Source organism: Pseudomonas sp. 34 E 7, from assembly GCF_900005715.1.
In the GTDB taxonomy this organism is placed as follows: domain Bacteria; phylum Pseudomonadota; class Gammaproteobacteria; order Pseudomonadales; family Pseudomonadaceae; genus Aquipseudomonas; species Aquipseudomonas orientalis_A.
Window position 1 is genome coordinate 17273 of sequence record NZ_CVTX01000136.1, and the last position, 41941, is coordinate 59213.

Here is a 41941-nt window from a genome sequence, read left to right on the forward strand (position 1 = left end):
TTTGGGGCTTTTCCAAAGTGACCCGCCGTCAGGGCGGAACCCTAAGCAGCCGTTACCGCAGAAACGGATATGTACTCGGTCCAATCCAACATCCCGGCCAGCCCCGAGGCCGCCATCGGGGGCAAGCCCCCTCCCACATTTGGATTGCAGTGCATCAGTCAGATAGCCGTCATGGGAGCAAGCCCCTCCCACATTTTGATTTCCATCAGGTAGCAACACTGTCAATCACTTGAGGGCCGACTCAACCTTGAGAGCCACATCCTCCGTCAACCACGCCTTCCACACCTCAGGATGAGCCTTGAGAAATACCTGGGCCACCTCCCGAGGCGGCGTATGATTCTCACTCATTTTCGCCAACGCCTGATTAAGCGGCTCAATAGGAAACTCAACCTTCTCGAAAAACTGCGCAATCTGCGGATGCTCTTTCTGGAACGGCGTAGACACCCCGATGCTCAACCTGGACGCCAGCGACCGCGTCGGCTTGGGATCAGGATTGTCCGCATCCGTCAGCGTCTTCCAGGCCTGCGCATCGAACGGCGGCTCTTGCAGTTGAATCAACTTGTAGCGGCCCATCAACGGCGTGGGCGACCAATAGTAAAACAGCACCGGCTTGCCCCGACGGATCGACGAAGCAATCTCCGCATCCAGCGCCGCCCCCGAGCCGCTGCGAAAGTTCACGTAGCTGTCGTCCAGGCCGTAAGCCTTGAGCTTTTGCCGGTTGACCACTTCCGAAGTCCAACCGATAGGGCTATTGAGAAACCGCCCCTTGTCCGGTGACTCCGGGTCCTTGAACACATCCTTGTAGCGCGCCAGGTCTTGTACGCTTTTCAAGTCAGGGGCCAGCGGCTTGATACCCTTGGCCGGATCACCCTTGACCACGTACTCCGGCACCCACCAGCCTTCGGTGGCGCCCTTGACCGTATCGCCCAGGCCCACCACCTTGCCTTCAGCCTCGGCCTTGACCCAGACAGGGCTGCGGCCCGCCCACTCTTCACCGATCACCTGAATGTCGTTCTTGGCCAGGGCGGTTTCCAGGGTGATGGTGGTACCGGGCAAGGTGTCGGTGGGCAAGTCGTAGCCCTTCTCGACAATGAACCGCAGTACCTCGGTGATCAGGCTGCCGCTTTCCCAGTTCAGGTCGGCAAAGTGCACCGGCGCCTGGGCGGCCGATACCGGCACTGACGCCATGGACAGGCCCAGGCTCGTCAGCGATGCAGCCAACAGCGTTCTCAATCCTTTCATTCCTTTGCACCTCGCGATATCGCAGCCATCAGCGGACGGCTTTGCTGCTATGCGCGAAGCCTCTCTCGTAGTTAAGTCAACTCAACTGTAGTAGAGGTTCCGGGAGATAAAAGAAGTTCGCCGTGATTGCGCTTACTCACTGGCCTTGAACGTCACCAGTTCGCCCTTGCGCCACTTGGCGGCCTTGCCGGTGACGGCCTTGAGGGTTTTGGTCAGGCCTTCCTGCAGTTGTTCCCTGGCGGCAAATACCAGCATGACGCTGTGGCCTTCCTTGAACACAATGCCTTCACCTTCGGCCGAAGACACAAAGGCGTAGTCGCCCAGGCCATACACGGTCAACTTAATATCGCGAAACTTGAGTTCAAACTTGCCACCTTCACGGCTGGGCAATACTGCCGCGCGAAAATGATCGCCCACCTTGAGCTCCAGGCGTGGCTTGTCGTCCACGACCAACGCCGCTTCAGTGTCGATCTCGGCGATGTAGATACCTTCCGGGGTCTGTTCGGTAACGTAGACAAAACGAGATTGAAACTGCTTGACCAACTTTGCGCGTAAATCACCCAGCACGAATAACGCGTGCATATCCAGATTACTGACTGCCAAGGAAACGCCCCCACATCGATAAAGCACTGACCGCTTGAGCGGGCAGCACAAAAAAACGGCCGTTACGGCACGAAAGACATACTCGTTAAAAACCTGAAGACAACCATAAGAGCCGTACAGACAGCCGCGGTGGCCCTTGTGCGAGGTCATCCGGCGACACAGCAAATCACAGGTTCAACGACCCGAGAATACGAGTCGAACAACTTCAGAGAATAACCCGATTAAAAACACTGTTTTCCGACGCGCATCACAAAAGAAAATACCCGGCCATGGAACCAGGCGCGCGTTGCCGACGACAATACTAAACAGCAACACCGGTCAAAACCAGCCGCTGATATCAACCAGGTCGATCGACAGGAGCTGAGCATGCAACGACGTCAACACGACACTGCGTCTTTTCACACTCGTTCATCATGTCCAGACGCACACCAATACTACTGCCTACCCACACCCGATGGGTACTCCCATTCCGTGCTTTATCGAGTGGTGCCGGCCGGAAGAAACTTTTTTCATATCCAGGAAGTGACCAGCGGCAGGATAAAAGGCTTTCGCAGCGATCACAGCAAGGCCTGCGCACTGGCAAAAGCGCTGGAAGCCAACCTGTATGGCCTGCACGGCACACTCGTTTCGTCAGCTGGCTGAGTGTAGTGCACACTTTACTGCACAGCGGCCCTTCAACAACTGCCATACTGACCCGTCCTTGAAGTTTGCCCCCTGCGGGTCAGGTTTCATCAGTGCAGTTACCGCGAAGGGAAGGCTATACGTGACGGAATTTGATATTGGCGAATTTTTTATCCATGGCGATGCGAGGGAAGTGGACGGAGAGTTTCAAGCGGTCATCATCATGCGGGCCAAACCGCCGTTGACCACAGTAACAACGCATCAGGTCGAAAAAGACCGCTGGTTCAAAACCGTCGACGCTGCCGCCATTGCCGGCAAAGACGCCGCCAGGGCCCTGAAAGCCGCCGTGGATTCAGGCGCACTCAATTCGTGACAATCCGATAGAACTCTGGCGCGCCATCCCCCTCACATGCAGAACGATGATCAGCCCGCATGGAGAATATGATGGACACCACGACCCCGACACTTGATACCCTCTTCGACCAGTTAGGCCTGGATTCCAGTCAGGAAGGCATCGAACGCTTCACCGCCGAGCACCGTCTGCCGGATGACGTGAAACTCGTCGACGCACCTTTCTGGAGCGAGCAACAGGCGAGTTTCCTCAAGGAACAGCTGCATGTCGATGCCGAATGGGCGCCTGCGGTCGATGACCTCAACGCCCTGCTGCATGAGTCTCCCGTTGCTTGATTCAAACGCACTGACCGCACGCCGCTCCTCCCGCAGGAGCGCGCTTGCTGCTACGCGCGGCTTGTGCCGCTACGCGGACCTGCCCCCTTGCGGCTTGTAGCCCAGGCGCAAGCCACCCCAATGCCGACCCCGAACCATGATCGGCACCGACAGGTCGTGCATCAGCTCGCCGGTATCGCGCGTGTAGGTCTGCAGCAACATGGCTTGTTGATGGCTACCGCACCGCAGGCCGGTACGGTCGTCAAATTTGCGCTTGGTGCGGTTCTGCACCGCGTCCACCTGGGCATCACCGGTCAATGCGTGGGAAAACGCTTTGTTGTGTGTCGGCACGTAGCCCTGGGGCGTGCAGGCAATGGCAAACACCAAACCCTCATGAAGCGGCAACAGCGCCTCTTGAATGGCGGGTAATACTTGGTCGGTGTAGGCGTCAAAACGTGTCTTGTATTTGCTCGGGTGGGTATTTGCAATCAGCGTGTAGTTGCGATCGAACAGATCTTCCAGGCTGACCCGGCTGTGCAGCACATCCGCCTCGAACTGTTCGCCAATTCGCCGGGCGCCTTCTCGGGCCAGGTCGTAGATGCGCTGGTGATAGTCATCCAGGCCGACCTGCGCCAGGCGCTCGCTGATGGTTTCCGCCTGCCCTTCCATCTGCACGGCGGCGTCGGCGAGTTGGCGGGTTTGCTGGTCGCTGACCGCCAGGTCGCTGCGCATCTGCTCCACGGCGTGGAACAGGCTGTCGAGTTGAGTGCGGTTGGTGTCGGTGCCCTGGGCGATTTCACTGACCTGCTGTTCCACATCCGCCGCCAGGCCGGCGATGCTCGCCAGGTGTTCGCCGGCATCTTCCACTTGCTCTACACCGGTGTGCAGGTCCGCCGACAGCTGGCGAATCTGCTCCACCACCTGGGCCGTGCGCTGCTGGATGTCGGCGACCATCACCCCGACTTCATCGGTGGCCGTGGCCGTACGTCCGGCGAGGCCGCGCACCTCATCGGCGACCACCGCAAACCCGCGCCCGTGCTCTCCGGCCCGCGCCGCTTCAATCGCCGCGTTCAACGCCAGCAGGTTGGTCTGGCTGGCGATGGACTGGATCACCAGCGTCACGCGCTGGATTTCCTCGCTGCGCTGGCTCAAGGCTTCGATCAGCGTACGGCTGGCATCGGCACGCTGGCTGAGCTGATGCATGCGGGTGATCGACTGCACCAATACTTCACGGCCTTCGCTGCTGCGCTGACGGGCCTGGCTGGACGCGCCCAGGGCCTGGCGGCTGAGCTGGGAGGTGACCTGTTCGGTGCCGATCATCACCTGCGCGCTGCTGACGATTTGCTGGGAGGCGCTCAACTGCGACTGCAGGCGCGCCGCCAGTTGCTTGACCGAATAGGCCACGCCCGCAGCGCAGAGTGCATTATGGCTGGTGGTATGGGACAGGTCGCGCGCCAGCTCGCCAATCGCATCGCCGGCCGCAGCGTGGGTCACAGAAGGTTTGGGACTTTTCAGGCGAGGTAGCCAGATCACCAGCAAGGCCAGCGGCAGGCACAGGTAGATCGACCAGCCGGCAAAGGCCAAGCCCAGCAGTAGCAGCACCAGGACGGTACTCTGCGCGAGCGGTATCAGCCAGCCGGGCAGCACCCGCGCCACCGGTTTCGGTGGTACTGCTGCGCCCATCGGAGATCCATCTCCAGCCATTGTCGTTACCCCACTGCTTGTCGTTATTGTGTCTGCATTAAACGCCACTAACAGGCCATTATCCATGGGCCTTTAGTACAGGGGCTTGCAGTAGATCAATAACGGGGGGGTCACGCAAAAACTCTGCGGGGGCCGATGATGCGGCCCCCGTGCAACCGCGTCAGGCTTGGCGCTGGTGCTTGTCGATCTGCTCGTGGCGCTCTTGCGCTTCGATGCAGTATTTGGTGGTCGGGCTGATCAGCAGGCGTTTCAGGCCGATAGGCTCGCCGCTGTCATCACACCAGCCAAAGGAATCTTCCTTGATGCGTTCCAGGGCACGTTCCAGTTGCGGCAACATGCGCTGGTCGCGGTCGATGGCATTGACCAGCCAGGTGCGCTCTTCTTCCACGGAAGCAGCGTCGGCCGGATCGGCCGGGGTGTCCAGGCTTTCAATGGCGATACGGTTCTGTTCAATGCGCTCGTGGTGTTCCACTTTCATGTCTTGCAGCAACTTCTCGAAAAAAGCGTGCTGTTCGGCATTCATGTAGTCATCCGCCGGCATGGCCAGCAACTTTTCCTTTGTCATTGATTTCTCTATAAAAAATACGTGCATTAAGGCGAATAAGGGAGCGTTCCGGCCGACCTCTGCAGGTCTCGGAAAGGCGCCATCCATTCCAAGCGCCACCCGGCACTCAATTTACGAGGGGCGGCAGTCTAAGGCCGACTTGAAGGCGCAGCAACTGAAATGACAGGCATTTTTTCCCGATCAACCCCCAAAAGCACCAGGACGGGCTTGGCGAACGGTCATCGGAGTGCGTTTATAGCAAGAAATTCAAGTTTATGGAGCTATATAGAAGACAAACGGTTGATCCGTACGGCATGGAACTAAAAATGTGGGAAGGGGCTTGCCCCCGATGGCGGTCAGTCAGACACAGATGTTCAAGCTGACACACCGCCATCGGGGGCAAGCCCCCTCCCACATTTGATGGATGTTGACCTCAAGATAAGCTCAGCGCTTGAGCTTGCGCTTGTTGCGATACTGGTCGATCACCACCGCCACCACAATGATCAGCCCCTTGATGATGTCCTGGATATACGCATCCACCCCGACGAAGGTAAAGCCGCTGGCCATGACGCCGAGGATCAGCGCGCCGATCACGGTGCCGGTGATGCGCCCTACCCCGCCCGCCAGGCTGGTGCCGCCGATCACTGCCGCCGCGATGGCGTCCAGCTCGTAGGACATGCCCATGCCCGCCTGGCCGGTCGCCGCGCGGGCCGAAGCCACCACGCCGGCCAGGCCTGCGAGCAGACCCGCGATGCTGTAGACGATGATCAGGTGACGCTTGACGTTGATCCCCGAGGTGCGCGCCGCCTGCATGTTGCCGCCGATGGCGTAGGTGTATTTGCCGTACTTGGTGTAACGCAGAGCGATGTGGAAAATCACCGCCACCACCAAAAAGATGATCACCGGCATCGCGCCATGGCCGATGGCCGTGTACGAGTCCGAGAGCATGCTCACCGGCTGGCCTTCGGTGTAGTAACGCGCCAGGCCACGGGCCGAGACCATCATGCCCAGGGTCGCAATGAACGGCGGGATACCGGTGACAGCAATAATACTGCCGTTGATCGCCCCCGCCAGCAGGCCCACACCCAGGCCCATCGCCACCGGGATCCACACCGGCAAGTCGGTCAGGGAAGGAAACACCGCCCGGGAAAAATCGGAAGTCTGCGCCAAACTGGCGGCGATCATCGCAGACAAGGCCAGCACCGAGCCGGACGACAGGTCGATACCGGTGGTGATGATCACCTGGGTCACGCCGATGGCCAGCAAGCCGATGATCGATACCTGCAGGATCATCAACACCAGGCGCTGGGAGTTCATCAAAAAGCTCTGGTCGCGCACGATCCAGCCGAACAATTCGAACACCAGGCCGATGCCGATCAGCACCAGGAAGATGCTCAATTCGGTGGGCAGGCGTCGACGGTGCTTGACCGGTGCCGTGGCCGGCTTGTTATCTGTTATTGCATTCATAACCCATCACCTTCTTATTCTGGAGTCAGTGGACCACGGTCATACCGGAGGCCAAGTGCATGACTTTTTCCTGGGTCGCATCCGCGCGATCCAGGGTGCCCATCAGTTCGCCTTCGTGCATCACCATCACCCGGTCGCTCATGCCAAGCACTTCGGGCAGTTCCGAGGAAATCATGATCACCGCCATGCCTTCGCTGGCGAGAAAGGCGATCAGGCGATAGATCTCGGCCTTGGCGCCCACGTCGATGCCCCGGGTCGGCTCATCGAGGATCAGCAGGCGCGGGTTGGTCATCAGCCAGCGCGCCAACAGCGCCTTCTGCTGGTTACCGCCGGACAGGGTGTCGATGCACTGTTCAAGCGACGGGGTTTTCACCCGCAGCTTCTTGCACATGTCTTCGCACAAGGCGCGCAAGGCCTTCTGCTGGATGAAACCGTTGCCCGAATAGTGCGGCAGCACCGCCATTTCCATGTTTTCCAGCACCGACAGGCACGGGAACAGGCCACTGAGCTTGCGGTCCTCGGTCAACAGCGCGAAGCCCTTCTCGATGGCCATGTGCGGGTCGCTGATACGCACCGGCTTGCCGTCCAGGGTGATCTGCCCGCTGCTGCTGGGGGTGATGCCGAAAATAGTTTCCGCGACGTTGGTGCGGCCCGATCCCATTAATCCTGCGATGCCGAGGATTTCACCGGCGTGCAGGTCAAAGGACACGTCCTTGAATACACCGTCCAGGCTCAGGTCACGCACCGACAGGAGCAAGTCGCCAATCGGCGTCTCGCGCACCGGGAACAACTGGCTCAGCTCACGGCCGACCATCATCGAGATCAGGCTGTCGCTGTTCATGCTGTCGGCGCGTTGCAGGCCGATGTATTGGCCGTCACGAAACACCGCCACTTCATCGGCGATGGCGAACACTTCGTTCATTTTATGTGTGATGTAGACGATGCCTTTGCCCTGGGACTTGAGGTCGGCAATGATCGAAAACAGGTGGGCGACTTCCTTTTCGGTAATCGCCGACGTCGGCTCATCCATGATCAGGATATCGGAGTCATAGGACACGGCCTTGGCGATCTCGACCATCTGCCGTTCGGCGATGCTCAGGTTGCCCACCTGTTCTTCGGGGTCGAGGTTGATGCGCAGGCGCGCCAGCAGCTCGGCGGTGCAGCGGTGCATTTCGCGGTGGTTGACCATGTGCAGGCTGTTGAGCTGCTCGCGGCCGATCCAGATATTTTCGGCGATGCTCATGTGCGGCATCAGGTTGAGTTCCTGGTGGATCATCGCAATCCCGGCCTTCTGCGCCGCCAGCGGCGTCTCGAAGGTGATCGGCTTGCCCCGCAGGCGGATTTCGCCGGCATCGGGCTGATAGATGCCGGCGATGATTTTCATCAGCGTCGACTTGCCCGCACCGTTCTCGCCCATCAGCGCCAGCACCGTGCCGGGGCGCACGCGCAGTTGCACATCGTCCAAGGCCACGACGCCGGGAAAGCCTTTGCTGATGTTGAGAATTTCCAGCAGGTAGGGTTCGTCCTGCGCCAGCGGCTGGATACCCGGCGGCGAGGCAGTGGCGTGAGCGAGCATAGGGAGATACTCCATCTGCAGGGCGGCCGTGACCGCCCTGCCGGCTTAGGGGTGTGAGTTCAGGGCTACTTGAAGTCTTTGACGTTGTCCGGGGTGATGAGCTTGAACGGGATCACCACGTTCTGCTCCACCGGCTCGTGCCTGGCCATCTTGCGCGCCGCCTCTACCGAGCCGACGGCCTGGCCCTTGGCGTCCTGGAACGCCGAGGCGGCCATGTCGCCCTTGGTGATTGCGTTGAGACCGTCCGGCGTGCCATCGACCCCGGCGATCAACACCGTGCCGGGTTTGGTGCCTGCCGACTTCAGCGCCATGGACGCGCCGATCGCCATCTCGTCGTTGTTGGCCAGCACGGCGTTGAACTCGCGGCCCTGGGTCAGCCAGTCGTTGACCAGGGTCATGCCCTTGTCGCGCAGCCAGATACCGGTCTGTTCCTGCTCGATCTTGATGTCCGGGTACTTGGCCAGCACTTCCTTCACGCCCTTGGTGCGGTTGGTGGTGGAGTTGTTCGCCAGGTCACCCAGCAGGATCACGATCTTGCCCTTGCCGCCGAGTTTTTCGGCGATGTACTGCATCTGCAGCTTGCCCGCTTCGACGTCATCGGAGGTCACGGCGACCACGTCCTTGGGCAAGTCTTTCTGGTCGGGACGGCGGTTGACGAACACCAATGGGATTTTCGCGGCGGTGGCGGCCTTGATGATGTTCGCCGTGGAGGCGGTGTCCACCGGGTTGACGATGATGGCATCGACTTTCTGGCTGATAAAGTTCTCGACCTGGCTCAGTTGCTTGACCACATCGGCGCGGGCGTCTTCGAACTGCAATTGCACGCCGTCGCCCTTGGGATAGGACTTGGCCTGCTTGTCCATGTCTTCGCGCAGGTAGGTCAGGAAGGTGTCATCGAAGGCGGACATGCTCACGCCCACCTTGATGTCAGCGGCCACGGCAACGCCGCTGGCGAGCAGCATCGACAGGGCCAGCGCGGTAAAACGGATCGGGGTCTTCATGAACGGTCTGTCTCCACTTTCTTGTTGGTTTTATGGACGTTGCGTTTATCAGCGTTCGGCAGGCACGCGGACCACCGGTGCGCCGGGAATGCAGCAGACCAGCGCGCCCTGGTTTTCGACGCACAGCACATTGAGGAAGGAGAAGTAGAACGGCCGGGCGCGAGGCAATGCGCGTGGCGTGTGGGCAGGGCGTAAAACTCGCAGTACAGCGTTGAAGATTTTCATCTGACGGTACCTGGTTGTTTTTGATCTTGTTTTTGTTGAGTCGCCGGGGTCGAGCCCAAGACGTACTTTATGCAACCTGGAAAAGACTTTATTGGAAAATAATTTCCATATCAACCTGTTTTAGAATTTTATTCTATTTTTGTCGAAACCACCTGCTGGCGCTCGGCGCTGAGGCGTGCAGCGTCCAATATACGGGTGGTTTCCAGCGCGTCACAGGGGTTTACCGGCAGCGGCCCCTGGCCTTGCACGGCACGTTGCAACTGCCGGTAGAACTGCGGCCAGCAACCCTTTTCCGAGGGCACCCGTTCCCGCTCCGACCCTTGTTCGAACCAGCCCCAGCGTCGATGCTCTTCCGCGCCCCAATGCTCGCCTTCGGTTTTCGGTGACTTACCGGCCATCAGCGCGTCTTCCTGGCCGTCGAGCCCTTCAACGGTGTAGCAGCCCAGCGTGCCACTGACGCGAAAGCGCGGCGCCTGGCTGTTTTGCAAGGCACTGCCCCACAGGTGCGAAATCACGCCGTTGGCATGGGTCAGCGCCACGAAAAAGCCGTGATCGAGGCTGGGATGCTCGGGCGTGAAGTGCAGTTGCGCAAATACCCGGTCCACCGGGCCGAACAGTTGCAGGGCCTGGTCCACCAGATGGCTGCCGAGGTCGCGCAACCAGCCGCCGCCGCTGGGATTGCCCACCGCCTGGGGGCTGTAGCGTTCGACGCGGGATTCAAAACGGGTGATCTCACCCAGCGCACCGGCTTCGATGAGTTTGCGCAGGGTCAGGTAATCCGAGTCCCAGCGCCGGTTCTGGTAGACGCTGAGCAATGTGCCTTGGCGTTCAGCGGCGGTGATCAAAGCCTGGGCCTGCTCGGCGTTGGCGGCGAAGGGTTTGTCGCTGACCACCGCCACGCCATGTTCGATGGCTTCGAGCACCAGGGCCGGACGGCCTTTGAGGGTGGTGGAGATGACGAGGGCGTCGACGCCGGCTTCGACAATCTGGCCGAGGGTGTCGAAGGCTGGAAGGCCAGGGTGGTCGTTTGCCAGTTGCTGGCGGCGCTCGGGGGATCGTGTGACGACGCCGACAAAGGTCGCGCCTGGCAACGTCGCAATCAGCGGCGCATGAAAGAAGCGCCCTCCGTGGCCATAGCCGACTAGTCCGATTCGCATGATTTATTCCTTGTTTGAAGTGCACACCCAATCAAATGTGGGAGGGGGCTTGCCCCCGATGACGGCCTCTGGGCCGGCCGGGATGCTGGGTTGAGTACATATCCGTTTCTGCGGTAACGGCCACTTAGGGTTCCGCCCTGACGGCGGCTCACTTTTGAAAAGCGCAAAAGTAAGCAAAACGCTCTTGCCCCACCACTCGGCACCTCGCTTAGGCTCGGTGTGCCCTCTCTCCGGCTTGAATCCGTGGGCCGCCGCAATGGGCCATCCATGGCCCAGTGCGGCTAACCCGGCGTCCTGCCGGGTTGCCCACGGATTCAAGCCTGCGTTCGGCCAGCGTGGTTTAACGGGGCGCCTGAGATCAAAAGCAGATCAAGATCAAGAGCGACTCGCTTCGCATCGTGGTTTGTAGGTACCTATGCCCCGACGGCAGTGTGCCAGTAACTACTCTTGTCACTGATCCACCGCTATCGGGGGCAAGCGCCCTCCCACATTTTTAACCGCGTTTCTCCAGTGGTTCAGCCATAGAAATGCGGGCGATCCGGCAGGCTCACCGGCACAATCTGTCCACTGCCCTGCGCTTCGATACAGGCATCCGCCGCCACTGCCGCCGCGTAGCCGTCCCAGGCCGACGGCCCGCCCACTTGCCCGGCGCGCACGCTGTCGATGAATGCCTGCAATTCGACGTCATAGGCGCCGATAAACCGGTCCTTCCAATCCATCAGAATCGCGTTCGACAATTTCGCTCCACTGCGCATCTGTACCTGTGAAGGCTCCGGCAATTTGGCGATGCCGCTCTCCCCCACCACTTCGCATTGAATGTCGTAGCCGTATTGGCAGTTGACGAACACTTCCACGTCGATACGCGTGCCCTTGACGGTCTCCAGCAGGACGATCTGCGGGTCGCGCAGGTGGGCCAGGGCTTTGCTGGTCTTGCGCGGGAACACCACCTGCACGGAAGCGTAATCGTCGTTGAGCAGCCAACGCAGTACATCCAGTTCGTGGATCAGGGTGTCGGTAATCGCCATGTCGGTCTTGTAGTTCTCGCCCACCGTCGGGTTGCGATGGGCGCAGTGCAGCATCAGCGGCTCGCCGATCTGGCCGCTGTCGATCACCGCTTTCAAGGCGCGGTAGCCTTCGTCGTAGGGGCGCATGAAACCGACCTGCACCAGGCGCTTGCCGTGCGCCACTTCGGCGTCGACGATGCGGCGGCAGCCTTCGGCGGTCACGGCCAGGGGTTTCTCGCAGAACACCGGTTTACCGGCGGCGATGGCGGCGAGCACGAATTCTTCGTGACTCGGCCCCCACGACGTCACCAGCACCGCTTGCACCTGCGGCGAGTTGATCAACGCGTGGCCGTCCGGGTACACCTCGGCGTCCAGCTTCAAATCGGCCACCACCCTGGCGGCCTGTTCAAGGTTGATATCGGTGACCGCCACCACCTGGCTGTTGAGCAGGGTCTGGCTGCAACGACGAATATGGTCACGGCCGATGGCACCGGTACCGATCACTCCAAGCTTCAACGACATACATGCACTCCTCTTGTTATTAGTACTGCCGGGCCTTGGCCAGTTGTTCATTGAGTTTTTTTGCGGCGGCGTTGGTGCGTTCGCTGGTGGACACCTGCGCCACCCCCACCCGCCACCACGACAGGTAGCCGTGGACCATGGTCTTGGGCAGCACCTTGATATCGATCAGGGTCGACACGCTTTGGGTACGCGCATCGGCCAGCGCCGCTTCAAGCTGTTCCACGCTGCTGACCTTGTAGGTCTTGCAGCCATACGCCGCCGCGCTCATGGCGAAATCCACCGGCACCAGGCCACCGTCGAGCTTGCCGCTCTCGGGGTTGCGGTAGCGGAACTCGGTGCCGAAGCTGTCCATGCCGTTGCCGATCTGCAGGTTGTTGATGCAACCGAAAGCCATGTTGTCGAGCAGCACCACATTGATCTTGCGGCGCTCCTGGATCGAGGTGGCCAGTTCCGAATGCAGCATCATGTAGGAGCCGTCGCCGACCAGCGCGTACACCTCTTTGCTCGGTTCGGCCAGCTTCACGCCCAGGGCGGCGTTGATCTCGTAGCCCATGCACGAATAGCCGTATTCGACGTGGTAGGTGTTCACGCCCTTGCTGCGCCATGCGCGCTGCAGATCGCCGGGCAGGCTGCCGGCGGCGGCGACAATGATGGCGTCGTCGGCCAGGGTCTGGTTGAGCACGCCGAGCACGCGGCTCTGGGTCAGGCAGGAGCCGGTCAGCTCGATAAATTCGCGCAGGACCGCGCGGTCGAGGCGGTCATCGACTTCGGGGACGAAATCATCGCCCTGGTACTCAACCTGATGCACCCGATCTACCTCGGCGTCCAGTTGCGCCCTGGCGTCGCGCACCTGCTCGCCCCAACCGGCGCGGTAATCGCCCAGGGCATCGGCCAGGGCTTGCAGGGCGACCCTGGCATCGCCCAGCACTTGCACGCCGTCGAGCTTCAACGCATCGCACGGGCTGATATTGAGGTTGAGAAACGTCACCTCGGCCTGTTTGAACAGTGATTTGGACGAGGTGGTGAAGTCGGTATAACGGGTGCCGATGCCGATGATCAGGTCCGCCTCGGGCGCCAGCAGGTTGGCCGCCAGGCAACCGGTCTCGCCAATACCGCCAACGTTCAGCGGGTGACTGGACACCACCGCGCTCTTGCCCGCCTGGGTTTCGGCGAACGGGATATCGAAGCGCTCGGCAAAGGCTTGCAGCGCAGCATTCGCGCCGGAGTACTTCACCCCGCCGCCACAGATGATCAGCGGTTTGCGCTTGCCGCGAAAAGCCGCCAGCGCATCGTCTAGCATGGCGGCGGTTGGCGGGCGACGTTCGATACGGTGCACGCGTTTTTGCAGAAAATAGTCGGGATAGTCCCAGGCTTCGGCCTGCACATCCTGGGGCAGCGCCAGGGTGACCGCGCCGGTCTCCGCCGGATCAGTAAGCACGCGCATGGCGTGGATCGCCGCGCTCATCAATTGCTCCGGGCGGTTGATGCGGTCCCAGTATTTGCTGACCGAGCGAAAAGCGTCGTTGGTACTGATGCTCAGGTCATGAAACTGCTCGATCTGCTGCAACACCGGATCAGGCTGGCGACTGGCGTAGACATCGCCGGGCAACAGCAGCAACGGAATGCGGTTGGCCGTGGCGGTGGCCGCAGCGGTGAGCATGTTCGCCGCGCCGGGCCCCACCGAGGCGGTGCACGCGTAGATCTTGCGGCGCAGGTGCTGTTTGGCAAAGCCGATGGCGGCGTGGGCCATGCCCTGTTCGTTGCGGCCCTGGTGCACCACCAGGTCACCGCTGTCCTGCTCCAGCGCCTGGCCGAGGCCCAGCACATTACCGTGACCGAAAATGGTGAACACGCCGGCGACAAACTTGCTCTGCACGCCATCGACTTCGATGTATTGGTTATCCAGGAACTTCACCAGGGCCTGGGCCATGGTCAGTCGGGTGGTGGTCATGTCGCGCCCCTTAACTTTTTTTCAGGTGGGCAATGCTTGCCCCCAAGGCCTGCTGGATATCCGCCAGTTCATGCACGCTGCTCGCAAACGGCTCGAACGACAGGTAGCCGCTGTAGCCGGTACTGAGCAAGGTGTCGATCTGCGCCGCATTGCCAAGGATGTCGCCCTCGCCCACCAGTACGCGGTGGCCGTCACGGATCGCGTTGAGCGGCGCGTCGGCATCTTCCACGCCGGAGATGTGCACCAGGCCAGTGAGTTCCGGGAAGAACTCATGCTCGTTGGCAAGATGGTGATGGAAAGTGTCGTGCACCACACGGAACACATCCAGGCCGCCGATGGCCTTGATCGCATCAACCGCCACGCGCTTGCGGCGCAGGGCGGATTCTTCGAAGCCCAGGGGTTCGACAAAGCCGAGGATGCCGTACTCGCGCAGGATCGGCGCCAGTTCGCTCAGCGACGTGCGCAAACCGGCGGCGCGCTGGGCATCGGTGCGCGTGTCGCCCGGCTCGTTGAACGGGCACATCACCAGGCCCTGGGCGCCACATTCACGGGCATAGGTGGCAAGCTCGATTGCCTGGGCCCGGCGTTGATCGTTCCACACGTCAAACGGATACAGCGCGTTGATCGACAGCACCGTGATGCCCTGCGCCGCGCACAACTCGCGCACGCGGCTGGCGGGCGTGCCGTATTCGATCTGGCGGTCCTTGAGATCATTGCGGATCTCGATGGCATCGCACTTGAGCGACGCGGCCAACTGGATGAAATCCGGCAGGGACAGGTTGGGTGCGACCATCCGGTTAAGGGCAAAGCGTAGCGGCGACTTCATTGTTGTTGTTCTCCGTGCGAAACCGTTTCAGAGGTCCAGCAGCCAACTGTGCTGCGGGTCGTTGTGGAAATGCCAGGCACGCTTGGGGCCGGCCATGACGTTCAGGTAATACGACTCGTAGCCGTACGGCACGCTGACCGGGTGATACCCCTTGGGCACCACCACCAGGTCGCTGTTTTCCACGGCCATGGCCTGGTCGATACTGCGATCGTCGGTGTACACGCGCTGGAATACGAAGCCCTGGGGTGGATTGATCTGGTGGTAATAGGTCTCTTCCAGAAAGCTCTGGTGCGGCAGGTCATCGGTATCGTGCTTGTGCGGCGGGTAGCTCGACGAATGCCCGGACGGCGTGCGCACTTCCACCACCAGCAATGAATGCGCCGGCTCGCTGTCGGGCAGGATGTCGCACACGTAGCGGGTGTTGGCGCCTTTGCCGCGCACGCTGCGCTTGCACTGTTGCGGGCGGATCAGGCGCGGTGTGTAACCGCCCGCGCCGGGTGCGGCGCACACCGCGATCTGTACGTCACTCAAGGCGGTGACCCTGGCGTCGGTGCCGGGCGGCAGGTAGGCGGCAAACGGGGATTTGTCCTCGAACACCGATTGACGATCCCCCAGGTTCTGCCAGTCGAAGCCCTCGCCTTCAATATTCACCCGGCCGCTGAGCAGCACCAGGCACAGCTCCTGGTCGCCGGCGCTGACCGGCAGCGTCTCCCCCAGGCTCAGGCGATAAGCGCTGAAACCCACATACTCCAGCCGCCCCGCTTCCAGGGCGACCATGGTTTGCCCGCGCTTGTTACTCTTGACCAGCAAGCTCATGGTTAAGTCCTCTCGTCGAGCAATGCTCGCAACGTGTCATAGCCTTTTTTCGCATAGATATAGCTGGGCGCCACGGCCGGGTCCTGTTCGGCCTCGACCACCAGCCAGCCGGCGTAACCGGCGGCCAACAGCTCATCGAGCAATGGCGCAAAATCGATATCGCCATCGCCGGGCACGGTGAAGGTGCCGTTGACGATGCAGTCGGGAAAGCTCCACATCTGGTTGCGCGCCAGCTGCACCACGGGTTTGCGCACGTCCTTGAAATGCACATGGCAGATGCGCTCGATATGTTTGCGCAGCACCTCAAGGGGCTCGCCGCCGCCCATGTAGCAATGGCCCGAGTCAAACAGCAGGCCGACTTCCGGGCCGGTGCGGCGCATCAGCTGATCGATATCCTCGGCGGATTCGACATAGGCGCCCATATGGTGGTGGTAGGCCAGGCGCACGCCCTGGGACAGGGTAAAGCGCGCCAGCTCAGTGAGCTTGTCGGCGTACGCCTGCCACGCCTGCTCGGTGTGAAAGCGCGGGCGTTCGATCAGACGGACGCGCGAGCCCTGGATCGAATCGGCCACTTCGCCATACACCAGCACCGTCGCGCCATTGTGCTTGAGCAACTCGACGTGGCCGGCGATGGCCTCGATTTCCTCGGCCACCGAACGCCGCGCCAGGCGGCTGGAATACCAGCCGGAGACCAGCGCCAGGTCATAGGGGCGCAGCACATCGGCGACCCCTTTGGCGTCCTTGGGGAACTTGCCGTTGAGTTCAAACCCTTCGTAGCCGATCTCTTTACCTTCGCTCAGCGCGGTACTCAGCGGCGTTTCACCGCCCAGCGCCGGCAGGTCGTCGTTGCTCCAGGAGATCGGGTTGATGCCAATTCGGATTGCGGGCATGGCTGCACCTTTTATTGTTTTTCAAAGTTGCATGAGATCTGCTCTATGTGGGAGGGGGCTTGCCCCCGATAGCGGCAGTTCAGCTACAGAAGTGTTGCCTGACACTCAGCTATCGGGGGCAAGTCGAATCGTCGCACCGCCCCTCCCACATTTGATCTGATTTAATTTCGGGCGCTGCGCCAGGCAGTAATGAGTTGCTCGAACGTCGCCTGCACCCGCTGGATCAGGGTCTCATCATCAATCTCCCCCGCCATCCACGCCTTGCTCGGTTCCTGGAAGATCGTGCGGCCCACGGCAAACCCTCGGCAGGTGGTGCTCTGGCTGGCCTGCTTGAAGCCGTCGGCGAGAAATTCCGCCGACGCATTCAGCCCCAGCAGCACCACACCCCGGCAGTACGGGTCGCGTTCTTCGATCAGCTCGTCGAGCTTTTTCCAGTCCGCAGCCGATTGCGCCTCGATCTTCCACCACGCCGGGTAGATGCCCAGGTTGTACAGGCGCTTGAGGCTGCGGTAGAGCACGTCGGGATAGGTGGAGGGATGATCCTTGGGCGGGATGACTTCCAGCAGCAGTTCATGGCCGCTGACAATGGACGCCTCGTACAGCGCCTTGAGCTGCGCTTCCTGTTCCAGGCGCAGCAGCGGCTCGTCGTCGGGGTGAAATTGCACCAGGCACTTGATGACCTGTTCCGCAGGCCAGGTAATCAGGTTGCTGCCGATGGAGCGGCCGTGTTCGAACGCCAACGGCCGCGAGTTCTGTACCTCCACCGGGCGCGCGATCCACCAGCCGCGACCGCTGGCGGCGTTGAGTGCATCCTGGCCGAAACGCTGGTCGGCCAACAGGCCCACGTCAGCTTCGATGCCCTGCTCGCCCAGCTTGCGCTCCACGCGTTCGATGGCCTGGATAAACAATTGCTTGATCGCACTGATGCGCGCCAGATCCTGGCCGCCGCGCTGGGCCAGGTCGACCAGTTGCCAGCGATGGTCGAAGGCGAACACGAACAGCTGCTTCCAGGTTTTGCGCGGCACGCTGACGCGGTGCAGGCGTTGCAGGGTCGCGTCCTGGTCAGGCCGGGTGATCGGCACCGGGCTATTGAACAGGTACTCAAGCTCGGCAGGCGTCGGCATGGCCGGCGCGCAGGCATGGCGCGACACCACCAGGCCGCCGCAGGCATTGGCCAACTGGCTGCAACGCTCATCCGTGGCGTCGTTGAGCCAACCGCTGAGGAAGCCCGACATGAAGGCATCGCCGGCGCCCAGCACATTGAGCACTTCCACGCGCACGCCGGGGTAGATCGCACCGTCTTCGAGGCGTTCGGGAATAGCGCCGTGAATCACCGTGCAGCCTTGCGGTCCGAGCTTGACCACCAGGGTAGCGGGCGTCAGTGCGCGCACCGTACGCAAGGCGCCGAGCAGGTCTTCACTGCCGCCGGCAATCAGGAATTCTTCTTCGGTGCCGACGATCAAGTCGAAACGCGGCAGGATCTTCTGCACATGCTGGCTGACGTTCTGGTCGGCAACGAAACGGGTCTCGCCATCGGCCTTGCCGGCCAGGCCCCAGAGCACCGGGCGGTAGTCGATGTCGAGCACGCGTTTGACGTTGTGTTTGGCCGCATAGTCCAGCGCCTGGATACTGGCCTTGTACACGCCGTCGGTGGAGAAATGCGTGCCGGTGATCAGCAGCGCCTTGCTGGAGGCAATAAAGGTTTCGCTGACGTCTTCGGCGCGCAGGGCCATGTCGGCGCAGTTTTCGCGGTAGAACACCAGGGGGAAGGTTTCGCGGTCCTTGAGACCGAGCAGCACCAGGGCGGTAAGGCGTTCCGGGTCGACCTTGATGGCGCTGACGTCGCAGCCTTCACGGGCCAGGGATTCCACCAGGAAGCGGCCCATATGGTCGTCGCCCACCCGGCTGAGCATCGCTGACTTGAGCCCCAGCCGCGCCGTGCCGAAGGCGATATTGGCCGAGGAACCGCCGAGGTACTTGGCAAAGCTGGACACGTCCTCAAGCCGCGCCCCCACTTGCTGCGCATAGAGGTCGACGCCCAGGCGTCCGAGGCAAATCAGATCCAATTGACGCCCACTGGCAAAACGAGTCTGGCCCATGCTGGCTCCTGTTATTTTTATCAGCCTGCGCTGTGCCGCCGTGGCGACGGCAAACGCTCTTTGGTGGGAGCAGACTAGAACGTCCGGCGGCGGCAATCAATATTTATTCCATAATTATTTTTAGTGGAATATTTTTTCCAATAAGCCGACATAATGCGGTGACAGCCTTCGTGCATCGTTTCAGCAGCCCGCGCAGGCCGTGATGCCGAGGTATTTTTTTGTGCCTACCCTGTAGACTTGCGCCACTCATCAGCGCATCAGACGAACACGCCAGAAGGATTGCCCATGTCCCGCACCGATCCCGAGACCCCCCTGGAAGATCCAATCGCCAGCCCTGCGATCAATGCCGAACGCCTGTTGCAGCTGATTACCGAGGAATACGAAAGCCTGCCGCGCCAACTCAAGCGCATCGCCAGCTACATGAGCCAGCAGAGCGACCGAATCATGGTCGACCGCATCAGCGACATCGCCCGCGAATGCGAAGTGCACCCCTCGGCCATCGTGCGGTTTTCCCAGCGTTTCGGCTTCAGCGGGTTCAGTGAGATGCAGGCGTTGTTTCGCGAGGCGTATACCCACAAGACCACGCCGGTGCAGAACTACCAGCAGCGCATCCGCAGCATGATCGCCAACAAGTCGCAGAAGGCCAGCGGCGGCGACCTGGCGCGCGAGTGCGTCAACGCCACGTTGTCCGGCATCGAACGGCTGGGGCTTGAGCTGGACGACGCGGCCTTCGACAAGGCCGTGGACCTGGTGGTGAATGCCGACAATATCTACGTGGTCGGCGTACGCCGCTCATTCGCGGTGGCCGACTACCTGGTGTACAACCTGCAGCACACCAACAAGCGCATTCATCTGGTTTCGGGCCTGGGCGGCAGCTATCGCGAACAGATGCGCAGCGTGCGCGCCAATGACCTGGTGATCGCGATCAGCTTCACGCCCTACGGCAAGGAGACCCAGCACTGCCTGCGCATCGCCCAGCATCACCAGGCCAAGACGTTGATTATCACCGACAGCAACCTGTCGCCCCTGGCCAAGCGGGCGAACGCGGTGCTGTTGGTCAATGAAGGCTCCTCGTTCGCCTTCCGCTCACTGAGCGCCACGCTGTGCCTGTGCCAGGCGTTGTTCATTGCAGTGGCGTATCGGCTGGAGTTGAAGGTGGACGAGATTCACGAGCAGGTGGGGTTCGACGACTAAGGCTGGTTCACCGCCAACCAAATGTGGGAGGGGGCTTGCCCCCGATAGCAGGGTGTCAGTCGCCGAATCGGCTGACTGACACTCCACTATCGGGGGCAAGCCCCCTCCCACATTGAGCCAGAGTCAGGCTCAGGTTTAGTGCATGAAAATGGCGATCAGGATAATCAGCGGAATTGGCACGCCGAGGAACCACAGCAGTAATGAGCGCATCATGTTCTCCTTGATTTAACGAATGTAGTTTTCGGTTTCGACGTACACCACGGCATCCCGGCGGCGACCGCCGAAGGTAGCGGCGAAGCTGGCGAAGAAGGCACCGATCAGCAGCGCGACGAAGGTCCACAGCGAGGTGTAGGCGGCGACTTTGGCAGCGGTGTCGGCGGCTTGCTTAGCTTTGACCTTGGCGTCTTCGACAGCTTTACGGGCATCGCCGTAGACCTTGTCGATGCGTGCCTCGGCATCGGCCTGGCTGAGGTTGGTGCGCTGGCTGATCAACTGGGCCAGGTAGGTACGGTCTTCCGGAGCCAGTTGGCCGTCATTGCTCAATGTGCGCGCAAAGATGCGACCGACCACGGCATGGGCGGCGTCATCGCCGACGGCTGCAGGGCGGTCGTCGCGGAACAGGCTGTCGACGTAGTAGCCGAAGTCGCCGCTGTGGGCACCCTTGGCCATGCTGCCGGCGGCTTGGGACATGCCGCTGGCGGCGCCCGATGCAACGCTGGCACCGGCTTTGACGCCGCCGCTGACCACGCTGCTGACCGAACCGACCACCAGCATCGCGGTGATCAGTGTCGCGACCGCCCAGGCCAGGAAGCCGTGTGCGGTGTCACGGAAGTACACCTCATCGCCATGCATATTGGCCCACTTCACGCGCAACCGGCCGGCAATGTAGCCGCCCAGGCCCGACGCAACGATTTGGGTGAATGCCAGCCAGACAATCGTGGAAATGCCAAGCCCCTTGGCGCTCATGCCGCTGTCGGCCCACGGCGACACCGCCGAAAAGCCCAGGCCGAAACCCAGCAGCACCAGGATCAGGGACAGTGCGGCTGCGGCGGCGGCCCCAGCAAAAATCGCCCCCCAGGAAACCCCGGAGAGCGCGCTTGACTCTTGCAGCGTGGATGAGGATGTGATCATTGTTGTTTTGCTCCAGGCATGAAAAATAGTGTTACAAGTCTCAAAAAGGACAGTGCAGGCAGCGTGCCAGCCCATGCAAAAAATAAAATGCTTATATTTCAACAACTTAACTAAATTGAACTTCTTAAAATCATGCAAGTTGCAAGAATGGCCTGTAGAGAGCGGGCGTTATGCATTCTCCTGTTGAACACCCAATGTGGGAGGGGGCTTGCCCCCGATTGCGGTGTGTCTGGTAAGAATTGACAAACTGCCCTACCCCTAGATGAAGTTTTATTTAGGAAACATTCAGCAACTTCTTGGCAAAATGTCCCCAATTCTAGTGTGAACGCTCACCAGGTAATCCTATGACCCGCATTTTGACCATCGAGGATGACGCCGTAACGGCCCGCGAGATCGTCGCCGAGCTGAGTAGCCATGGACTGGACGTAGACTGGGTGGACAATGGCCGCGAAGGCCTGGTCCGTGCCGTCAGTGGTGATTACGATCTGATCACCCTCGACCGCATGCTGCCCGAACTTGATGGCCTGGCCATCGTCACTACCCTGCGCACCATCGGCGTATCCACGCCGATCCTGATGATCAGCGCCCTCTCCGACGTGGACGAACGCGTGCGCGGCCTGCGCGCCGGCGGTGATGACTACCTGACCAAGCCCTTCGCGTCCGATGAGATGGCCGCGCGCGTCGAGGTGCTGCTGCGACGTAAAAGCACGGTCAAGGAATTCGAAACCGCCCTGCGCGTGGCCGACCTCGAACTGAACCTGATCAGCCGCGAAGCGAGCCGCGCCGATCAGCCGTTGAGCCTGCTGCCCACCGAGTACAAGCTGCTGGAATTCTTGATGCGCAACACCGGGCAGATCCTGTCGCGGATGATGATCTTCGAGGAAGTCTGGGGCTATCACTTCGATCCCGGCACCAACCTGATCGACGTGCACATCGGTCGCCTGCGCAAGAAAATCGACCCGCCGGGCCTCACGCCGCTGATTCGCACGGTACGAGGCTCGGGATATGTCATTGCTGAACCCCTCTAAAGGCTGGCGCTCTTCCAGCAGTCGGTTGCTGGCGCTGTACAGTTCGCTGTTCGTGGCATGGAGCTGCATCCTCATGGGGGTGCTGTATTACGAGGTGTCGGGCTACCTCAGCGACCTGTCACGCCATTCGCTGATGCAGCGCCAGCATTTGTTCCAGCGCTTCGACGGTGAAGAACTGGTGGAGGCGCTGACCACCAGCATGACGTTCGACATGAAAGGCGTGGATGCCTACGGCCTGTTCGACGAACAGTTTCGTCCCTTGAGCGGGCCGATCCGCGCCGTGCCGCCCGACTTGCCGCTCGATGGCAAGATCCACGCCCTGGCCAACTGTGTCGATTCCGACGACCCGAAACTGCCCAAGGACAGCTGCGATGCCGTGGCCACCCACACCGAAGACGGGCGCTGGCTGGTGCTGGTGCGCGCCAACGGCTCACTGTTCGGCGTGACCCGGATCATCTGGCATGCCCTGCTGTGGGCGCTGTCGCTGACCATCCTCCCGGGCATCGCCGGCTGGCACTTGCTGCGCCGTCGCCCACTGCGGCGCATTCGCGGCATTCAGGCGAGCGCCGAGGCCATCGTCGCCGGCGACCTGACGCACCGCTTGCCGCTGTCGAACCGGCGCGATGAGCTGGACATGCTCGCGGCCATCGTCAACGCCATGCTCGACCGCATCGAGAAGCTGATGAACGAGGTCAAGGGCGTGTGCGACAACATCGCCCACGATCTGCGCACCCCACTGACGCGCTTGCGTGCGCAGCTTTACCGCATCAAGCAACAAGCGGAGGAAGACTCGGCCCATGCGGTAAAGCTCGATGACGCGATTGCCGAAACTGACACACTGATGGCGCGTTTTCGCGGCCTGCTGCGGATTTCGGAACTGGAAGACCACCAGCGGCGTTCGGGTTTCTTGCTGATGGACCCACTGCCACTGTTGCGCGAGCTGCATGACTTCTACCTGCCCCTGGCCGAGGAAGGCGAGCTGGAACTGCTGCTGCAGACCCCGGACTCACTGCCCTGGATCACCGGCGACCGCGCCCTGCTGTTCGAGGCCCTGGCCAACCTGCTGAGCAATTCGATCAAGTTCACCCCGCCGGGCGGCAAGGTGATCCTGCGCGCGGTCAATGATGTGGGCAGCACACGGATCGAAGCGCTCGACTCCGGGCCGGGGATTCCTGCGGCCGAACGGGCGTCGGTGTTCCAGCGCTTCTATCGGGTCGATGAGAGTGATCAGCAAGGCGGTTTCGGCCTGGGCCTGTCGATTGTCGCGGCGATCATCAACCTGCACGGCTTCAAGCTGGACGTGGCCACCAGCGAACTGGGCGGCGCGCGGCTGGTGCTGGAGTGTCGCCAGCAGTTGATGCCCGAATAGGTAAAGATCCAAATGTGGGAGGGGGCTTGCCCCCGATGGCGGTGTGTCAGCTTGAACATCCGTGTCTGGCTGACTGCTATCGGGGCATAGGTATCTACACAACTTTCCAGACCGTAGCAGCCAACGGTAACCACGATGCGAAGCGAGTCGTTCTTGATCTTGATCTGCTTGTGATCTCAGGCGCCCCGTTAAACCACGCTGGCCGAACGCAGGCTTGAATCCGTGGGCAACCCGGCAGGACGCCGGGTTAGCCGCCCCGCGCCATGGATGGCGCGTGGCGGCGGCCCACGGATTCAAGCCGGAGAGAGGGCACACCGAGCCCAAGCGAGGTGCCGAGTGGTGGGGCAAGAGCGTTTTGCTTACTTTTGCGCTTTTCAAAAGTGAGCCGCTGTAAAAGCGGAACCATTAGCAGCCGTTACCTAAATAATGGATATGTACTCGGCTGATCCAAGATACTGGCTGGCCCTGAGGCCGCCATCGGGGGCAAGCCCCCTCCCACATTTGGACCGAGGTGCGCCAGATGGATACCCGTCGGTTGCGAGGCCGCCATCGGGGGCAAGCCCCCTCCCACATGGGTACCAAGCCATTCAGCTCTACAACACACTCCCCATGGCCTTGATCAATACCGGATCACGCGCGTAGATATCCGGCGCGTACACCAGACTTCCCTGGCGATCCACTTCCACCGTCCAATACCCCAGCAGCACCGGTACCGGCGTGGCCAGCCTGAATTCATGGGTGATGCCGGTGGCCAGCATCTCGTCGGTGCGCGTACGTTCGGCCGGCGTCACCAGCAGGTCGCGCAACAGCAGCGGTTGTTCGACCCGTACGCACCCCGAGCTGAACGCCCGTGGCCCCTTGGTAAACAGTGGCTGGCTCGGCGTGTCATGCAGGTACACCGAATACGGGTTGGGGAAACGCATCACGATCTTGCCCAACGGGTTGCGCGGCCCCGCCTCCTGGCGCAGCAGGATATTACCGGGACGCGCCCAGTCGACTTGCTCCGGCGTCAGCGGGTGGCCTTCGGCATCCAGCACTTGCAGGTTCTGCTGGCGCAGGTATTCCGGATTGAGGCGGATGGCCGGCAGCTTGTCCTCGCGCATGATGGTGGGCGGGATGGTCCATGTCGGGTTGAGGGTCAGCCGCGTAATGCGCGATTTGAGCAGCGGTGTCTGACGCTCGGCGCGGCCCACTTGCAGGCGGGTCTGCCACACGGGAATGCCGCTCTGGTACACGCTCAGTTGCGCGGCCGCGACGTTGACCACCACACCTTCGGGCTCAAGGTCGCGGGCCAGCCAGCGAAACCGCTCGAGGTTGATGCGCAACTGGTCGCGGCGCATCGCCGGGCTGATATTGAGTTCAGCCACGGTGCCGGCGCCGATCACACCGTCGGCCTGCAGGGAATGGCTGAGCTGGAAGGCTTTGACCGCAGCGACCAGCTCGGGGCCGTACTGCCGGGCGCTGCCCTTGGGTTCAGAGGTCAGGTAACCGCCGCGGTAGAGACGCCGCGCCAGTTCCGGCACCCGTGGGTCTTCCATGCCCGGACGCAACAGCGGCCCACTGCCCACCGCCTCCCACTGCGGCAACGGCTGCTGGCGCGCACTGGAATAAGCGTTGCGCAGGCTGCGATACAAATCCGCGCTGGGGCGCGCCTGATCGAATGCCTGGGCCATGTCCTGCAAGCCAGTGGCGGCGAAGGCCAGCACGGCGGTGCCTGGGTCGTCGGCCGGCGGTTGGGCGTGCCAGAGCGGTTCGAAGCGCGATTGCTGCAGGCGCCCGAAGTGCAAATCCTGCAGGGCCTGGAGGTACTGCTGGCTGATCGCAATATCGCTGCACAGCACATTGGCCGTGGCATCTGCAGCGGGCAGGCTATAGTGGGTGGGGTCCAGGCCGTCGTCGGCGAGCATCAGCAACTGGTCGTGCAAGGCCTGCCGACGCGCGTCGGAAGACCACAACTGCGCATCGCCCTGCTGTTGGTAAAAGGCTTGCAGGCGCAATTGCGCACTGGCGTCGATACGCGGCGCGAGCTGCGGGCAGACACTGGGCAACTGCGCCAGGGCCTGTTGCAGCGGCGCCAGGTCGACCGGTGCTGGAGTCGTGACCGGCAACGGTTCCAGCGGCAGCGCTTCGGCTGTGGCGACCAGTGGTGTAACGAGCAGGCAAATGCTCAAGTAACATGCGTGTTTTTTGAACAATTGACTTAGCTCCACTCCACAGCGGGGACTCGCTTGTAGATGCTGACTTTTATGCGCCGGCTCGGATTAACCACCCTGGGCCTGATCACGGCGAGCCTGGCGTTCCCGAGCGCTGTTGCGCTCGCCGCCAATGGCTCCCCTGCTTCTTTGTATAGCAGCCTGGCGCGCTCGGCTCCAGAACTCAATCCCATCGTGTTGAAAAGCGCCCTTAGCGCGGTGCAGTGCGCGGTCAATAACGGCGAGGAACGCTCCGATCGCCTGGCCGTGATTGACTACTCCCAGCCGTCTACCGCCCGTCGGCTGTGGATTTTCGACCTGCGCAAAAAGACCCTGGTTCTGCGCGACCTGGTGGCCCACGGCGCCAAGTCCGGCGAAAACTTCGCCACCGAATTTTCCAATCTCGAAGGCAGTCATCAGTCCAGCCTGGGCCTGTTCCGCACCCAGGAAAGTTACCTCGGCACCCACGGATACTCGCTGCGCATGGACGGCCTGGAGCCTGGCTTCAATGACCTGGCCCGCGACCGCGCCATTGTGATTCATGCCGCCGACTACGTCAGCCCGCTATGGAGCAAGCGCGAAGGCCGTATCGGCCGCAGCCAGGGCTGCCCGGCGGTGCGCCCGCAAGTAGCGCGCCAAGTGGTGGACAAGCTCAAGGACGGACAATTCATGTTTTCGTGGTACCCCGACCAGCGCTGGTTGAAGTCTTCGACCTATCTCAATTGCAAACCCCAACAGGTGGCCAGTAGTCGTACAATCCGTGGCGGATAGCCTGTCCCACAGATAAAAGAGAGCGTCGCATGCTTCTACACACGTCCACCTGGATCGAGATCGGGCAGTTTCTGCAGCGCAGCCGCACGGTGATAATTCCCATCGGCTCCAACGAGCAACACGGCCCCACCGGCCTGCTGGGCACCGACTGGATGTGCCCGGAGATCATCGCCGTCGAGGCGCAGAAGCAGGCTGATATTCTGGTCGGCCCGACGTTCAACATCGGCATGGCCCAACATCATCTGGGCTTTCCCGGCACCATCTCGCTGCGCCCCTCCACCTTTATCGCCGCGATCGGCGACTGGGTGCGCTCGCTGGCCGGGCATGGTTTCGACAAGATCCTGTTCCTCAACGGCCACGGCGGCAATATCGCCACCATCGAAGCGGCGTTTTCCGAACTCTACGCCGAAGCCAGCTTTGCCCGCCGCCCGGCCGGGTTCGCCCTCAAACTGGTCAACTGGTGGGACCTGGAAGGCGTCACCGACCTGGCGCAGCGCCAATTCCCGGTGGGCCATGGCAGCCACGCCACCCCGTCGGAGATTGCCGTGACGCAATGGGCCTATCCGGACTCGATCAAGTCGGCCGAGTACTCGCCGCGAATCGCCAACACCGGCCCGATCCGCGAAGCGCTGGACTTTCGCGCGCGCTTCCCCGACGGGCGCATGGGCTCGGACCCGGCATTGGCGACGGTAGAGAAAGGCGGTGAACTGGTGGCGTTGGCGGCGCAGGGGCTGGTCAAGACCGTGAATGCCTTCAGCAATGAGTCAAAACCCTGAGTCGAACACTATCCAAATGTGGGAGGGGGCTTGCCCCCGATAGCGGTGGGTCAGTCAGCTTATTTGTTACTGACACACTGCTATCGGGGGCAAGCCCCCTCCCACATTTGATCTGCCTTTGTCCTGGGCCCGGGGTTACTGGCAGTCCTGCGCAGCCTGCTCGAGCCGTGACGCCTTGATCGCCGACGCCAGCGGTTTGCGCTCGTACAGGAACACCTTGGTGCCGTCCTGGGATTTATAGGCTTCGAGCACATCATCAGCCGCGATCTTGCTGGTCAACAGCACCTTGGCGTGGCGCGAGTTCTGCGTCACGGTCGAGGTGATGCCGTGCTTTTCAAGCTTGGGCAGTACGCATTGCACATAGCCTTCAGGGGTTTTGGCGGTGTGCAGGGTCAGCGATGGGGCATTCGGCGCCGTGATGCAACCGGTCAGCGCCAGGGCAGAAAGAGCCAGGGCCGGGGCGAAAAAAGCGTGCATAAACATTCCTGAAAAATAACAAAATAGGTGCCTGTCGATCCGCGTATCAACCGGCGCGGCACTCTGCAGTGCAGACGTGTCATGCACCCGTACAACACCCCACGGAGTTTACGAGCATCAGGGTGATCAAAACCAGCTGGATCAGAGTCCTCATCGCGCATTTCCTTGAGCCGCGTTTCGATGAGCGGATTTTGCGCTTTTGCCGTAAAAACAGAACTTGTGATCCTTGATGGTGACTATTATTTGAACCGATAGTGTCAGGTAGCCCAACCCATAAAACCTATAAGGACCATGCCATGAAGCGTCACCAGAAAACCTTCGACCGCATCCGCGAAGCCGTATTGCCGGAGTTTCGCGAGCGCGTCGCCGATTACCTGGTCGAGTATGAAGACGTGCTGTTGAGTGACACCAGCGTTGCCGCCGCGCAATCGGCCAGTGCCCAGCAACTGCGTGGCTACCTGCGCGGTTTGAACACCACGCGCGTGCTGGGCATGGCCGATTGGGAAGACCTGGACCGGCGCGTCGCGCAAATGAACGACAGCCCTACACCCCAGGGCGTGGCTGGTTGAGCCATTCCTGCACCGATGGCCTTTGCCACTGACGCCGGGCGTAAGCCACCAGTGGCGCCGGCACGGCGTCGCCGTTGAGGATCAGGCGATTGAGCATCACCGCCAGGTCCACATCGGCAATCGACCAAGTGCCGAACAGGTAGTCCGGGTCATCCATCAGTAATTCCTGCGCCACGCCGATCAATTTGCCCGCAGCAGCCTCGGCCAATGGCGACAACGGCGGCATCTTCTGCCCGCAGAACACCACCAGGGTCGAGCGCTCCTGGCGAATCGGCAGCAAATCACTGCGCAACCACGCCTGCACCTGCCGTGCCCTCGCCCGCTGCTGCGGGTCCACCGGATAAACGCGGCTCTCGGGATAGGCTTCGTCCAGGTATTCAGTAATCGCCGAAGACTCCGACAGCGAGAACTCGCCGTCCTCCAGCGTCGGCACCCGCTGGGTCAAAGACAATCGCGCGTAGCCCGCCGCCTGCTGCTGGCCGGCCTCCAGGTCCAGGGGCACGGTCTCGAATGCCAAGCCCTTTTCCCGCAAGGCGACGAATACCGACATGGCATAGGGGCTGACGAACAGCGAATCAACGTAGAGGCGCAGCGGACGGTGGCTCATGGGCGATCTCCTTGAAATAAGGCTTCACGCTACGAGATGCGCGATGATAAAGACAATGCGGCGTTTTTATGGGGCCATTCCTCGCGGGAATAGTGCAGCTTGATCACTTAACCCGCGAATCCGCCGGCGTCGAGGAAGTCTCGTTCTTCATCGGTGGTCTCTCTGGCCAACACCGCATTGCGATGGGGAAAGCGCCCAAACCGCTGGATAATCCGCGCATGCTCCCGGGCCCAGTGAGAGGTATTGGCGTCCAGAGGCTGATTAAGCGCGATGGAGCGTTGCTGATCCTGCGGATCTTCCGAATGCTCAAACGGCAAATAACAAAAAGCGCGCAGTTCGGGTTCGATCAGTTGATCCAATCCTGCGTCCACCATGCATCGCGCATACAGGCGCGCCAGCGGGTCGGTGGCGAACATATGCGCCGTGCCACGAAAAGCGTTGCGCGGATACTGGTCCAGCAGGATCAGCAAGGCCAGCGCACCGTGGGGCGTGTCCAGCCAATCCTCCAGCTCGCGCCGGGCCGCCTGCAGATGGGTGGTGTGGAAGGTCTCGCGAAAGCTCGCGTCGAATTCGTCGTCCTTGGCAAACCAACGCTTTGGGCCCGCCTGTTTCCAGAAGTCGATCACGGCCTCGGCCGATTGGACGTTCCTGTGTGTCATCAATGCCTCCGATACGCTCGTTTAAACAGCGCGGCGATGCGCCAATAATGTTATATGATAACGCCTCTTTTTTTCCCAGCCTTGTGAACTGCCCCATGACCGATGCTGTTGCGCTACGCCAACGCCTGCTTTCCATCGACGCCCTGCGGGGCCTGGTGATCCTGTTCATGTTGCTCGACCACGCACGCGAAACGTTCCTGCTGCACCGCCAGGTCGGCGACCCGATGAACATCGACACCACCGAGCCCGCGCTGTTTTTCAGCCGCACCCTCGCCCATCTGTGCGCGCCCGTGTTCGTGTTGCTCACCGGTATGTCAGCCTGGCTGTACGGCCAGAAATACCAGGGTCGGCGCGCGGTGTCGGCATTTTTGTTCAAGCGTGGGCTGTTTCTGGTGGTATTGGAGGTCACGCTGGTGCACTTCGCCTGGACCTTCCAGTGGCCACCGGGCCTGCTTTATCTGCAGGTTATCTGGGCGATCGGGGTGAGCATGATCGCCCTCGCCGCGCTGGTATGGTTGCCGCGCCCGCTGCTGATTACTTTGGCGCTGGTATTGATTGCCGGGCATAACCTGCTCGACGGCGTGCATTTCACCCCCGGCTCGGCCGCGCAGGTGGCGTGGTCGATCCTGCATGAGCGCAGTTTTATCGAGGTGTCCGACACCCTGCGCATTCGTGTGACGTACCCGGTACTGCCATGGATCGGCGTGATTGCCCTGGGCTACGGCCTCGGTCCGTGGTTTTCGACGACCGTGCTCCCCGCCGTGCGCCAGCGTTATCTGCTGCTCGCAGGCGTCGGCGCACTGCTGGGGTTTGTGCTGTTGCGGGCACTCAACGGATATGGCGACAAGCCTTGGCAGGCCTACGACAGCGGCGTGCAGAGCGTGATGAGCTTTTTCAACGTCACCAAGTATCCACCTTCGTTGTTGTTCCTGGCGCTGACGCTGGGCATCGGCCTGCTGTTGCTGCTGGCGTTCGAACGTGCCGGGCACAAGCGCTGGATCAGCATGCTGGCGGTATTTGGCGCGGCGCCGATGTTCTTTTATCTGCTGCACCTGTATGTGCTCAAACTGATTCATGTCGCGTGTGTCGCGTTGTTTGGGCTCAATCACGGCAATTATTTCGGTTTCGACAGCGTCGGCGCCGTGTGGGCGGTGGCGTTGGTGCTGCCACTGGCGCTGTATGTGCCGGCGCGATGGTTCGCCGCACTCAAGGCGCGGCGCAGGGATATCACCTGGCTTAAATATTTCTGAGCACGCGGGCGAGCGCTCAGGGTCGTTCGAACTGATGCCGCAGTGCTTCGATACGTTCTCGGCAGATGCAGCCCTCCAAGTGATCATTGACCATGCCCAGCGCCTGCATCAGCGCATACATCGTGGTCGGGCCGACAAAGGTCCAACCGCGTTTCTTGAGCGCCTTGGACAAGCGCACCGAAGCCGGCGAGGTCGGGTTGGCGTTCCAGTACGCCATGTCCACCACCGCCGGGCGCTCCTGCGGGCCGGGCTCGAAAGACCATACCCAGCGCGCCAGCGAACCGCTTTCACTTACCAGTTCGCAGGCGCGGCGGGCATTGTTGATAGTCGACACAATCTTCGCCCGGTTGCGCACGATACCCGGGTCGCCCATCAAGCGTTCGATATCCGCCTCGCCATACTGCGCCACCTTGCGAAAATCAAAGCCGTCGAACGCCCGCCGAAACTGCTCGCGCTTGCGCAAGATGGTGATCCACGCCATCCCCGCCTGAAAACCTTCCAGGCAAATCTTCTCGTACAGCAGGACGTCATCCGCCACCGGCACGCCCCACTCATGGTCGTGGTAATGCAGGTATTGCGGCGCGGCGTTACGCCAGGCGCAGCAGGTGCGCCCGGCTTCATCCGTTGTCAGGCCTGATTGTTCCATCCATCACCTCGTGTACCGAGCGCGGATGATACGCAAAAAAATTTCCACGGCGTCAACCGCTCAAACACCGTACTTACCGACTCACTGGTCAGACCGGGTCCTATCGACCACCGAATATTTACTTGTAGTTTGAAAAAAACCGGGCGTAGACTGGCCGCGCACTGGACTTACCGGTAAGACCACAACAATTAAGCCCTGGAACCACCAGGGCACCGAATAGAGATCCCTCCCATGCTCAGATGGTGCTCGCGTTCGATTTTCCTGCAAGTCGTGATTGGCCTGATGCTAGGCGTCATTTGCGGCCTGGCCCTCCCCGAATTCTCCTCGCAACTCAAACCCCTGGGTGACGGCTTTATCAAGCTGATCAAAATGCTGATCGGCCTGATTGTATTCTGCGTCGTGGTCAGCGGCATTTCCGGCGCCGGCGATTTGAAGAAAGTCGGGCGCATTGGCTTGAAGTCAGTGATCTATTTCGAAGTGCTGACCACCGTCGCCCTGGTGCTCGGCCTGATCATGGCCTTCAGCACCGGCATCGGCAGCGGCGCCAACATCCATCTTGAGCAGCTTTCGTCCGCCGGCTTGAATGAACTGGCCGACAAGGGCCAGCACATCAAGGGCACCAGCCAGTTCCTGATGGACCTGATCCCCAACTCGGTAATCGGTGCCTTCGCCGACAACAACGTGCTGCAGGTGCTGTTGTTCTCGGTGCTGTTCGGCAGTGCGCTGAACCTGGTGGGTGAAGCGGCGTCGGGCATCTCGCGGCTGATCAACGAGCTGAGCCATGTGATCTTCCGCATCATGGGCATGATCGTGCGCCTGGCGCCAATCGGCGTATTCGGCGCGATCGCGTTCACCACCAGCACCTATGGCCTGGACTCCCTGCAACACCTGGGCAGCCTGGTGGGCCTGTTCTACCTGACATGCCTGGCCTTCGTCGGCCTGATCCTCGGCCTGGTGATGCGCTTGTCGGGCCTGCGCATGCTGCCGCTGCTCAAGTACCTGCGCGAAGAACTGCTGATCGTGATGGGCACGGCTTCGTCCGACGCGGTGCTGCCGCAGATCATGCGCAAGCTGGAGCACCTGGGGATTGGCAGCTCCACCGTGGGCCTGGTGATTCCTACCGGCTACTCGTTCAACCTCGACGGTTTCTCGATCTACCTGACCCTGGCCATCGTGTTTATCGCCAACGCGACCGGCACCCCGCTGTCGATGACCGACCTGCTCACGATCCTGCTGGTCTCCTTGATCACCTCCAAAGGCGCCCACGGCATTCCGGGTTCGGCCCTGGTGATTCTGGCGGCCACGCTCACGGCCATCCCGGCGATTCCGGTGGTCGGCCTGGTGCTGGTACTCGCGGTGGACTGGTTCATGGGCATAGGCCGTGCCTTGACCAACCTGATCGGCAACTGCGTCGCCACCGTGGCCATCGCCCGCTGGGAAAAAGACATCGATATCCAGCGCGCCAACAAGGTACTCGACGGTCAGCAAGGCTATGCCTTCCAGACCAAGAAACCGGTATTGCCGGCGCATCAGGAGTTCTGATCCGCTTTCAAGCACAACACAAATCCAATGTGGGAGGGGGCTTGCCCACTCCCACATTGGTTCATCACAAGATTGACTGCCGTATTCGCAACATCAAGGAGACATCGACGTGATCAGCACCTCAACCGTCGTCAATTCAGTCGTAGAAAAACTGCGCGCCGCCCTGGCACGCGGGCAATGGCGGCGTGGTGAAATGCTGCCCGGCCAGCGTGAACTGGCCGAGCAGATGGGCATCAGCCGCCCGAGCCTGCGCGAAGCGGTGATCGTGCTGGAAACCCTCGGCCTGGTGCGCTCCATGCCCGGCAAAGGCGTGGTGGTGCTGGAAACCAGCGTCAGCGAGCCGCAGTCGAGCGACGCCGTGGCCGATGCCAGCCTCGAAGACATTCTGCAACTGCGCTATACCCTGGAACCCTTCATCGTCGGCCTGGTCGCCCAATCCATCAGCAGCAAGGAAATCGGCCAACTGCGCCTGACCCTGATGGACATGCGCGAAGCCCTGGATGCGGGCGACGCCGAGGCGGGCATGAACGCCTACATCGAATTTCACGAAGAACTGTTCGCCCTGACCTCCAACCCGATCTTCCAGAACGTGGTGCAGCAGACCAGCACGGCGCTCAAGCAAAGCGCCCAGGTGTTGCGCAATTCCCCGGAGCACCTGGCCGAACGCCTGCAGGAAAACGAAGCCGTGGTGCGCGCCATCCGCAACAAGAACAGTGCCCTGGCCAGTGCCGAAATGCGTCGGCACATCCTGCAGGAAGGCTTGCGCATGGGCATTCGCCTGAACATCCCGGATGACCATCTGGGCAGTTGAATAATTGGAGACAGGCCATGAACGTCCACGCCCTGCAACGCGACCCCCTGCCCTGCCTGCGTCGGGTGCCGGGCAAGAAGCCCTCGGCAGATGAGATCTATCCACGGCTGTTCGACGCCATTCTCGAGCAACGCATCGCCCCCGCCAGCCGCTTCACCGAAGAAAGCCTGGGGGAGCGCTTTGGCGTGAGCCGCAGCGTGATCCGCCGCGTCCTGGCCAAGTTGTCACAGCAGCAAGTGATCATCCTGCGCCCCAACCAGCGGGCCCAGGTGGCGGCGCCGGACGCCCAGCAAACCCGGCAGATTCTCGAAGCCCGGCGCATGACCGAAATGACCGTGGTGCAATTGGCCTGCGCCCGGGCGACAGGGGCACAGGTACGCCAGTTACGCGAGTTGATCGCCCGCGAACGCGACTGCATCGAACGCGACCAGCGCGGGCCGGCGATCCGGTTGTCCGGTGAATTCCATTTACAACTGGCCGCTATCGCCGGGAACGGGCCATTGGCGCAGTTCCTCAATAGCCTGGTGCCGTTGACCTCGCTGGTCATTGCCCAGTACGAACGTCGAACCCGCACCTGTTGTGCCTGGCAGGAGCATGTGGCGATTGTGGATGCGCTGGCGCAGCGCGACTCGGGCACCGCCGTAGCGCTGATGACGCAGCACCTGGACCACCTGGAAACACAGCTCTTGAAAAACCACTGATCCGACCTGCATAACGATCAACCTGTGGGAGCGCACCGCCTCTCACAGGCAAGGTGGCCAGCCACAGCGCGTCAAGTAATTAGCACCTTGGCCCCACACGCTCTGCATAACCTGTGTCTCGCACAATTTCAGTGCTTATCACAGGTACGAACCATGTCCATCGAATCACAAACCCGAATCTCACTGTTCAACCTGCTCAAGCAGTTGAAAGAGCAGTCCGCAGCACTCCCGGCCGAGGTCAACACAGCCTTGACTGAACTCAATGCAACAGCCAAGCAGATCGGGCTTGGCCTTTACGCACTGGGCAGTTATGACAAGGCGAGGTTTCATCTGACCATCGCCGGCGCCGCAGGCGACGTGGAATCGCAATACGCCATGGCCACCTGCGAAACGCGCCTGGACGGCGGCTTTCGCCTTGTCAGCGAGGCGACCGCCAAATGGCTGCGACTGGCGGCCGCTCAAGACCATATTCCAGCATTGCTGCGCTTGGGCGACAGCGAATCCCTGGCCAGAGCCAGGACGCTGGCAACCACACCACCCCTTGCCGATACGCCCTCGGCACAGCGTTGTCTGTATACGCTGACCAACGACGTGCAGTGGCTGAAAAAAGCCGCTGATCAAGGCGACATCGCAGCGATATACGAACTGAAAGACGCCTACGCCAAACGACCGGAACTGATACCCAATCGCCTGGAACGCCAGGCACTGATCGTGGAACTGACTCAACGAGCGGCGGACAAGGGTTATCCAAAGGCAGTGTACGAGTTGGCCTTTACCACCGACGAAGCGGTCAGTGTTGAGGAAAAACAAAAAAGGATTATCCAACTGGCAATGATGGGCCAGCTCGATGGGCTGCTGGAGTACGCGTATGCGCTGGCAGGCTTGTCGCAGGACAAGAATCGGGTACACCGCACCTACGGACTTGAACGTAATCTGCCCAAGGCCTGTGCGTTGTTGAAGCTGGTCCTGACCAAGGTAGATGGCGCATTGCCCCTGCCATCGGTCGAAGACGATTATCAGGCCATCAAGCATCAAATGCAGGACACCGCCGAAAGCGACATCATCCTGGCGCAACTGCGGGGAACCATTACGCGGGTATTCCAGGTGCTCGAACCGCTGGTCATTCTCGGCTGGTGACACCGATATCCGGGGAGAAGCGTGCCCCCCACCGATAAAAAAGGCCCCGTATCCTGCGATACGGGGCCTCTTCATTACCGCTCGATCACGCCGGCTGCAACACCGACTGACCACTCAACGCCAGGTCCAGCAACTCACGGTTGGCCACCGCGTACATGGCGTAGTCCGTGCCGACCGCAGCACGGATTTCCACCATCATCGCGCGCCAGCGATCCGCCATGTCCTGATGCTGCTCAAGCCACAGGGCCACGCGGGCTTCCATGTCCTGCGGCGCGTCGGCCATTTGCAGGACCGAAATGGTGATCGCCCGTTGCTGCCAGTCCACGTCGTCGCGGAAGGCTTCGCGGGCCTGGGCCTGCCAGTTGTTGCCCACCGGCAGGTCGCTGATCTGCTGCAGGTACCACGGCAGGTCCAGCGCGCTGCCGACGGCGAAGTAGGCCTTGGCCACTTCGGCGGCGTCATGCCCGGTCACGTCGGCGGCTTCGATGATCGGCAGCAGGGTGTACAGGTGGGTAGTGCCTGCAACCATGCGCGCCAACAACTCCGGTACGCCGGCCTGGGTGTAGGCCTGGTAACGGTTCTGCCAGCCTTCACGAGTCGGGCCTTCAAGCAGTTCATCGAGCTTGAGACCCAGCGCCGCCAGGTGCGGACCGAAGTGCGCGGTATCACGCCCGGCGTCCTGTTCGTTGCGACGACTGCGCAGGAACCAGCGCGTGGCGCGACGGCCCAGGCGCATCAGTTCGTCCATCAGCTCCAGTTGCACGTCGGCCGAAACCTGGTGGTCCAGGGCTTCGATCTGACGGAACCAGTGCGGGAGATGGAAGATGTCACGCACAATCACATAGGCGCCGGCCACGTTCGCCGGACTCATGCCGGTCGACTCTTTGAGTCGCTGCACGAAGGTGATGCCCATGTGGTTGACCAGGTCGTTGGCGATCTGGGTGCTGACAATCTCGCGCTTGAGGCGGTGACGGCGCATGGCCTCGGAGAACTTGGCCACCAGGCTCGGCGGGAACGCGGTCTCCATGTCACGGGTCAGGTACTCGTCATCCGGCACCTGGGACTTGAGCAGCGCTTCCTTGAGGTCGATCTTGCTGTAGGAGATCAACACCGACAGCTCCGGACGCGTCAGGCCCTTGCCGGTCGAGGCGCGCTCGACCAGTTGCTCCTCGGTCGGCAGGTACTCGATGGCGCGGTCCAGCTTGCCACGGCCTTCCAGGTCGCTCATCAGGCGCTTGTACTCGGCGGCGCGCTCGTAAGCCTTGCGCGCGGCCAGGGACAGGGCCTGGGTCTGTTTGTAGTTGTTGCCCAGCACCAGGTTGCCGACTTCGTCGGTCATGCTCGCCAGCAACTGGTTGCGCTGCTTGTCGGTCATGTCACCGGCCTGCACCACTTCGTTAAGCAGGATCTTGATGTTCACTTCGTGGTCGGAGCAGTCCACGCCGCCGGCGTTGTCGATGAAGTCGGTGTTGGAACCGCCGCCATTGAGGCCGAACTCGACACGGCCCAGTTGGGTCATGCCCAGGTTGCCGCCCTCGCCCACCACTTTGCAGCGCAGCTCGTTGCCGTTGACGCGCAGCGCGTCGTTGGCCTTGTCGCCCACATCGGCGTGGCTCTCGGTGCTGGCCTTGACGTAGGTGCCGATACCGCCGTTCCACAACAGGTCCACCGGTGCCTTGAGCAAGGCGTTGAGCAGTTCGGTCGGGGTCAGCTTGTCGGCCTGGATGTCGAAGCGTTCTTTCATCTGCGCCGAGATGGCAATGCTCTTGGCACTGCGCGAGAAGATCCCGCCGCCTTCGGACATGATGCTGGTGTCGTAGTCGGTCCAGGCCGAACGCGGCAGCTCGAACAGGCGCTGGCGCTCGACGAAGCTGGTGGCCGGGTTCGGGTTCGGGTCGATGAAGATGTGCAGGTGGTTGAAGGCCGCGACCAGTTGCAGCTTGTCGGACATCAGCAAGCCGTTACCGAACACGTCACCGGCCATATCGCCGACGCCCACCACGGTGATGCTGTCTTCCTGCACATTGATGCCGCGCTCACGGAAGTGACGCTGCACACCGACCCACGCGCCCTTGGCGGTGATGCCCATTTTCTTGTGGTCGTAACCGGCCGAACCACCGGAGGCGAACGCATCGCCCAGCCAGAAGCCGTAGTCGATGGCGATGCCGTTGGCGATATCGGAGAAGGTCGCAGTGCCCTTGTCCGCTGCCACCACCAGGTACGGGTCATCGTTGTCATGACGCACAACGTTGGCCGGCGGCACCAGGGCGCCATCCTTCAGGTTGTCGGTGATGTCCAACAGGCCGGAAATGAAGATGCGGTAGCAGGCGATGCCCTCGGCCGCGATCTCGTCACGGCTGCCGCCCAAGGGCAGGCGACGCGGCAGGAAGCCACCCTTGGCGCCTACGGGCACGATCACCGAGTTCTTCACCTGCTGGGCTTTTACCAGGCCGAGCACTTCGGTACGGAAGTCTTCTTCCCGGTCAGACCAGCGCAGGCCGCCACGGGCGACGTTGCCAAAGCGCAGGTGCACGCCTTCGACGCGTGGCGAGTAGACGAAGATCTCGAACTTCGGCACCGGCTTGGGCAGCTCGGGGATCGCATGCGGGTTGAACTTGAAGCTGAAGTACGACTTGTTCTGGCCGTTGGCGTCGGTCTGGTAGAAGTTGGTGCGCAGGGTCGCCTTGATCAGGTCCAGATAGCGACGCAGGATGCGGTCTTCGTTGAGCACCTGAACATCGTCCAGGGCGGCGAGGATCGCTTGTTCCAGGCGTTGCTGCTTGTCTTCCAGGTCGTCGGCGGTGAGCTTGCGCGCCAGGTAGAAGCGGGTCTTGAACAACCGGGTCAACTCGCGGGCGATGTCGGTGTGGTTGTTCAGGGTGCTGGCGATGTAGCCGAGGTCGAAGCCCAGGCGGATCTGCTTGAGGTAACGGGCGTAAGCGCGCAGCAGCGCCACGTCACGCCATGGCAGGCCGGCGGTGAGTACCAGGCGGTTGAACGCATCGTTCTCGGCATCGCCGTGAACGATGTGTACGAAGGCATCCTGCAGGGTGTCGTTGAGCTGCGAGATATCCAGGTTCACGCCTTCGGCGGCGATGAACGCGAAATCATGGATCCAGAACTCGCGGCCATTGGCATGGCGCAGGCGGTACGGGAATTCGCCCAGCACGCGCAGGCCCAGGTTCTCCAGGATCGGCAGCACGTCGGACAGCGCCAGCGGGGTGTCGGCGTGGTAGAGCTTGCAATGCAGCTCACGCTGGCCGGAGACCTGGCCCAGCGGCTGATAGAAGCTCATCACCAGCGGGTTGGCTTCGGTCAGGCTGTTGAGGTGCTGCATGTCGACCACGGCCGAATGCGCGGCGAAACGCTCGCGGTAACCGGCCGGGAAGCCTTTGGGGAAATCCGCCAGCACGTTGGTGCCGTGGGCTTCGCCGAAGCTTTCCACCACCAGGCTGGCGTAGTCGTCCTGCCAGCTGCGGCAGGCCTGTACCACTTCCTTTTCCAGTTGCAGCGGGTCGATGTCCAGGCGGTTCTTCGGGTCGACCCGCAGAATCAGTTGTACGCGGGCCAGCACGGACTCGGAGAAGAAGGTCCAGAACTCGCAGTCCGAGGCTTTCAGGCGATCCATCAGCACTTGCTGGATTTTCTGGCGCACTTCGGTGGAATAGATGTCGCGTGGCACGTAGGCCAGGCAGTAGCAGAAACGGCCGTACGGGTCTTTGCGCAGGAACACGCGGATCTTGTTGCGTTCCTGGATCTGCACGATCGACATCACCGTGCTGAACAGCTCATCGACCGGGGTCTGGAACAGGTCGTCACGGGGCAGCACTTCAACCACCTGGGCCAGTTCCTTGCCCAGGTGCGCCTTGGCCTGGAAGCCCGAGCGACGCTCGATTTCCGCGACTTTGCGGCGGATGTAAGGAATCACCCGCACGCTTTCGCCATACACCGAGGAGGTATACAGGCCCATGAAGCGGTGTTCCTTGATGACCTTGCCGTCGGCGCTGATTTCGCGGATCGACACATAGTCCGGATACGCCGGGCGGTGTACGCGGCTCGGGTGGGCAGCCTTGGCGAACGACAGCACGGTCGGTTCGCGCAGGTAGGCCACGGCGTAGTCTTCGATGCGCAGGTCTTCGGCGGTGAGGCCGGCGCGCAGCAACTTGGTCAGACCGAGGAAGGAGTCGGCGTCATATTCGATATGACCGCCGTCCGCCTCGTCACGTACCACGAACTCTTCATAGCCCAGGAAGGTGAAGTGGTTGCCCACCAGCCACTCGAGGAAATTCTTGATCTCGGCTTTTTCTTCGCCGTCGATAGCGAAAGCGCTGGCGTCGATACCGGCCAGCAGGTCCTGGACCTTGGCTTTCATCGGTTCGAAATCGGCCACGGCCACGCGCACTTCGCCCAGCACCTGCTCGAGCTCTTTGCTCAGCACGTTCAGCTCGGCGGCGTTGGCGCAGCGGTCGATTTCCAGGTACATCAGCGATTCTTGCAGGATGCCTTCGCCCTGGGTGCCCTTGGGCAGCACTTCCAGCAGTTCGCCCTTGCTGCCACGGCGCACACTGAGCACGGTGGTTTGCAGGGTGTGGATGCTGTAGCCGCGGCGGTTGAGCTCGGTACGCACCGAGTCGACCAGGAAGGGCAGGTCATGGTGCAGCACTTCGACCGCAGTGTGGGTCGATTGCCAGCCATGACGTTCGTAATCGGGGTTGTAGACCCGCACTTGCGGTTGGGTGTGATCGAAGCGCTCAAGCAGGCGCCAGGCAGACAGGGTGCAACCGGCCAGGTCGGAAAGGCGACGCTGGGTCAGTTCGTCCAGGGAAATGATGCCGAAGAATTGCTCAGCGAACAGCGCCACTTGTGGCAGTGCCTGTTCACTGATGTGCTGCGCCAGTGCCGCTTGCAGTTGGTGCTGGAAGTCGGCCTTGCTGGCTGCGGTGAAGAACGCCATCTGTGGTACTCCGCTTGGGCTTGTTATTGATGGAAGCGTCGCGTGTTATCCCCCTGCGGGGAGACCGTCAGCTCTGTTCGTCGGTCACGATAAACGATTCAGAGTGACAGGTGGGTGAAGCTGGACAAGACAGTCAGGTCACATACAACTTCCACCGGATGCGCACCTTGCCGGGTGACGGTACGACGGGCAGGTCAGGCGCCTGGCACGGAGCACATCCGTTGCGCAGCTTAACGAGTGTGGGAAGCGCGCTGCTTGCGATGCTGCGACATATTCGGTCATCGGCAAGCAGGTGTGGGGTTGCAACTTGGGCAACCGGGTTTTTCCGGATGAAAACCGGCTGCTTTCAGACCCACGAGTACCGGAAATGACCGACACTGCTCGTCAGGTCATGCATCCCAGTCTGACACATCGCGCAGCATAAAATTCGCCGCAATGGCACAATCACCCGGCGCAAACGCCCCTCCTCCACACAGGATTCCCCATGCTGCAGCTGAAAACCGACGCCCTGATGGCCACCCCGTGCGACGACGAAGAAGACAACATGGCCATGCTCTGCTGCCACGGCAAGAACGGCGAGATGTTCATGCTCAGCCGTTACCCGGACGAAGACGACGTGGAGTTGACCTGGGATTACGAGCCGTCGACGCTGGCCGGGCTGAAAATCACCCTGGGGGCCACGACCCTGCGGATCGAACTCGCCGCCGGCGATGCCGATTCGCTGGGGGGCAAGGACCACCTTGAGATCACGCATGCCACGGCCGCATCCGACCTGGCCGAGGTCGAGCAGACCCTGCAGAACATCCTCAAAGGCACCGGCACCTTCACCCGGATTTAAGCGGCACCGAAGGAGGCCGCTTGCCCTGATACTGTAGGAGCGAGCTTGCTCGCGAAAAACTCACAGGCACCGCGTTCATCCAAGAAGCACGCGTTATCGTTGACGTTTTTCGCGAGCAAGCTCGCTCCTACAGACGGCGTGCACGCTTGACTGACTGGCATGAGAGCTTGCCCCGATCAAAGTCTTCAACACACAGAAGACCAACTGTGGGAGGCGCTTGCCCTAATACTGTAGGAGCGAGCTTGCTCGCGAAAAACTCACAGGCACCGCGTTCACTCAGAAAGCACGCGTTATCGTTGACGTTTTTCGCGAGCAAGAGCTAGGCGCCCCCCTCGCTCCTACAGAGGGCGGTGTACGCTTAACTGACTGGCATAG

At 61.4% G+C, this 41941-nt stretch carries 37 protein-coding genes; 15 read left to right on the forward strand and 22 right to left on the reverse strand.

Going from position 1 to position 41941, the window contains the following annotated elements; translation table 11 throughout:
• Window positions 1-225: 225 nt before the first annotated feature.
• Both BFP96_RS12750 and BFP96_RS12755 read right to left on the reverse strand, forming a co-directional pair.
• Window positions 226-1242, reverse strand: a complete 1017-nt coding sequence (locus BFP96_RS12750; protein WP_065897076.1) for an ABC transporter substrate-binding protein — start codon at window positions 1240-1242, stop codon at window positions 226-228.
• A 132-nt stretch (window positions 1243-1374) separates the two neighbouring features.
• Window positions 1375-1845 (reverse strand): hypothetical protein, encoded by a 471-nt coding sequence (locus tag BFP96_RS12755; RefSeq protein ID WP_065895345.1) that lies wholly within the window; start codon window positions 1843-1845, stop codon window positions 1375-1377.
• A gap of 366 nt (window positions 1846-2211) precedes the next feature.
• Here BFP96_RS12755 and BFP96_RS30310 point away from each other — a divergent pair, with 366 nt between their 5' ends.
• The 3 genes from BFP96_RS30310 (at window position 2212) to BFP96_RS12770 (ending at window position 3153) form a co-directional block, all read left to right on the forward strand.
• Entirely contained in the window at window positions 2212-2487 is a 276-nt protein-coding gene (locus BFP96_RS30310; RefSeq protein ID WP_065897077.1) for a hypothetical protein, read from the forward strand.
• A gap of 121 nt (window positions 2488-2608) precedes the next feature.
• Complete coding sequence (locus BFP96_RS12765) at window positions 2609-2839, forward strand: hypothetical protein (RefSeq protein ID WP_065885228.1); 231 nt, start codon at window positions 2609-2611, stop codon at window positions 2837-2839.
• A gap of 71 nt (window positions 2840-2910) precedes the next feature.
• A complete protein-coding gene (locus BFP96_RS12770) occupies window positions 2911-3153 on the forward strand; it encodes a DUF2789 family protein (RefSeq protein ID WP_065936335.1) in 243 nt (80 codons plus the stop codon).
• 69 nt (window positions 3154-3222) lie between these two features.
• Here BFP96_RS12770 and BFP96_RS12775 read toward each other — a convergent pair whose 3' ends face one another.
• The 13 genes from BFP96_RS12775 to iolC all read right to left on the reverse strand — a co-directional run bounded on the left by BFP96_RS12775 (window position 3223) and on the right by iolC (window position 18914).
• A complete protein-coding gene (locus BFP96_RS12775) occupies window positions 3223-4902 on the reverse strand; it encodes a methyl-accepting chemotaxis protein (protein WP_371914768.1) in 1680 nt (559 codons plus the stop codon).
• Window positions 4903-4996: 94 nt separating this feature from the next.
• The gene (locus tag BFP96_RS12780; RefSeq protein ID WP_003191666.1) at window positions 4997-5401 is read right to left on the reverse strand and encodes a TraR/DksA family transcriptional regulator; all 405 of its coding nucleotides are present in this window, start codon (window positions 5399-5401) and stop codon (window positions 4997-4999) included.
• A gap of 423 nt (window positions 5402-5824) precedes the next feature.
• Window positions 5825-6847 carry an ABC transporter permease gene (locus tag BFP96_RS12785; RefSeq protein ID WP_024076018.1) on the reverse strand — a complete coding sequence of 341 codons (1023 nt, stop codon included), beginning with the start codon at window positions 6845-6847 and terminating at the stop codon, window positions 5825-5827.
• Between the two features lie 25 nt (window positions 6848-6872).
• A complete protein-coding gene (locus tag BFP96_RS12790) occupies window positions 6873-8423 on the reverse strand; it encodes a sugar ABC transporter ATP-binding protein (RefSeq protein ID WP_065936337.1) in 1551 nt (516 codons plus the stop codon).
• Between the two features lie 65 nt (window positions 8424-8488).
• Complete coding sequence (locus tag BFP96_RS12795; RefSeq protein ID WP_065893004.1) at window positions 8489-9424, reverse strand: sugar ABC transporter substrate-binding protein; 936 nt, start codon at window positions 9422-9424, stop codon at window positions 8489-8491.
• 48 nt (window positions 9425-9472) lie between these two features.
• Complete coding sequence (locus tag BFP96_RS30885; RefSeq protein ID WP_163001556.1) at window positions 9473-9649, reverse strand: hypothetical protein; 177 nt, start codon at window positions 9647-9649, stop codon at window positions 9473-9475.
• Between the two features lie 128 nt (window positions 9650-9777).
• Window positions 9778-10806 carry a Gfo/Idh/MocA family protein gene (locus BFP96_RS12800; RefSeq protein WP_065893003.1) on the reverse strand — a complete coding sequence of 343 codons (1029 nt, stop codon included), beginning with the start codon at window positions 10804-10806 and terminating at the stop codon, window positions 9778-9780.
• Window positions 10807-11321: 515 nt separating this feature from the next.
• Entirely contained in the window at window positions 11322-12332 is a 1011-nt protein-coding gene (locus BFP96_RS12805; RefSeq protein ID WP_065893002.1) for a Gfo/Idh/MocA family protein, read from the reverse strand.
• A 19-nt stretch (window positions 12333-12351) separates the two neighbouring features.
• Window positions 12352-14283: a 3D-(3,5/4)-trihydroxycyclohexane-1,2-dione acylhydrolase (decyclizing) gene (iolD, locus tag BFP96_RS12810; RefSeq protein ID WP_065936338.1), complete on the reverse strand. Its 1932-nt coding sequence runs from the start codon at window positions 14281-14283 to the stop codon at window positions 12352-12354.
• A gap of 10 nt (window positions 14284-14293) precedes the next feature.
• Window positions 14294-15109, reverse strand: a complete 816-nt coding sequence (locus BFP96_RS12815) for a TIM barrel protein (RefSeq protein WP_065896319.1) — start codon at window positions 15107-15109, stop codon at window positions 14294-14296.
• 27 nt (window positions 15110-15136) lie between these two features.
• Entirely contained in the window at window positions 15137-15925 is a 789-nt protein-coding gene (gene iolB / locus BFP96_RS12820; RefSeq protein ID WP_065893000.1) for a 5-deoxy-glucuronate isomerase, read from the reverse strand.
• Between the two features lie 2 nt (window positions 15926-15927).
• Window positions 15928-16815, reverse strand: coding sequence for a myo-inosose-2 dehydratase (gene iolE, locus BFP96_RS12825; protein ID WP_065936339.1), 888 nt, complete (start codon window positions 16813-16815; stop codon window positions 15928-15930).
• A gap of 161 nt (window positions 16816-16976) precedes the next feature.
• On the reverse strand, window positions 16977-18914 hold the full coding sequence (gene iolC, locus BFP96_RS12830; RefSeq protein WP_065892998.1) for a bifunctional 5-dehydro-2-deoxygluconokinase/5-dehydro-2-deoxyphosphogluconate aldolase: 1938 nt from the start codon (window positions 18912-18914) through the stop codon (window positions 16977-16979).
• Window positions 18915-19199: 285 nt separating this feature from the next.
• On the opposite strand from iolC, the gene BFP96_RS12835 reads away from it, so the two are divergent.
• Window positions 19200-20108, forward strand: a complete 909-nt coding sequence (locus BFP96_RS12835) for a MurR/RpiR family transcriptional regulator (RefSeq protein ID WP_065885216.1) — start codon at window positions 19200-19202, stop codon at window positions 20106-20108.
• A gap of 225 nt (window positions 20109-20333) precedes the next feature.
• Here BFP96_RS12835 and BFP96_RS12840 read toward each other — a convergent pair whose 3' ends face one another.
• On the reverse strand, window positions 20334-21239 hold the full coding sequence (locus BFP96_RS12840) for a hypothetical protein (RefSeq protein WP_065892997.1): 906 nt from the start codon (window positions 21237-21239) through the stop codon (window positions 20334-20336).
• Between the two features lie 344 nt (window positions 21240-21583).
• On the opposite strand from BFP96_RS12840, the gene BFP96_RS12845 reads away from it, so the two are divergent.
• Window positions 21584-22267: a response regulator transcription factor gene (locus BFP96_RS12845; RefSeq protein WP_010564812.1), complete on the forward strand. Its 684-nt coding sequence runs from the start codon at window positions 21584-21586 to the stop codon at window positions 22265-22267.
• Complete coding sequence (locus BFP96_RS12850; RefSeq protein WP_065896322.1) at window positions 22245-23636, forward strand: sensor histidine kinase; 1392 nt, start codon at window positions 22245-22247, stop codon at window positions 23634-23636. Before BFP96_RS12845 ends, BFP96_RS12850 begins: the two co-directional genes overlap by 23 nt.
• A gap of 593 nt (window positions 23637-24229) precedes the next feature.
• On the opposite strand, the gene BFP96_RS12855 is transcribed toward BFP96_RS12850, so the two are convergent.
• Window positions 24230-25831, reverse strand: a complete 1602-nt coding sequence (locus tag BFP96_RS12855; protein WP_065936340.1) for a L,D-transpeptidase family protein — start codon at window positions 25829-25831, stop codon at window positions 24230-24232.
• Between the two features lie 39 nt (window positions 25832-25870).
• Here BFP96_RS12855 and BFP96_RS12860 point away from each other — a divergent pair, with 39 nt between their 5' ends.
• Both BFP96_RS12860 and BFP96_RS12865 read left to right on the forward strand, forming a co-directional pair.
• Window positions 25871-26599 (forward strand): murein L,D-transpeptidase catalytic domain family protein, encoded by a 729-nt coding sequence (locus BFP96_RS12860; RefSeq protein WP_065885212.1) that lies wholly within the window; start codon window positions 25871-25873, stop codon window positions 26597-26599.
• Between the two features lie 29 nt (window positions 26600-26628).
• Window positions 26629-27375 carry a creatininase family protein gene (locus BFP96_RS12865; RefSeq protein WP_065885211.1) on the forward strand — a complete coding sequence of 249 codons (747 nt, stop codon included), beginning with the start codon at window positions 26629-26631 and terminating at the stop codon, window positions 27373-27375.
• A 135-nt stretch (window positions 27376-27510) separates the two neighbouring features.
• Here the strand turns inward: BFP96_RS12865 and BFP96_RS12870 are convergent, their stop codons facing one another.
• A complete protein-coding gene (locus tag BFP96_RS12870) occupies window positions 27511-27852 on the reverse strand; it encodes a hypothetical protein (protein ID WP_065885210.1) in 342 nt (113 codons plus the stop codon).
• Window positions 27853-28148: 296 nt separating this feature from the next.
• On the opposite strand from BFP96_RS12870, the gene BFP96_RS12875 reads away from it, so the two are divergent.
• Window positions 28149-28421 (forward strand): hypothetical protein, encoded by a 273-nt coding sequence (locus BFP96_RS12875; RefSeq protein ID WP_065885209.1) that lies wholly within the window; start codon window positions 28149-28151, stop codon window positions 28419-28421.
• On the opposite strand, the gene yfcF is transcribed toward BFP96_RS12875, so the two are convergent.
• Window positions 28396-29028 (reverse strand): glutathione transferase, encoded by a 633-nt coding sequence (gene yfcF / locus BFP96_RS12880; RefSeq protein WP_065892993.1) that lies wholly within the window; start codon window positions 29026-29028, stop codon window positions 28396-28398. The genes BFP96_RS12875 and yfcF overlap by 26 nt on opposite strands.
• A 107-nt stretch (window positions 29029-29135) precedes the next feature.
• A complete protein-coding gene (locus BFP96_RS12885; protein ID WP_065892992.1) occupies window positions 29136-29687 on the reverse strand; it encodes a DUF924 family protein in 552 nt (183 codons plus the stop codon).
• A 95-nt stretch (window positions 29688-29782) separates the two neighbouring features.
• Between BFP96_RS12885 and BFP96_RS12890 the strand changes: the two genes are divergently transcribed.
• Window positions 29783-30937: a DUF1624 domain-containing protein gene (locus BFP96_RS12890; RefSeq protein WP_065936341.1), complete on the forward strand. Its 1155-nt coding sequence runs from the start codon at window positions 29783-29785 to the stop codon at window positions 30935-30937.
• A 16-nt stretch (window positions 30938-30953) separates the two neighbouring features.
• Here BFP96_RS12890 and BFP96_RS12895 read toward each other — a convergent pair whose 3' ends face one another.
• Window positions 30954-31583 (reverse strand): DNA-3-methyladenine glycosylase I, encoded by a 630-nt coding sequence (locus BFP96_RS12895; RefSeq protein WP_065892990.1) that lies wholly within the window; start codon window positions 31581-31583, stop codon window positions 30954-30956.
• 216 nt (window positions 31584-31799) lie between these two features.
• Here BFP96_RS12895 and BFP96_RS12900 point away from each other — a divergent pair, with 216 nt between their 5' ends.
• The 4 genes from BFP96_RS12900 (at window position 31800) to BFP96_RS12915 (ending at window position 35774) form a co-directional block, all read left to right on the forward strand.
• Window positions 31800-33125 (forward strand): C4-dicarboxylate transporter DctA, encoded by a 1326-nt coding sequence (locus tag BFP96_RS12900; protein WP_170827551.1) that lies wholly within the window; start codon window positions 31800-31802, stop codon window positions 33123-33125.
• 109 nt (window positions 33126-33234) lie between these two features.
• The gene (locus BFP96_RS12905; RefSeq protein WP_065885203.1) at window positions 33235-33936 is read left to right on the forward strand and encodes a FadR/GntR family transcriptional regulator; all 702 of its coding nucleotides are present in this window, start codon (window positions 33235-33237) and stop codon (window positions 33934-33936) included.
• A 17-nt stretch (window positions 33937-33953) separates the two neighbouring features.
• Window positions 33954-34637 carry a GntR family transcriptional regulator gene (locus BFP96_RS12910; protein ID WP_065892989.1) on the forward strand — a complete coding sequence of 228 codons (684 nt, stop codon included), beginning with the start codon at window positions 33954-33956 and terminating at the stop codon, window positions 34635-34637.
• 153 nt (window positions 34638-34790) lie between these two features.
• Window positions 34791-35774 carry a hypothetical protein gene (locus BFP96_RS12915; RefSeq protein WP_065936342.1) on the forward strand — a complete coding sequence of 328 codons (984 nt, stop codon included), beginning with the start codon at window positions 34791-34793 and terminating at the stop codon, window positions 35772-35774.
• Between the two features lie 85 nt (window positions 35775-35859).
• On the opposite strand, the gene BFP96_RS12920 is transcribed toward BFP96_RS12915, so the two are convergent.
• The gene (locus tag BFP96_RS12920) at window positions 35860-40728 is read right to left on the reverse strand and encodes an NAD-glutamate dehydrogenase (protein WP_065885200.1); all 4869 of its coding nucleotides are present in this window, start codon (window positions 40726-40728) and stop codon (window positions 35860-35862) included.
• A 484-nt stretch (window positions 40729-41212) separates the two neighbouring features.
• Between BFP96_RS12920 and BFP96_RS12925 the strand changes: the two genes are divergently transcribed.
• Complete coding sequence (locus BFP96_RS12925; protein WP_065936343.1) at window positions 41213-41566, forward strand: hypothetical protein; 354 nt, start codon at window positions 41213-41215, stop codon at window positions 41564-41566.
• The last annotated feature ends 375 nt before the right edge of the window (window positions 41567-41941 follow it).

Coding starts and splice junctions, on each gene's coding strand:
- BFP96_RS12750 (WP_065897076.1), bottom strand. CDS start 1,242: ATGAAAGGATTGAGAACGCTGTTGGCTGCATCGCTGACGAGCCTGGGC.
- BFP96_RS30310 (WP_065897077.1), top strand. CDS start 2,212: ATGCAACGACGTCAACACGACACTGCGTCTTTTCACACTCGTTCATCA.
- BFP96_RS12770 (WP_065936335.1), top strand. CDS start 2,911: ATGGACACCACGACCCCGACACTTGATACCCTCTTCGACCAGTTAGGC.
- BFP96_RS12775 (WP_371914768.1), bottom strand. CDS start 4,902: ATGGATAATGGCCTGTTAGTGGCGTTTAATGCAGACACAATAACGACA.
- BFP96_RS12780 (WP_003191666.1), bottom strand. CDS start 5,401: ATGACAAAGGAAAAGTTGCTGGCCATGCCGGCGGATGACTACATGAAT.
- BFP96_RS12785 (WP_024076018.1), bottom strand. CDS start 6,847: ATGAATGCAATAACAGATAACAAGCCGGCCACGGCACCGGTCAAGCAC.
- BFP96_RS12790 (WP_065936337.1), bottom strand. CDS start 8,423: ATGCTCGCTCACGCCACTGCCTCGCCGCCGGGTATCCAGCCGCTGGCG.
- BFP96_RS12795 (WP_065893004.1), bottom strand. CDS start 9,424: ATGAAGACCCCGATCCGTTTTACCGCGCTGGCCCTGTCGATGCTGCTC.
- BFP96_RS30885 (WP_163001556.1), bottom strand. CDS start 9,649: ATGAAAATCTTCAACGCTGTACTGCGAGTTTTACGCCCTGCCCACACG.
- BFP96_RS12800 (WP_065893003.1), bottom strand. CDS start 10,806: ATGCGAATCGGACTAGTCGGCTATGGCCACGGAGGGCGCTTCTTTCAT.
- BFP96_RS12805 (WP_065893002.1), bottom strand. CDS start 12,332: ATGTCGTTGAAGCTTGGAGTGATCGGTACCGGTGCCATCGGCCGTGAC.
- iolD (WP_065936338.1), bottom strand. CDS start 14,283: ATGACCACCACCCGACTGACCATGGCCCAGGCCCTGGTGAAGTTCCTG.
- BFP96_RS12815 (WP_065896319.1), bottom strand. CDS start 15,109: ATGAAGTCGCCGCTACGCTTTGCCCTTAACCGGATGGTCGCACCCAAC.
- iolB (WP_065893000.1), bottom strand. CDS start 15,925: ATGAGCTTGCTGGTCAAGAGTAACAAGCGCGGGCAAACCATGGTCGCC.
- iolE (WP_065936339.1), bottom strand. CDS start 16,815: ATGCCCGCAATCCGAATTGGCATCAACCCGATCTCCTGGAGCAACGAC.
- iolC (WP_065892998.1), bottom strand. CDS start 18,914: ATGGGCCAGACTCGTTTTGCCAGTGGGCGTCAATTGGATCTGATTTGC.
- BFP96_RS12835 (WP_065885216.1), top strand. CDS start 19,200: ATGTCCCGCACCGATCCCGAGACCCCCCTGGAAGATCCAATCGCCAGC.
- BFP96_RS12840 (WP_065892997.1), bottom strand. CDS start 21,239: ATGATCACATCCTCATCCACGCTGCAAGAGTCAAGCGCGCTCTCCGGG.
- BFP96_RS12845 (WP_010564812.1), top strand. CDS start 21,584: ATGACCCGCATTTTGACCATCGAGGATGACGCCGTAACGGCCCGCGAG.
- BFP96_RS12850 (WP_065896322.1), top strand. CDS start 22,245: ATGTCATTGCTGAACCCCTCTAAAGGCTGGCGCTCTTCCAGCAGTCGG.
- BFP96_RS12860 (WP_065885212.1), top strand. CDS start 25,871: ATGCTGACTTTTATGCGCCGGCTCGGATTAACCACCCTGGGCCTGATC.
- BFP96_RS12865 (WP_065885211.1), top strand. CDS start 26,629: ATGCTTCTACACACGTCCACCTGGATCGAGATCGGGCAGTTTCTGCAG.
- BFP96_RS12870 (WP_065885210.1), bottom strand. CDS start 27,852: ATGCACGCTTTTTTCGCCCCGGCCCTGGCTCTTTCTGCCCTGGCGCTG.
- BFP96_RS12875 (WP_065885209.1), top strand. CDS start 28,149: ATGAAGCGTCACCAGAAAACCTTCGACCGCATCCGCGAAGCCGTATTG.
- yfcF (WP_065892993.1), bottom strand. CDS start 29,028: ATGAGCCACCGTCCGCTGCGCCTCTACGTTGATTCGCTGTTCGTCAGC.
- BFP96_RS12885 (WP_065892992.1), bottom strand. CDS start 29,687: ATGACACACAGGAACGTCCAATCGGCCGAGGCCGTGATCGACTTCTGG.
- BFP96_RS12890 (WP_065936341.1), top strand. CDS start 29,783: ATGACCGATGCTGTTGCGCTACGCCAACGCCTGCTTTCCATCGACGCC.
- BFP96_RS12895 (WP_065892990.1), bottom strand. CDS start 31,583: ATGGAACAATCAGGCCTGACAACGGATGAAGCCGGGCGCACCTGCTGC.
- BFP96_RS12910 (WP_065892989.1), top strand. CDS start 33,954: ATGAACGTCCACGCCCTGCAACGCGACCCCCTGCCCTGCCTGCGTCGG.
- BFP96_RS12915 (WP_065936342.1), top strand. CDS start 34,791: ATGTCCATCGAATCACAAACCCGAATCTCACTGTTCAACCTGCTCAAG.
- BFP96_RS12920 (WP_065885200.1), bottom strand. CDS start 40,728: ATGGCGTTCTTCACCGCAGCCAGCAAGGCCGACTTCCAGCACCAACTG.
- BFP96_RS12925 (WP_065936343.1), top strand. CDS start 41,213: ATGCTGCAGCTGAAAACCGACGCCCTGATGGCCACCCCGTGCGACGAC.